A 50176-nucleotide genomic window follows, 5' to 3' on the forward strand; every position below is an offset into this window, starting at 1 on the left:
GCGCAACCTTGCCAAGGTTGAGGTCATCGGTTCGAACCCGATGTATCGCTCCAGCTTTCTTCTAAAAAAGCTAATAATATTCTTTGAACCACTGCGTTTAAAGGCGACCTTGAAGGTCACGCTCTTTCTTTAATGCTGCGAAGCATAATTCCCCAAAAAAGCAAATAATCCTCCATCACGGTGGATATTTTTTTGTCTTAAATTTTCCTTAGCAACTGGAATGCTAGTAAACATCAGGTCTCTGAAGCAGGTACTTGAGGTTTTTCATATCTATAAACAGACTTATCCACAAATTCTTCCATGTGGATAACTTGGTTGATAAAGTTATTTCAGGCTTGATTCTTTATATATATCAAAAAGATCTTTCTTGTTTTTAATACAACGCTCAAATTAAATATCTATTAAGTCATTGTTTTATATAACTTTGTTGGTATGTGTGTGACTTTATAAAAGATCGTTAACTTGTTGTTTTTTGATCTTAATCATTTATCGGTACTGTGTTTAACTTTGTGAAGGTGTCGGAAGTTTACGAGAGATCTGAATTTTTTCCACATTGTTAAATTGAGAACAAGGTCAAACATTGTTCGAAAATTATGTGCAACGAGTTGTGTTGAATATTGGACTATTGATATGAGTTTGTTTGTTAAGCGTTGATGCACAAAGGGCTAGGCGTCTCTTGGTAAGCCTTTTTCAACAATTCGAATAAGTCGGTGTTTTTTGGTAGACACTTTGTTGTGACCTTCTTGTTCCCTGCTAGCGTTCGGTAACTGTTGTAGTTGTTTTTCCAAAGCCCACTCAATATGAACATCCAACAATTCACTTTGACCGCGATACGATTCTAACGATTCAACAATGCGTTGTTGAAAAGGCGCATTGCCCATGGCGACAAAAATGTTTCGTAGCCATTGAGTGTGTCCAATGCGTCTGATCGCTGAACCTTCCATTCTTTTGAGAAAAGTAGCCTCATCCCAGCTTGAAAGAGCAACCAGGTCGGACTCTTCGAAATCTTCTCGACGGTGGAAATCTTTTTGGTCGGTAATATCGGCATGACGATTCCAAGGACATACGAGTTGGCAATCATCACAACCGTAGATACGGTTACCAATCGCTTCTCTGTATTCTTCCGGAATAATACCGTCGAACTCAATGGTTAAGTAAGAGATGCACTTGCGAGCATCCACTACGCCATCATCAATAATGGCACCGGTCGGGCAGGAGGTGATACAGGCGGTACATTTTCCGCATTCATCGACACTGGGTTCATCGACCGGAAGAGGGATGTTAACTAACAGTTCTCCTAAGAAAAACCAAGAACCGGCATCTTTATCTAGGATTAGTGAGTGTTTGCCTGTCCAACCCAGCCCTGCCTTTTGAGCAAGAGGCCTTTCTAAAATTGGTGCAGAATCGACAAATGGGCGTGAATCTAAACCTTCGACTTCTTTCTCAATTTTTTGGCCCAGCTTTTTCAATTGGTTACGGAACAATTTGTGATAGTCACGGCCCAATGAATAACGACTGATATAGCCTTGAGTGGTGTCGCTGAGATTAGAAGCAAACTGCGCTTCTGGTGGCAGGTAGTTCATTCGTGCGCTGATCACTCGAATCGTTCCAGGATGAAGCTCATCAGGACGTGCTCGCATCATTCCATGTCGAGCCATCCAATCCATTTCACCGTGATTACCCGCATCTAGCCATGCTTGAAGAGGAGCTTCGTGCTCACTTAAATCAACATCGCAGATGCCAACTTTTTGAAAGCCTAACTCTTTTCCCCAAATTTTAATTTTTTCAGCAAGATGGTCTAGGTTCATGGCTTAATTCTTATAAAGAAAAGGGGAACTAAAATTAGGTTCGGCAAAAATGGGGGCGGATCTTAACGGATCTTAGCGGTATTGACCAGAACTGACGTATTATCGTCAGTATTTTTCACAGAACTTACACTTGAGTGCTTGTTTCCTAAAAGCATCACGGTTTACTATTCTTGTTCTTTTGATTTTTATATAGTCAACGATCGATTTTTAGAGAACGTATTCATGAGCATTAAACAATTTACTTTGAAAGATGAACAAGCAACGATTCAATTAGGAACGGAGCTTTCTAATCTTTGCTCACAGCAGACGACTATTTATCTGCACGGTGATCTTGGCGCCGGTAAAACGACGTTCAGTCGCGGTTTTGTAAAAGCACTTGGCCATCAAGGAAATGTAAAGAGCCCAACGTATACTCTAGTTGAACCTTATCAACTTGCAGATTGGCAGGTGTATCACTTTGATCTCTATCGCTTAGCCGACCCTGAAGAGTTAGAGTTCATGGGAATTCGTGATTACTTTACTCCAGATGCTATCTGTTTGGTGGAGTGGCCAGAGAAAGGCTACGGGATGCTACCGGAAGCTGATTTGGATATTGAGATTCGTTACCAAGACGATCACCGTATTGTTTCTTTAACCGCTAACAGTGAATACGGACAGCGCTTACTTAATCAGTTGGATTTATGTTGATTTCTAAACGCCTTTTTTCTACAGCAGCCATGATGGCTGCTATTTTATCTTTACTGTTTTCTTCACTTTCTTTTGCTAATTCACTTAAAGGTTTGCGGGTTTGGCCTTCTCCTGAAGAAACTCGTGTGGTGATCGATCTGCAATCGGAAGCTGACTTTAGTTATTTCACTCTGAGTAGCCCGAGTCGCTTAGTTGTCGATTTAAAAAATACCAACCTTGCGACCCAGTTGCCTGTTGTGGTGAAAGATAGCCCTATTCTGTCGAAAGTCCGTAAGAGTTCCCCACCAGAGAAAAACACTTATCGCTTGGTGTTTGAGTTGAAAAGGTCGTCTGAAGCCGATTTATTTAAACTCAGCCCAACACCTGGTGGTCAATATGGTCACCGTTTGGTGATTGACCTCCCTCATGGTGCTATCAGTAAAGATAAGTCGACGCCGAGTAAGTCAACGGTAAGTAAAAATATTAATCAGGTTAAGCGTCAGAAAGATATTCTGATCGTGATAGATCCTGGGCACGGTGGTGAAGATCCAGGCTCGATTGGCCCGACTCGTAAGTACGAAAAGAATGCGACTTTGAGTATATCTCGTAAGCTTGCAGCCCGGTTGAATGCGGTGCCAGGAATTACGACGCGCTTAACACGCAATGCCGACTACTTTGTGAACTTGAACCGACGTGTTGCGATTGCTCGTGAGAATGAAGCTCACCTGCTGATCTCTATTCACGCGGATGCCTTTACGACACCTCAACCAAGAGGGGGATCGGTGTTTGTGTTGAATACTCGACGTGCGAATACCGAAATATCACGTTGGATTGAAAACAAAGAGAAACAGTCCGAATTATTGGGTGGTAGCGGCGCGGCATTCACTAGCAATATGTATGATAAGAACGTCAACCAAACCTTGCTTGACCTGCAGTTTAGTCACTCTCAAAAAGAAGGCTATAAATTGGCAGCGACGATTCTGTCTGAAATGGGTAAGGTCGCTAGGCTGCATAATAGTAAACCGATTAACACGAGTTTGGCTGTATTACGTTCACCACAAATTCCATCGGTATTGGTCGAGACGGGCTTTATTTCGAACCCGACTGAAGAGCAACTTCTTTTTCAACGCTCGCACCAAGATAAACTTGCGCGTGCAGTGACCAAAGCGGTCGTTAAGTATTTGAAAGCGAATCCGCCTGAAGGGATTATCTTGTCGAAGGCCACATCATCAACGGGTAGCGTCAGCCAGCACAAGGTGTCTCGTGGCGAGTCGTTATCTGTGATTGCCAGTAAGTATGGCACGTCGACGCAGGCCTTGATGAAACTCAATAACCTGAAGTCGAGTAGCCTAGCGATAGGCCAAGTGCTTAAGATCCCAAGCAGCGCTTCAGGTTCATCGTCTAGCAGTGCCGTCAAAACCAAGACCATAACTCACACGGTTAAGTCTGGAGAATACCTCGGCAAGATAGCCAGCCGTTATAAAGTATTGGTCGCAGACATTAAGCGCGAGAACCGTTTGAAGTCTGAAACCCTGAGAGTGGGCCAAAAGTTACGTATTACGGTTGAGGTGAAAGATGTACCCTTGCGTAAACATAAAGTCGTGCGAGGTGATTACCTTGGTAAGATTGCCTCAAAGTATGGCGTGAGCATTAACAGTATTCGCCAAGCGAACAATCTACGCTCCGATGGTTTAGCCGTCGGCCAAGTGCTGATTATTCCGCACAAGTAGTTTAGCCAATGTTTAAGTAATGTTTAGAACATAAAGCAATCTCTAATGCGAGAAGTGCTTCTATAAATGGCAGTAAGGTAGCTATGAATATGACGATCAAAATACTGCCAGCTCGGTTAGCTAACCAAATCGCAGCGGGTGAAGTGGTAGAAAGGCCAGCCTCTGTTGTAAAAGAGTTGGTAGAGAACAGCTTGGATTCAGGTGCTACACGTATCGATATCGATATCGAGAAAGGTGGCGCTAAGATGATTCGCGTTCGTGACAATGGCAAGGGAATCGTTAAAGATGAGCTTGCGTTGGCATTGAGCCGTCATGCTACCTCCAAAATCCATACCCTTGATGACCTTGAGGCGATCGTCAGCCTTGGTTTTCGTGGTGAAGCGTTGGCGAGTATTAGCTCTGTCGCACGCTTAACCATGACCTCTCGCCCTGCAACTCAAGATCAAGCTTGGGCTGCACACAGTGAAGGCCGAGAGATGCAGGTTAAACTGCAGCCTGCTGCACACCCTATTGGTACCTCGGTTGAGGTGTTGGACCTGTTCTTCAATACACCAGCACGGCGTAAGTTCTTACGTACCGAGAAAACCGAGTTTACTCATATTGATGAACTGCTTAAGCGAATTGCGTTAAGCCGCTTTGATGTGACGATCAACCTGCGTCACAACGGCAAGATGATTCGTCAGTATCGTGCGGCCAAAACCGATGTTCAGGCTGAAAAGCGTATTGCAGCTGTGTGTGGTCATGCTTTTGTCCGTCATATGCTTAAGATTGAGCTCGAACATCAAGGGTTAAAACTTCATGGCTGGATCACCACGCCTGAAGGAGCAAGGCAGCAAAGCGATCTGCAATACTGCTATGTGAACGGCCGTATGATGCGCGACAAATTGATCAACCATGCAATCCGTCAAAGCTATGAAACCAGCCTTCGACCAGACCAATTTGCGACGTATGTGTTGTTCATTGAGCTAGACCCGCACCAAGTCGACGTGAATGTGCACCCAGCCAAGCATGAAGTGCGTTTTCATCAAGCACGCCTTGTGCATGATTTTATTTACCAAGCATTGAGTGATGGTCTTGCGCAAAGCAAACAGATCGACGCTGCGCCAATTAATCAGTCGGCTTTTCATCAACTAGACGTGGATCATTATCAGCAAGATGGTGCTGTTTCTGAATCTAGCGATGCGACGAATGTTTCCGAACAAGAAGACACTGTGCCTGCCGATTCAGAGCAAAACTTAGTGTCAGAAAGGGTGCGACAGTCTATTGAGCAAACGCCAGCTTACCCAAGAAAATCAGAACCTGAACCTGATTCTAACCGGTCTCAAGATAGTGTTAATGACGGCGGGCAAGGCTATGCTTCATCAACCAACTCAAGTTCATCAACCAACTCAAGTTCATCAACCAACTTAAGTTCGTCACCTAACGTAAACTCGTCCACTCACCTCAGCTCGCCTGAGCGTGAAACCAATTTTACCGGCTCTCCCCGTCAAGAATGGATAGAGTCTCGACCGGCACCGCAGAAAGAAAAAGAGCCGCATCAACACCATGCTGAGCCCGCGCCTTCTAAGCGCGAAGTGAAAGCTTACAAAGAGCTCCTAAAAACCCCTTATTTTGATGAACAAGCCGTTGTGGATAGATCAGAGGCAAACGTTGCGCCTCTGCAGAGGAATCCAATTTCGAATAAGACTGACGATATTAAGCCCGTTGATACGAAACCAAGAGCTCCGGTAACTGACTTGGGGAAGGCGGTTACCGTTGTAGAGCGTCAGTACCTCGTGATGGGCAATAAAAATGGCTGTGTATTGGTTTCTTTGGCCAAGGCTGAGTTGTTGCGTGTTATTGGTCAAATGGATACTCAAAGTGGGCCGTTGAAAAGCCAACCGTTGTTAGTGCCTTTATCTATTAAGCTTGGTAGTGAACTTGTCGAGGTGGCGAAAGCATTAAGCCAAACACTGACGTTGCTGGGTATTGAGCTTAAGGCTCGCAACAGTGAGACGGTGATGGTGATGGGCGTACCTTCGCCTTTGAGACAGCAAAACTTACAAATTTTGATCCCAGATCTGTTATCTTACGCGGCTTCAATAAACGGCCAGATTGTAGAGCATCACGCGGCTAATGTTGCTAACGACATATTGCCATCGCTTGCCTTCTGGATCGGGATTCAAACCGCGCAAGTAAAAAGCGACTACACTTTATCTGAAGCGGTTCAGCTCGTTGGGGAACTTGAACAGCTTTGGCATGGTCTACTTCCATTAGATGATCCTGAGTTTGTTCATCCTATCGATTTTTCAGCGACCATAGCCGCGTTTTCGGTTTAACTTTTTCGCGACCACATTTATCTTTTCAGCTGAATGTATCGCGACATAAAGCCCTTTGCTATAAAGGCTCTAACAGAGAAAATTATACTAAATATCATGACTGAAAAATTACCTTTAGCGTTGTTTTTAATGGGCCCAACGGCATCAGGAAAAACAGAGTTAGCTATTCGCTTACGTCAGAAATTCCCAGTAGAGATCATCAGTGTCGATTCGGCATTGATCTACAAAGATATGGATATTGGCACCGCTAAACCGGATGCGGAAGAGCTTGCGCTTGCGCCTCATCGCTTGATTGATATTCTGGATCCCAGCGAAGCGTATTCGGCGGCAGATTTTCGTCGTGATGCGATCAATGAAATGAATAAGATTGTCGCGGAAGGGAAAATCCCGTTACTGGTCGGTGGCACAATGCTGTATTACAAGGCCCTGTTGGAAGGTTTATCGCCATTACCTGCCGCGGATCAAGAGATTCGTCAGCAAATTGAAGCGGAATCTATCGAGCAAGGCTGGCAAGCACTGCATGATCAATTAAGAGAGATAGATCCCGTCTCCGCTGAAAGAATACACCGAAATGATCCACAAAGGCTTTCAAGGGCATTGGAAGTTTATCGAATTTCGGGTAAAACATTAACTGAGCTAACTCAAACGAAAGGCGATAGCCTGCCATTTCGTGTAAAACAATTTGCTATAGCTCCCAAGGAAAGGACTGAACTCCATCGCCGTATTGAGCTGCGTTTTGAGAAGATGATAGAAGCGGGTTTTGAAGAGGAAATGAAGGCGCTGTACGCCAGACAAGATCTTCACCCAGAGCTCCCATCGATCCGATGCGTTGGTTATAGACAGATGTGGGATTATTTAGACGGGAATTGTGATTTAGACGAAGCGGTTTTCCGTGGTGTCTGTGCAACCCGTCAGTTGGCCAAGCGACAAATCACCTGGTTGCGCAGTTGGGATGATTTAACTTGGTTAGATAGCGAAAACATTGAACAAGCGTTAGAAACTCTTTCAGATGCAATAGCATCTGATTAGTATTGCTGTGTATAATGTGATCGCTTTTGCGTGAATATACTCTGGAAAGGATCCGTTATTGAGGCTTTTAAAAAATCACAGCCTTTCAATAACAACGGAGTTTTTTTATTCATTTAGCTCAGATGCAAAGGCCGCACCTTTTTGTGCACCACTAGCTAAATAATTACAACAAAATACAAATAAGGAAAATAAAATGGCTAAGGGGCAATCGCTACAAGACCCATTCCTAAATGCACTCCGTCGTGAGCGCATTCCTGTCTCTATCTATCTTGTTAACGGCATTAAGCTGCAAGGTCAGATCGAGTCTTTCGATCAATTTGTGATCTTATTGAAGAACACAGTAAACCAGATGGTTTATAAGCATGCGATTTCTACTGTGGTTCCTGCTCGTGCGGTTAGTCACCACAACGGCGAGCAACGTGCGCCATCTGATCGTCCAGAGAAAACTGAAGATTAATTATTTAACGAATACAGCACATGCTGTAATAAGGAGTTGGTTGCTTGTTTGACCGTTATGAATCCGGCGAGCGAGCCGTACTTGTTCATATCAACTTCACGCAAGAGGGAGAATGGGAAGACCTAAGCGAATGTGAAATGCTGGTCTCCTCTGCGGGGGTAGAAACGCTACAAGTGATTACTGGTAGCCGCCAATCCCCACTCCCTAAATACTACGTTGGAGAAGGTAAAGCCCTAGAAATTGCTCAAGCCGTTCAGCTGACCGGTGCTGAAATTGTGATTTTTAACCACTCTCTCTCTCCTGCCCAAGAGCGAAACCTCGAGCAATTGTGTAAATGTCGTGTGATTGATCGCACGGGGTTGATCTTAGATATCTTTGCACAACGTGCGCGAACTCATGAAGGTAAGCTACAAGTTGAGCTCGCTCAACTTCGTCATATCTCTACTCGACTGATTCGTGGTTGGACTCACCTTGAAAGGCAGAAAGGTGGTATTGGTCTTCGTGGTCCAGGTGAAACTCAGCTGGAAACTGATCGACGTTTGTTGCGTGACCGTATAAAGGCAATACTGCGTCGTTTAGCAAAAGTAGCTAAACAACGTGAACAAGGACGACGTGCTCGTCATCGAGCTGAAATCCCAACAATTTCTTTGGTTGGTTATACCAACGCAGGGAAATCAACACTTTTCAATCGCATCACAAGTGCAGGTGTTTATGCAGCAGACCAACTATTTGCAACCTTAGACCCAACACTACGTAAGATTGATTTGGCAGATGTCGGGCCTGCAATTCTCGCAGATACCGTAGGTTTTATCCGTCATTTACCACACGACTTGGTCGCTGCGTTCAAGGCTACGTTACAAGAGACGCAGGAAGCTGACATTTTGTTACATGTTGTTGATGCCAGTGATGACCGCTTTCGTGAGAACATTCAGGCGGTTCATGAAGTATTAGAAGAAATTGATGCTCATGAAGTGCCAACCCTTGTAGTCATGAATAAAATTGACTGCATGGAAGACCAAAAACCTCGAATTGAAAGAGACGAAGAGGGCGCACCTCGCGCTGTTTGGGTTTCTGCAATGGAAGGAGAAGGTATTGAACTGCTGTTTGAAGCTTTAACTGAGCGTTTAGCTAGCCAGATGGTTCAATTCCGGTTGTGTATTCCACATCAACATCAGGGCCGTATTCGCAGCTTATTCTTTGAGATGAAATGTATTCAACAAGAAGAGTATGATGAAAATGGTAACTTGTTGATAGATATCCGAATGCAACAAATAGATTGGTCTAAACTTGAAAAAAGAGAAGGGGCGCTCTTAGGTGACTTTATCGTTACCAAAGAGACTGCTACAGTATAACGTCATATCAAATGATGGAGCTTTCTAATGGCGTGGAATGAGCCTGGAAATAATAACAACGGTGATAATAACGGCCGCGATAATGACCCTTGGGGTAATAAAAATAATCGCGGCGGCCGAGATCAAGGACCGCCAGATCTAGACGAAGTGTTTAATAAACTAAGTCAAAAGTTAGGTGGCAAGTTTGGTAAAAAAGGTGGTGGCGGTAACGGACCATCTATTGGTGGAGGCGGTGCAATTGGCTTTGGTGTCATTGCCGTTATTGCCATTGCTATCTGGTTCTTCGCTGGTTTCTACACGGTTGGTGAGGCAGAAAGAGCAGTCGTGCTTCGACTGGGTCAGTTTGATCGTATCGAAGAACCTGGCCTTAACTGGCACCCACGTTTCATCGATGAAGTTAAATCGGAACAACTGGTAAACGTTCAAGCGATTCGTTCGCTACGTGCTTCAGGCACGATGCTGACAAAAGACGAAAACGTTGTGACCGTTGAGATGGGCGTTCAATACCGTGTTTCTGACCCATACAAATACTTGTATCGTGTAACGAATGCGGACGACAGTTTACGTCAAGCAACCGATTCTGCGCTTCGTGCGGTGATTGGTGATTCACTGATGGATAGTATCCTAACGAGTGGCCGTCAACAGATTCGTCAAAGCACTCAAGAAACGCTCAATCGTATTATCGATAGCTACGACATGGGTATTCTGATTGTTGATGTGAACTTCCAGTCAGCACGTCCACCAGAGCAAGTGAAAGATGCATTTGATGATGCAATCGCGGCTCGTGAGGATGAAGAGCGTTTCGAACGTGAAGCTGAAGCATACCGAAATGACATTCTTCCAAAAGCAACAGGTCGTGCTGAGCGTTTGAAGAAAGAAGCGGTTGGTTATTCAGAGCGCATCGTTAATGGTGCTCTAGGTCAAGTGGCTCAGTTCGAGAAACTGCTACCGGAATACCAAGCAGCGCCTGAAGTAACACGTAACCGTATGTACTTAGATACAATGGAAAAAGTGTACTCAAGCACATCGAAAGTGCTGATTGATTCTGAATCAAGCGGTAACTTGCTATACCTACCAATTGATAAGCTAGGTGCTCAAGGTGAAGGTCAGTCGGGTAAGCGCTCGAAAAAAGCCCCATCGACTTACGATCAAATTGAGCTAGAAACTCAAGCGGATCCAAAGTCTAGCACTCAAACTCGTTCAGATAGTTCACGTCAAGGGAGATACTAATAATGCGTAAGTTAATGATCCCTGTATTGGTTGTGACGTTGGCTTTACTACTAATGTCAGTGTTTGTGATTCCTGAAGGCGAGCGCGGTATCGTGATTCGTTTTGGTCGTGTATTGAAAGATAATAATGATATCTCTCAGATCCACGAACCGGGTCTGCACTTTAAGTTGCCATTGTTCGACCGTGTGAAAACACTTGATGCGCGTATTCAGACAATGGATGGTCGTTCAGACCGTTTCGTAACGTCAGAGAAAAAAGACGTCATCATTGATTCATACGTTAAGTGGCGTATCCAAGACTTCGGTCAATACTACTTGGCAACAGGTGGCGGTAATGCATTGACGGCTGAAGCGCTACTTGAGCGTAAAGTAACGGATGTATTACGTTCTGAGATCGGTTCGCGTGAAATTAAGCAAATCGTGTCAGGTCCTCGTAATGAGGATATTCTGCCAGACTCTGCTGATAGCGAAGTTGTGACAACGGTAGCGGCTGCAGAAGCGCTAGAAGTGGATGGTGAACGCGATAAGATCATGGCAAACGTATTGTCTGATACTCGTGAGAGTGCGTTTAAAGATCTTGGTGTTGAAGTCGTTGATTTCCGTATGAAGAAAATCAACCTTCCAGACAACATCAGTGACTCTATCTATAAGCGTATGCGTGCCGAGCGTGAATCGGTTGCTCGTAAGCACCGTTCACAAGGTCGTGAGAAAGCAGAAGTTATCCGTGCTCAAGCTGAGTTAGAAGTGGCAACAGTTCTTGCTGAAGCGGATCGTACTGCTCGAATCACTCGCGGTGATGCCGATGCAGAAGCAGCGAAGATCTACTCAGATGCTTTCAACAAAGACCCTGAGTTCTATGGTTTCATGCGTTCATTGCAAGCTTATGAGACATCATTTAGCGATAAGAGCGATATTCTAGTACTGGATCCGAAGACAGACTTCTTCCAATACATGAATCAAGCAAGCGGTGCTCCAGCAAAATAAGCTGATTCGTTAGTTGAAAAGCGAATGCTTAGTTCAAGTAGCGAAATACACTAAAATTAAAAAGGTTCCCATCATGGGAGCCTTTTTGTTTTCTGACAGATGATAATTCACTGTTTTGGAATCTCAGGGGGGGCCGCTCAGTAGCGTTGTGCTTTGAGAAAGCCTAACGGTAAGTCATGAACGCGATAACCGCTCCGGCAACAACAAGGCAGCCTCCAATGCGACGTAGCTGGGTGTCTGGTTGCTGGCTAAGTTGGGCAACCATATTTCTCCAGCCGTTTGGTGCCACTAAGGGCCCAAGCCCCTCGACGATAAGAACAAGCCCAATAGCGAGCCAAATTGAATGGGACATCATGCTGCCTTATATTTATAAAAAGATAATGATATCAGCATCTTTAAAGCTTCGCCCCGAGTTATCGCAGATTTGTTTTTGAATGGCCTTGATGATTATGCACAAAAAGTGACTGCAAGAAGCGTGATTCAGTGCTAGAATCCATTTTTAATTAGCAACAGAAATTGGAAAGATGGGAAATAACGTAGTCGTTCTAGGCACCCAATGGGGTGATGAAGGTAAAGGTAAAATCGTTGACCTTTTAACTGAAGATGCAAAATATGTGGTTCGCTACCAAGGCGGTCACAATGCAGGTCACACACTTGTAATTGACGGTGAAAAAACCGTTCTTCACTTAATTCCATCAGGCATCCTACGCAATAACGTTAAATGTGTTATCGGTAACGGTGTAGTTTTATCGCCTGACGCACTTCTAAAAGAAATGAAGCCTCTTGAAGATCGCGGTATCCCTGTACGTGAACGTCTTTTCATTTCTGAAGCTTGTCCTCTAATTCTTCCGTACCACATTGCTATCGACAACGCGCGTGAAGTCGCTCGTGGCGCGAAAGCTATCGGTACAACGGGTCGTGGTATCGGTCCAGCTTACGAAGATAAAGTTGCTCGTCGCGGTCTACGCGTTGGTGACCTTTTCGATAAAGAAGCCTTTGCTGAAAAGCTAAAAGAAGTCATGGAATTCCATAACTTCCAACTAGAGCATTTCTACAAAGCCGAAACAGTAAGCTACGAAGAAGTACTTGAGCAAGCGATGAGCTACGCAGACATGCTAACTGCGATGGTTATCGATGTAACTGACGAACTAGACGCAGCACGTAAGCGCGGCGACAAGATCATGTTCGAAGGTGCTCAAGGTACGCTACTTGATATCGACCACGGTACTTACCCATACGTAACGTCTTCTAACACGACGGCTGGTGGTGTTGCTGCAGGTTCTGGTTTCGGTCCTCGTCACATCGGTTACATCCTTGGTATCACTAAGGCTTACTGTACTCGTGTTGGTTCAGGTCCATTCCCAACTGAGCTATACGATGGCCTTGAGAAGCAAGATCCAATTGGTAAGCACTTAGGCGATGTTGGTCATGAGTTTGGCGCAACAACAGGTCGTCTACGTCGTACAGGTTGGTTCGATGCGGTTGCTATGCGTCGTGCAATTCAAATCAACTCTCTATCTGGTATCTGTCTAACAAAACTAGACGTTCTAGATGGCTTAGAAGAACTGAAAATCTGTACTGGTTACAAGATGAAAGATGGTTCTATCCTAGAGGTTTCTCCAATGGCTGCTGAGTCATTTGAAGAAGCAACGCCAATCTACGAAACTATGCCTGGTTGGACTGAGAACACATTTGGTGCTAAATCAATTGATGCGCTTCCACAAGCTGCTCTTGATTACATCAAACGTATCGAAGACCTAACAGGCGTGCCAATTGATATTATATCAACTGGCCCAGATCGTAACGAAACTATCATCAAGGTTCACCCATACAGCGCGTAATGCCTGCCTGAGTGATTCAACACATAAAGTGTTGTGATAATTAAATCGTTTCTAAAAGCCGACTTTGTTAAGTCGGCTTTTTAATACCTGCAATTTGAGAGTCGAATACCAATCACAGTAAGTAAGTGATCAAAAATAGCGCCGGAAAAATGCTTGAGAACAAGGCAGAATTTTTCGATAAGTAGTTATTCTACAATCAAAAATTCTAACGAAGTTATCGAGTATTTTAACAAGCTAGAGTGAGCAGTTATTTACTACGATTGGTATATAGCTTTGGGTGGTGATATTTTGTACGCCATCTGGCAAAATATTGCCCGTTAGCGGCAAGTTTTGTCTAAAGCCGTCAAGGTTATTGCCGATACAGATATCATGGAAAGTGAAGTTCACCCTATTTTGTGCGCGTAGAAATCCTCTGTCGCCCTCAATAGATAACTTTAACGACAGATAATAGAGTGCAGGTATGAGGCTACGAATTGTAGCAGCTTCATTGATAATGGCGCTGAGCTCACCCTTGAGTCATGCAAATTTGGCTGATGTGGGAGAGCCCGTTCCAATATATACAGAAGCTGAATTGATTAAATTAATTGAGAATAATCAACACCTAGAGCGCGTGAAAGCGGATAAGTGCCAGTTAGTTGAAGATATCGTTGCGCGTGCGACGCGTATCAGCTTGCCTTCTTATGAGTTTTTATATGGTGATATGTTGGCGTGGGGGGTATGTGTTCCTCAAGACGTAGAGCTTGGTCTGTATTATATGGAAAACGCAGCACATCAAGGTTTACCCGCCGCGTTAGAGCAGCTGGGACGTTATTATTCTCGTGGTACTTTGGTTCAACAAGACAAAGAGCGTGCGATTCCGTATTTACGTGAAGCGGCTGCTATGGGGAACCTAAGTGCGAGTATTCATTTAGCTGAGCTGTTGCTACGTGACTATGGTAGCCCGCTAGATTATGAAGATGCTTATCGCTGGTTATATAACTCGGTAACGGCAGACCAAAGGCAACACAAGCGCATTACTGTACTTAGAAGTGGGTTAGAGCAGAGGATGCCTGAAAACATTATCGCTCGAGCTAAGCGCCGAGATGTATTCTGGTAACCCCGATACTATTTTAGGTTGATGATTAACTCCTGCACTCGTTACTCATCAATATTAAGGTAGATAGAAACAGAAAGGCCTCGCCGGTGAATACCCGCGAGGCCTTTTTGATCTGCACGGTTTTTTATTTTTAAAAAGCGTAGCGAGCTAGTGTTCGTCGTTACTGCACAACCTCACCAGACTCAATGACCGTTTCACGAACCACTTTGGTGAAATCGAGTGCTTCTTGGCGAATCTTATCTTCGTCTACTGTCAGCATGTTGCGGTCTTGCATGATGATCTTGCCATCCACGATGGTGTGGCGAACGTTCCCCGAGTTTGCAGAGTACACTAAGGCTGAATATGGGTTGTACACAGGAACCATGTTTGGTGCCTTGGTATCGATCACTATGATGTCGGCCAGTTTGCCTGCTTCAAGAGAACCAATTTTATCTTCCATGTGCAATGCTTTGGCTGCGCCCATTGTTGCCATGTCGATCACTTTGAGCGGCGGCATCGCAGCACGGTCTTTATTAACCAACTTGTGAACCTTAGCCACTTGGTTGAACTCATCAATTGTGCTCAGTGTGTTACCAGACATCGGCCCATCGGTACCTAAACCGATACGCACATTTTCGTCATACATCTTAAGGGCTGGGGATACGCCTTTCGCTGATTTGATATTGGCACTCATGTTATGAGCAACGCCCATGTCTGACTTTTTCACCAGTTCGATATCTTGATCATCCACTAAGATCATGTGTGCGCCAACGAGGTTTTTGTTGAGAGCACCAATGCTGTCCATGTATTGAACTGGTGATAGTCCATTTGAACGTTCTGCGATTTTCTCTTCTTCACGGTGTGATTCTGCAAGGTGAATCATCACTGGCACATCTAGCTCTAAAGAGAGTTTAGAAATTTTCTGCAGGATCTCAGTCGTATTTGTGTAAGGCGCATGTGGGGCAAACGCTGGCGTAATTCGAGGATGATCTTTGTATTCTTCGATGAAGTTCAGTGCGTACTTAATCCCTTCTTCGGCATTGGCCGCATCGGCGACTGGGAACTTAATCACGCTTTCACCTAAAATGGCACGCATCCCGATCTGGTCGACAGTTTTCGCGACTTCATCCTCAAAGTAGTACATATCGGCGTAAGTGGTGACACCGCCTTTCACCATTTCAACGTTACCTAGGTTAGCACCAATGCGGACCATGTCTCGCGAAACCAGTTTCTTTTCTAGTGGGAAGATGTAGCGATGGAGGCGATCGGGCACATCATCGGCGAGTGAACGGAAAACCGTCATCGATACGTGAGTATGAGTATTAATGAGACCGGGCATGACGATATCGCCATCCACATCGAGTACTTGTTTAGCTTGGTATTGCTTCTCTAATGAAGCATCGCCTACCGCAATGATTTTGTTGTTTTTTACGACAACAGTACCGTTCTCATAAACCGTTTTGTCTTGGTTCATCGTGAGAACCATCGCATCGGTAATCATCAGATCGGCTTTTTCCATCGCTGAACTGGCGAATGAAAATAGGGCTAGGCTTGTCATTGCAGAAGCCAATAAAGTGCGTTTAAGTTTCATATCAATACTCGAAACAGAAGTGGGTAAAGTATCAGAATCATAGAGTATTTCATTTATCGAGCAAACGTTTGTTTTATCGTTTGCTTGAGGTTCTGATGATAGATAATGGCGATGAAGTCATTTTTAACAAAGGGAAGTATGCATCAATTTGAGGTTATTTTAGGCTTTTCCAAAGCATATCTGTAGGTTACCTCTAGCATCAGATATACTAGGGGTATATACATTCCTTGCTTAAGCAGGCCCGCCTATGTCAAAAAAAACACCGATGCCAGAAAATACCACCACGACAACCAATATTGATCCCTTTGCAGACCGAGAGTCTAAAAATTACGACAACCCAGTACCAAGCCGAGAGTTCATTTTATCGTTTCTAACAAAAGCGAATATTCCAATGAACCGTAACGATCTATTCGAAGCTTTGGGTCTTGAGGGTGAGGAGCAATACGAAGGCCTGCGTCGTCGTTTACGTGCAATGGAGCGTGATGGACAGCTCATCTTTACTCGTCGTCAGTGCTATGCATTGCCTGAGAAGATGGAACTGATTAAAGGCTACGTGATTGGTCATAAAGACGGTCATGGTTGGGTTCGCCCAGATGGCAGTGTCGGTAAAGATAACGATATCTTGTTGCCGCATCACCAGATGAAAACCATCATGCACGGTGATTACGTGTTGGCTCAGCCGACTGATAATAGTAAGCGCGGTCGTCGTGAAGGGCGTTTGGTTCGTGTTCTTGAAGAGCGCAAAACGCCACTTGTTGGTCGTTTTTTCCTAGAGTATGGCCACTCTTATGTGGTCGCCGATGATTCACGGATTAGTCATGACATCCAGATCCCTACTGAGCATAAAGGCGGTGCTCGAATGGGGAATGTGGTTGTGGTTGAAATTACGGATCGCGGTAGTCGCTCTCGTAACATGATGGGTAAAGTCACCGAAGTTCTCGGTGAGAACATGGCACCGGGTATGGAAACGCAGATCGCGATCCGCACTCACCAGATCCCAAATGAGTGGCCTGAAGCGGTTGATAAGCAAATCGCAAACCTAGGCGAGCACGTTCCTGAAGAAGCAAAAGAAGGACGTGTTGATCTACGTAAACTGCCATTGGTCACGATTGATGGTGAAGATGCTCGTGACTTTGATGATGCGGTTTACTGTGAAGCGAAAAAAGGCGGAGGCTGGCGCCTATGGGTGGCCATTGCAGACGTAAGTTACTACGTTCGCCCAGATACAGCGCTAGACAAAGAAGCGATTAACCGTGGTAACTCGGTGTACTTCCCATCGCAAGTCGTACCAATGTTGCCAGAGATATTGTCCAATGGCCTATGTTCATTGAACCCTCAAGTCGACCGCTTATGCATGGTGTGTGAGATGACTATCTCAGACAAAGGCAAGCTATCAGGCTACAAACATTACGAAGCAGTCATGAACTCTCATGCTCGTCTGACTTACAACAAAGTAGGCGCGATCTTAGATGGCAATGAAGAGCTTCGCGAGCGTTACGAGCCAGAAGTACCGCATCTTGAAGAACTGCACAAGATGTACAAAGTGCTTAAGAAAACGCGTGATGAGCGTGGTGCGATTGAATTTGAAACGGTAGAAACGAAGTTTATCTTCAATGCGGATCGTAAGATCGATCGTATTGAGCCGGTAATCCGTAACGATGCACACAAGATCATCGAAGAATGTATGATTCTCGCGAACATCGCATCGGCGTCTTACGTAGAAAAAGCGAAGGAGCCTGCTCTATACCGTGTTCACGAAACACCGGGAGAAGAGCGTTTAGTTGGTTTTAAAAGCTTCTTAAGTGAGTTAGGTCTAACGTTGGAAGGAGGGTTATCTCCATCACCAACAGATTACGCCGAATTAATGCAGAAAATTCATGAGCGTGAAGATCGTGAGTTAATTCAGACCATGTTGTTACGCTCGATGAAGCAAGCGGTATACAACGCAGATAATGCGGGTCACTTTGGTTTGGCATTGGAGCGTTATGCGCACTTTACTTCACCAATTCGTCGTTACCCTGATCTATTGTTACACCGCGCAATTAAGTACTTAATCGCTAAAGAAGAAGGTCGCAGCAGCGAACGTTGGACACCAACGGGTGGGTACCACTACACATTCGATGACATGGATTTCTACGGTGATCAGTGTTCAATGACTGAGCGTCGTGCGGATGATGCAACACGTGAAGTGAACGACTGGCTGAAATGTGAATACATGCAAGACCATGTCGGCGAAGTGATGGATGGTGTTATTGCCAACGTGACTGGCTTCGGTTTCTTTGTTCGTCTAACTGAACTGCACATTGATGGCCTGGTTCATATATCTGCGCTAGCGAATGATTATTACCAATTTGATGCTGTTGGTCAGCGCCTAGTGGGTGAGAGCTCTGGTAATATCTACCGCTTGGGTGATTCGGTTAAAGTGAAGGTTTCTGCGGTTAACTTAGAAACTCGTCAAATTGACTTTGATTTGGAAGACACTGAGCGTCAGCCGCGTGGTAAAGGCAAAACGGCCAAGAAACGCGCATCAGATGCGATGAAAAAGGCAAAGAGCAAGAAACGCTCGGCAGTAAAGAGCAATCAACCAGGAACGTCTGCGAAGCCTTTGGTTGAGCCAACTAAGCGACCAGACGGTAGTACTCAAGAGTCTGATAAGAAGAAGTCGGCGAATAAAACCGGTGCTGCTAAAGCTCGCGCTAAGAAAAAACGGGCAGCAAGTCGTAAGCCAAAAGCGGATAAGTCTTAATATTTTGGTTTACAAGGACCAGCACGGTTTAGCGTTTCACTAATTGAATGCGAGAGTATCAGGCGAAAGACGCATACTCTCGAAATAAACAACACAGAGAGGGAGGTGTCGGAATGGATGCGCTCTTCTCTGAGCACTATGAGTAACTTGAGATAATGAGTAACGAATTTATTTACGGTATTCACGCGGTGAAAGCCGTACTAGAAAAAGATCCAGTACGCTTTATTGAAGCGTATGTACTGAAAGGTCGCCAAGACGAGCGTCTTCTTCCATTGCTGAACCAACTGCAGCAGTTTGGTGTATCGATCCAGCAGATGGGCCGTAAGCCGCTTGATGAAAAAGCACAAGGTGCGAATCACCAAGGTATTATCGCGAAGGTAAAGCCTGCTAAGCAGCTTAATGAAACGCACCTAGACGATATTCTAGCGCAACATGAACAGCCATTACTGTTGGTTTTAGATGGCGTAACAGACCCTCATAACCTAGGTGCTTGCCTTCGTAATGCCGATGCGGCTGGTGTGGCTGCGGTTATCGTTCCGAAAGACCGCTCTTCGCCGTTAACGGCAACGGTAAGCAAGGTAGCATGTGGTGCGGCTGAAACGGTTCCTCTAGTACGTGTAACCAACTTGGCTCGCACAATGCGTGCACTGCAAGAGCAGGGCGTATGGTTTGTGGGAACGGCGGGCGAAGCAACGCATGATATTTACCAAGCGAAGCTAACTGGCCCGTTGGCTGTAGTGATGGGCGCGGAAGGTGATGGTATGCGCCGTTTAACGCGTGAAACTTGCGATGACTTGATTAAGATTCCAATGGCAGGCAGCGTGTCTAGCCTGAATGTTTCTGTAGCGTCGGGTATTTGCCTGTTCGAAGCGGTAAGACAGCGTTTAGCTCAATAACGCCTACTCATTAATGCTGGGGGTCGTGATGCTTTACGACATAAAGCGTTAGAACTATTCTAAGTCTATGAATTTATTAACGCTCACCCGAGTTGGTGAGCGTTTCTTTTTCTGGCCCAAGAGAGAGAATATTTCGCTTTCTTGGATGGCTAGATGGCGAAAGGAAAACTGTTTCATTATTAGCCAAATACCGCTTGCTAATACCGGGTTCTTTCTATAATATTTGCCGTCCTTAAAACTCGGTCATTTTTCTTTAGTTCCTTGCTTCCCTTGGACGACCGAGCCTTTCGTGGAAGCTAATAATCCGTAAGGAGCAACCAAATGCGTCATTATGAAATCGTATTCATGGTTCACCCTGATCAAAGCGAGCAAGTTGCTGGCATGATCGAGCGTTACACTGGTTCAATCACTGAAGCTGGCGGTACTATCCACCGTCTAGAAGACTGGGGCCGCCGTCAAATGGCTTACCCAATCAACAAACTTCACAAAGCTCACTACGTTCTTATGAACGTTGAAGCTGGCCAAGAAGTGATGGACGAGCTAGAAACTGCTTTCCGTTTTAACGATGCAGTTCTACGTAACATGATCATGCGCACAAAAGGCGCTGTGACTGAGCAATCTATCATGCTTAAGCAAAAAGAAGAGCGTGCAGAGCGTGCTCCTCGTCGTGATGACCGTGAAGAACGAGCACCACGTCGTGAAGAAGAAGCTAAGCCAGAAGCTGCTGCTGAGTAATTCTTTTTTGACCCTTTAGGTCATTAAATTTTATTCAACTCGTTTAGGTATTTTCACTTCAAGCATTTGCTTACGTTTATTTATAAACTTGTGTCAATACCGCATTATTAAATTTAGATCAGGAGATAGCCCATGGCTCGTTTCTTCCGTCGTCGTAAATTCTGCCGTTTTACTGCAGAAGGCGTACAAGAGATTGACTACAAAGACGTAGCAACTCTAAAAAACTACATCACTGAAGCTGGTAAAATTGTACCTAGCCGTATCACTGGTACAAGTGCTAAATACCAACGTCAGCTAGCTCGCGCTATCAAGCGTTCTCGCTACCTAGCACTACTACCGTACACTGATAAGCATCAGTAATCGGTAATAGTTAACAATAGTTTAAGAGGACAAAGATAATGCAAGTTATTCTACTTGATAAGATCGGTAACCTAGGTGGCCTTGGCGACCAAGTAAACGTTAAATCTGGTTACGCTCGTAACTTCCTTATCCCACAGGGTAAAGCAGTTATGGCAACTAAAGACAACGTTGCTATGTTCGAAACTCGCCGTGCTGAACTAGAAGCTAAAGTTGCTGAGCAACTAGCTGCGGCTCAAGCTCGTGCTGAGACAGTTAACACTCTAGAAGGCGTTACAATCGCTTCTAAAGCTGGTGACGAAGGTAAACTATTCGGTTCTATCGGTACTCGTGACATCGCTGACGCTATTACAGCGGCAGGTGTTGCAGTAGCTAAGAGCGAAGTACGCCTACCTGAAGGCGCTCTACGTAACACTGGTGAATTCGAAGTAAGCATCCAACTTCAATCTGAAGTTTTTGCTACTGCGAAAATCACTATCGTTGCAGCTGAGTAATTTCAGTACCAAGACGAATTCTTTCTTTTGAAAGTTTTAAACACCAGCTACGGCTGGTGTTTTTTTATGTCTGGAATATAGGAAATATAAGGAAGGGTTGTGGTAAGTAAAAAGCTTACGGTGATCCAAATGCTCTTATTGCTGAACAAGCAGTCGTTCAGATTAGAATTGGAATAATAGGTTAACAGACAGCACCGAGTCTTCTTTGCTCAACCCATTAGGCACCTTGTCGTGGTATTGACGAGAGTGAGCGATCTTCAACGCAATATTATCAGTGATATCGTTGATCGCTTCTAATTCAGTATCAAAGTTTAGGTTGCTGTGTCCTGACACAACAGTCACATTCGCTTTGAATTGTAAGTTCGGCAAAACTTGCCATGACGTATTCACGTTGCCCCGGAAAATCGCTTCCTCAACAATGTCAGGAAAGATGATGTCATCATCGTCTATCTCATCAAGGTTAGGTTCTTGGTAACGAAAACCAGGCCCTATTTCCACTTCTAAAATAAACTCTTCTGTATTTGAAAATTGATAACCAAGGCCACTCGAAACGGTATAATCTTTAAAGTACGCGCTGTATCGAGAGTCGACACCTTTAAAGCTGCCGTAAAGATAGGTTTTAGGGCTTAATTTGTAGTCGCTTTGAGCTGAGTACGTCGATTGCCTTTTATCCTCTTCACCATCTTTGTAGAGATTGTAGTATTTCCATTCACCACTGGTTCTATGGCGCCCGGAGGTGTACTCACCATTAAGGCGAGCATTAAGCGATCGGGATTCTGAGTTACCATTATGCGATTGGTAACCAAATTCAACTTCGGTTTTCAGTGGATTAGGCAGTTCTGTATCACTCGGTACGATATCCATATCTTCTTCGGGTGCCGGTGCAGCGACAAGCGGTTCAGTGGTAGCTTCTGGTACTACTATAGAGTCGAGTATTGCATCAACAGAGGGTTTAGCATCATCAGCTAAAGCCAACGGAGTGCTCAAGAGACCTGTGCTCAGAAGGCCAGTGCTCAGAGCCAATAATTTGGACACGCATACCCCAGTTATACAGTGAATTAATGGAAAGATCGTAATGCTACCCTTGGTGGTTTCAGTCAGCAATAGGTAAATTTTTCTGGAAGAATAAAACAAACCTGTAGGATCGGATTACAAATGAATGTTCTTGGGTATAATGAGCGATCATTATTAGTTATTGAGTGTAGTCATAGTGGATAGCAAAAGTCAGAAATCAGCCAACGATCCGGTGGATGCCATCAAAGTCCCACCACATTCATTAGAAGCTGAGCAATCTGTTATTGGCGGCTTGTTACTGGACAACGAGCGCTGGGACACGGTTGCTGAAAAAGTGGTGAGTAAGGACTTTTATAGTCGTCCTCACCGTCTGATCTTTGAGGCAGTAAAAGATATCCTTGAAGAAAGTTCTCCTTTGGATCTTATTACACTCTCTGAACATTTAGAGTTGCGTGAGCAACTGGAAGATGTCGGTGGCTTCGCTTACTTAGCTGACCTTGCGAAAAACACACCAAGTGCAGCAAACATTAATGCTTATGCGGATATCGTGGCACAGCGTGCTCTGGTACGCAGCCTGATTGGTGTGGCGAATGAGATTGCTGATTCGGGTTATGACCCACAAGGACGTACATCAGAAGAGCTAGTCGATCTGGCTGAGAGTAAAGTTTTTGCCATTGCCGAAGGTCGTACAAGCGAAAATGAAGGCCCACAAAACGTTGATAACATTCTAGAGAAGACGCTAGAACGTATCGAGATTCTATATAAAACGCCACAAGATGGTGTGACGGGGGTCGATACTGGTTTTAACGACCTCAATAAGAAGACGGCAGGCCTACAGGGTTCTGACTTAATTATTGTCGCTGCACGTCCATCGATGGGTAAAACGACGTTTGCGATGAACCTGTGTGAAAACGCAGCGCTGAAACAAGATAAGCCAGTCTTGATTTTTTCTCTTGAGATGCCAGCAGAGCAGCTGATGATGCGTATGTTAGCGTCACTTTCTCGCGTAGACCAAACTAAGATCCGTACTGGTCAGTTAGATGATGAAGATTGGGCGCGTATTTCATCGAGTATGGGTATTCTGATGGATAAAAAGAATATGTATATCGATGATAGCTCGGGCCTAACCCCAACAGAGGTGCGTTCTCGTGCTCGACGTATTGCTCGTGAGCATGATGGTCTCTCTATGATCATGATAGATTACCTGCAATTAATGCGTGTACCTTCGTTATCTGATAACCGTACTCTTGAAATCGCCGAGATTTCGCGTTCATTGAAAGCGCTCGCGAAGGAATTGAACGTTCCGGTTGTGGCTCTTTCTCAGCTTAACCGTTCCCTAGAGCAACGTGCTGATAAGCGCCCTGTAAACTCGGATTTGCGTGAATCAGGTTCGATTGAGCAAGATGCCGATTTAATCATGTTTATCTATCGTGATGAGGTTTATAACCCAGACAGTTCACTAAAAGGCATCGCTGAGATTATCCTTGGTAAGCAACGTAACGGTCCGATCGGTTCCGTGCGTCTGACCTTCCAAGGGCAACACTCTCGTTTTGATAACTATGCAGGCCCTGCATTTGATGATGAGTAATCGTTAATGACTTATATGAAAGCAGCGACAGCGAGTATTGACCTGGGTGCATTAGAGCACAATCTCCAACTGATTAAGTCTAAAGCACCTCACTGTAAAGTGATGTCAGTGGTAAAGGCTAATGGTTATGGGCATGGCTTATTGAACATCGCTAAACACTCTAAGAACTCTGATGCGTTCGGTGTCGCTCGTATTGAAGAAGCCTTACAACTTCGTGCTGGTGGTATTGTTCGGCCTGTGCTGTTACTTGAGGGCTTTTACTCTTCGGGTGATTTACCGGTATTGGTGGCCAATAACATCCAAACAGTGGTGCATTGTGAAGAGCAACTCAGCGCTTTAGAAAACACAGCGTTAGAATCACCGGTTGTGGTATGGCTTAAAGTCGATAGCGGTATGCATCGCTTGGGGGTTCGTTCTGAACAATATCAAGATTTCGTAGATCGCCTGCATCAATGTCCGAACGTGGCTAAGCCGTTGCGTTATATGAGCCACTTCGGTTGTGCTGACGAGTTAGACAAAGCCACGACACAGCAACAGACTCAATTATTCCTGTCTTTGACTGAAGGCTGTGAGGGCGAACGCTCTCTTGCGAACTCTGCAGGCTTATTAGCCTGGCCAGATAGCCACTTAGATTGGGTTCGTCCTGGAATCATCTCTTACGGCGTATCACCGTTCGTAGATAAGTCAGCACAAGAGCTTGGTTTTAAGCCTGTGATGACTCTGACATCACACTTGATCGCTGTTCGTGATGTTAAAACCGGGGAAAGTGTTGGTTATGGCGGCAACTGGATCAGTGAACGAGACACTAAAGTAGGGGTTATCGCGATAGGTTATGGTGATGGTTACCCTCGAACTGCCCCTAACGGTACTCCGGTGTTTGTGAACGGTAGAAAAGTACCGATTGCAGGTCGAGTGTCAATGGACATGCTAACGGTTGATCTTGGCCCTGATGCTACTGATAAAGTGGGTGACGAAGCGACGCTATGGGGGAAAGGCTTACCTTCAGAAGAAGTGGCAGAACATATTGGTACCATTGCTTACGAGCTGGTCACAAAGCTGACCCCGCGTGTCGCAATGGAATACGTAAAATAAAGATGTTCAAGTCTTTCTGATTATTTAAGGGTGGCACATAACTGTGCCACCCTTTTTATTTACTGGTAATTCTCTGGTTATCAATCGATCTTTATGGCTGAACGCTTACGGTTATTCGCCTTGGATTGTAGCAATGACAGTGCGGCTTCCACCACAATCTCGATGTTCACCTAAGTAAATACCTTGCCATGTTCCTAAAGCTAAACGACCGTTGGTGATTGGAATTGTCACACTGGTGCCAAGTGTCGATGCTTTAATGTGAGCAGGCATATCATCATCGCCTTCATAAGTGTGTCTATAGTAGGGCGCGCGCTCGGGAACAAACTTATTGAAATGCGATTCCATATCGCCACGCACTGTTGGGTCTGCGTTTTCGTTTAGCGTGAGGCTGGCAGAGGTATGTTGAGTAAAGAGATGTAATAAACCAACGGATAGAGAGCCAATATCGTGTATCTGTTGTTCAATTTCATCAGTAATGAGATGAAATCCACGCTTTCGCGCATTTAGGTGTATAGTCTTCTGAATCCACATACGCCATCCTTTATAATGTATTTGGAAAAAAAGTGGTTTAACGCTATCTTTTGAACTTGAATTTATCAGGTATCGCTCACATTTAATTATGTTAGAGCTAGAGTTTGTACCGATCTTTCTATCAGGAATTCGAATCCTGATTTATCTCAAGGTACCGCTCTTCATATACGGCATAATACGTCGTGAAAAAAAATTACAAAGAATCTTTCGGTGGTGATGCGATTTGGTCATCACAGAAAAATATAAACTTTCGCCTAATCGGGGGTTCTATTCATCACTCAGGTGACGTTTAGAATAAAACCTACAGTAACATCGGGATAGATACCATGTTGAAAAATATCAACCCAACGCAAACACAAGCGTGGAAAGCGCTAACGGCACATTTTGAGTCAGCTCAAGATATGGATATGAAAGAGCTGTTTGCTCAAGATGCAAAGCGTTTCGAGAACTTTTCTACTCGTTTCGGTTCTGACATCTTAGTGGATTACTCTAAGAACCTAATCGATGCTGAGACTATGCAGCACCTATTTGCTCTTGCTAACGAGACTGAAGTTAAGTCTGCAATTGAAGCGATGTTTGGCGGTGATGCAATCAACAAGACTGAAGGTCGTTCAGTGCTTCATACAGCTCTACGTAACCGCAGCGATAAGCCAGTAATGGTTGATGGCAAAGACGTAATGCCAGCAGTTAATGCAGTACTAGCAAAAATGGAACTGTTCACACACCGTATTGTTTCTGGTGAGTGGAAAGGTTACACAGGTAAAGAGATCACTGATGTAGTCAACATCGGTATCGGCGGTTCGGATCTTGGTCCGTACATGGTGACTGAAGCACTAACACCATACAAAACTCGCCTAAACATGCACTTCGTTTCTAACGTAGATGGCACTCACATTGTTGAGACACTTAAGCCTCTAAACCCAGAAACAACGCTATTTCTCGTGGCATCTAAAACATTCACCACTCAAGAAACCATGACGAACGCGCACTCTGCACGTGATTGGTTCTTGGCTGAAGCGGGTGACAACGCACACGTTGCTAAACACTTCGCAGCACTATCAACAAACGCAACAGCGGTCGCTGAGTTTGGTATTGATACTGACAACATGTTCGAATTCTGGGACTGGGTTGGTGGTCGTTACTCACTATGGTCTGCAATCGGTCTGTCTATCTCTCTTTCTATTGGCTTCGATAACTTCGTCGAGCTTCTAGAAGGTGCTCACGAGATGGATAACCACTTTGCTTCAACGGAATTTGAAAGCAACATTCCAGTCATCCTTGCGCTTATCGGTATTTGGTACAACAACTTCCACGGCGCTGAGTCAGAAGCTATCCTACCTTACGATCAATACATGCACCGTTTTGCTGCGTACTTCCAGCAAGGTAACATGGAATCGAACGGTAAGTTTGTAGACCGTGAAGGCAACCCAGTAGAGTACCAAACCGGTCCTATCATCTGGGGTGAGCCGGGTACAAACGGCCAGCACGCTTTCTACCAACTGATTCACCAAGGCACTAAGCTGATCCCATCAGACTTTATCGCGCCTGCTATCAGCCACAACCCAGCCTCTGATCACCATCAGAAGCTGATGTCTAACTTCTTTGCTCAAACTGAAGCACTAGCATTCGGTAAGACAAAAGAGACAGTAGAAGCTGAATTCCTAGCGGCGGGCAAAACAGCTGAAGAAGTAGCTGAACTGGTACCTTTCAAAGTGTTTGAAGGTAACCGCCCAACAAACTCAATTCTTGTTAAGCAAATCAACCCTCGCTCTTTAGGTAACCTAATTGCGATGTACGAGCACAAGATCTTTGTTCAAGGCGTTATCTGGAACATCTTCAGCTTCGACCAATGGGGTGTAGAGCTTGGTAAGCAACTAGCAAACCAAATTCTTCCAGAACTTGCTGACGATGCTCAAGTAACGTCTCACGACAGCTCAACTAACGGCCTAATCAACGCATTTAAAGCACTTAAAGCTTAATTGAGTTGATAGCCTAAAAAGAAACGCCAACCTTCGGGTTGGCGTTTTTGTATCTGTCGCTCTAACAATGGCTAAATCGCAGGTAACAAAAAAGCTGACATATCTGTCAGCCTCTTAAATACAGCGTCAGCCTTCTAAATATTTGCAGTGATAGTCTCTATTCGAAACAGATCTCGATGAAGGCATTACCCCATTGAGATGTGAAAGGCATAATGATGATTGCGCCTTCACATTTGTGACGAATAGTATGACCTTTACCTGCAACCACGATTGGCGTTGCCATGTCGAAGTCGAAGCCACTTTCTGCAAGAATTCGTTTTGCGCCGCCCGTAACCATATTAGTGATTTCACCGACCATATCGGTGACTTCTTCATTTAGGCCGTTTGGTCGTTCACCCAACATGTTTTCCATGATTTCTAGGGCAAGGCCTTCATCAAAGGTGATCGACATTGAGCCTCGAGATTGTGGGCCAACCATACCGATTAAACCAGAGACATCACCACGAGCGATTTCATCTTTTTTAACTCTTGGCTTTTGTGGTTTCAATTCTAGAGAAGCCATCGTTTTTAGTACATTCATTAGAGAAGCTAAAAACGGGTTTACAAATTCAGCGCGCATAATGTTCTTCTATAATCTTATTGTTTCATATCAGAGGAGCAAGTTTGGCAAATGCCATGAGACTCAATAACGTGATTCGTTAATTGAAAGCCATGCTTCTCAGCGTTATTAGCGAGTTGATTGATAAGAGCATCGTCTTGTAGCTCAATCACAGTGCCACATTGGTCGCAGATTAATAGCTGTGAGAAATGCTTGTTGGCATTACAAGAGCAACAACATATAAAGCTATTGGTAGACTCAACTCGGTGAATGAAACCTTGTTCCAACAAAAAATCTAAAGCGCGATAAACTGTGGGCGGTTTGGCTTGTGGTTCGCTCACCTTTAATTGCTCTAACAATTCGTATGCACTGGAGGCTTTTTTATTAGAGAGGATGAGCTCAAACACTCGCTTTCTTTGCGGAGTTAATCTAACTCCTCGAGATGCGCATAGCCCTTCAACTTGCTCTATTAATGTGTGGTCCAAATTTTTCACCATTCAATCGGACATTCCTGTTCAAATTCTATTTCTAGATAACTTTACTTGGGAGCCAATGATTTCTATTAAAGTCAGGTACAGAGCGTATTGTGACCCACGACTTTGAATAAGACAAGGTAACTCAAAATGACTGTGTGACTCAAGGCATAACTGATTAGTGAGGCTGAATTAGAGGCCTGGTGAATAGGTTTAAATAAGAAAATGTGAAGTAAAGTTCATATAGCACAATTAGGACATAGCATTTACAATAGCCGACTTTGCTTTTTGCTGGGTGTTCCAGCAGATTTTTTGACTCGCTATCAGGTTACTTTGCCATGACACACTCATGTAAGTTGTCTGTCGCTCCAATGCTCGATTGGACTCACTTTTAAGTAATACCAGTAGTTAAAAGCAAGTTATACGTACTATATGCGTACTTTATGTTTTTTTGCACCTTTCAACTATAGCTGTATTCGTTTGATTAATGATACGATTTACAGTCATTTAAACGAGTTGTATATAAGATGAAAAAAACAAGTTCAGTTTGGTTAGGTTTAGTTTTTACTTTTCTAAGTATAATTGTCCCCATTGGTATCGCATTTTGGGAGTTCACTACTAACGAGTTAACCGTTGAGCTAATATCAACAGATAGTTTAATTTCTGATACAGAGCAGGTCGCTGGCTTAAAGGTTTTTTTTGACGAAAAATTAGTTGAAAGCCCAAAACTAGTAAAACTACAAATCAAGAACACTGGAACTGAACCTATAAGCAAATCTGATTTTGATATGCCACTGCAGTTAGAGTTCGACTCTGGAGTTACCATAATCAAGGCTTCTATTACTTCAACGTTACCAACTTCCATCCCTGCTGAAGTGTCTTTCGATAGAAAATCCTTAAAACTTAAGCCTTTACTTCTAAATTCAGAAGATAACATCAATATATCTATGGTTGTTTCGGGTGAAATTTCATCTCTAAAAGTTTTAGGACGCATAACAAATATAAAAAAAATAGATTTGATAATGTACAAAAATGAAGATAACAAAGTATACAAAAGCGCGTTGGTTATCGTCTCAGGTGCTTTTCTTTCTTTTGTTTACGTTTATTTTGCTTATGCATCTATATTATTAAAAGCTGTCACAATACCTCGATGGGTTGGGCTTTTCAGTGCCCTTTCCGCAGCAATAGGATCTAGTTTTTTAATCAAAAAAGGCTTGCCATATTACTCCGATAATATGAGCTCCATTTTGAGTACAACTAACCTCCCTATGCTGATTTTTGGAGGGGGGCTCTTCGTCTTTCTTAAGTATAGAGAACGAAATTAAATGAGGTGTAGGCGCTTCATTTCGCCTACATCCTTTGCCCTGACCAAACCACTTCACCGATGATCTCGAAGTCGTTACCTTTAATCTCTTCTTTTCCAAGTTCCCATGCTTCATAAGCACTATTGTCACTGACTACCTTGATTCCGTTTGGTAGAAATTGAAGTCTCTTCACCATCAATCGATTGTCATATCTGAATACGTAAATCCCATCAGTAGAAAAACCATCAACGCGGTTCACCATTACAACGCTCTGATTCTTAAGAGTTGGGATCATGCTGTCACCGCGAACGGGCATTAGGAAGATATTGTTTGGGTTAAAGCCAAGCTCTTGCCTAATGAATTTCTCACTGAAAACCATTGCGCTAGATTCTTCTTCTTTCTCAACAAGCGCACCATGCCCTGCACTTACCTCAATATCGAAGAACTTTAGTTCCAAATAGCCTTTTGGAGCCAATGAGCCACTTTTTGAGATCTCGTTCGCTTTTAGAAAAATATCTTCAGGAATTTTTCCTCGCATTCTCCACGTTTGAATGGTTGATGCTGAAACCCCTAAAGCCTTTGATAAGTCAGTATTTTTTGAGGTTTTGGTTAGTTTCTTAAGTTCAGATATTTGTTCGTCCACGATGCTCATTGAATGCTCCAGTGTGCTCAAAGGTGTTGCAATATGTTAATTATGATTCAATAATGTCTCGTGACGACATTGAGACATTCTTGAGTTAATTATAGTTGCTCTTAGTTAACTCGCCATAATTGCATAGGTGATTTATGAACACAAACTTCGCATTACTCGCTAGATTTGAAAGTCCTACTGTAGAGCTTAAACAAGTAAGCCAAGAGTTTTTTGGTATCACCCCAAAGACGGCAGAGCAAAGAGCGAAAGCTTGTGACTTTCCCGTTCCTACCTTCAAGCTGCGCGATTCAGAACGCAGCCCATCGTTAATCAAGATAGAAGATCTAGCTGCTTACATTGATGAGCGTCATTCAGTGGCCAAGTGTGATTGGCTATCGGTAAACGGGTAGGAGGATTGAGCATTAATAATGTAGCGACTCCGATTCACAGCGTTAGCGTAGACCTTTCTCATTCGAGTGAAGCCAAAGAGCTTTTCATGATTGTAAAAGGTCGCTTGGCTTCTTTAAGCGAGTCTTCGCCTGAGTTTGAATTTTTATACCCGATTTATCTGAAGTTACTCGAAGCCGCAATTTTATTGGAAAGCTTGGAGGAATAGACATGCCAACAGCAAAGGGACTTGAAATTATTGCCTCCCTAAAAGCCAAGCACTTTCCAAATGGCTATAGCTCAAAGCAACGAGGCGGTAAAGATTACCGCTTCAGTTCCAAAGGTCAGGCTGAATATAAACGTGCTCTAAAGCTTCAAGTTATGAGGCTTCGAGAGGTGGTTTCATGAGCCGTATTCTACTAAGTACATTTCTTTAGCGCGTTTATAACCCGTCACTGGTGACACAATGAGTACCTACAAGCGATTTTATCAACCTAACGTAAATCAATCTTTTGGTCAGTTCGTTTCAAACGTTACTGCGCATCTGCCGATGATGTTGCGCCAAGACATCGACTTCAAGATTGGCATTCGTAAAAAACGAGATAACCCTACTGATCGCAACTTATCCGCGTTCGTTAAAGATCGCGTGTCTTACGTTGATAAAGTCGCTCACCACTTTTCAAGCAAGTTTCCTTTTGGTTTTGCCTGTTATGAGCCTAAGCCTTTAGAGCTTACTCATGACATTCTTATGAGTGACGACTTAATCAAAGACTTTGCCGTCAAGCTGACCGTAGCCTTTGCCGATATCATTAACGATATTGCCATTGTCGAAACTGAAAAGCGCATTGATGGCATTTCTGATAGCTCTCTGGACTACTACGAGGCGTTGCATTACGGCTTTGAACAAATCCGTGACGTGATGTTAAAAGCGTTCGTTGAACCGCCTAGTGCTGATACTAGCGATCTAGGTAAGAAGCTCACCATTCGAGACGCTGAAACCATTTTAGAGTGCGCTATCCGTCGTTGTATCGATCCTAAATATTTAACGCGCAAACTTAAACGTCTGCGTAAGCAATACATTGAGCACGCTCAAGTGACTCTAGGTAATGTCGGTAAGAAGCAAGGACAAACGCATTATGTCTCGCGTCTAACTCTCTCTAACTTCAAGCAGAAGATGCGTGAGTCGGAAGACTTCATGCAAAACATGGTTGTGATTAGTCATGAGACCATGCAGGAGTTCAACCTTGCCGAAGTTGCCTCACGTACAACCGCTAACCTTGAGAACCGACGCGTTGAACTTGTTGTTCGTAGTCGTGGCGATGAAGAGCGAGCCATTGATATGGGCTTCGAAGGTATATTTATTACATGGACGCTACCGTCTCAATATCACCGTAACTCTCCCAAGTGGAATGGTTGCACCGTCAAAGAGGCGCATCAAAACCTAATGGAGCAGTGGAAGCTTGCCCGTGCTCACTTTGCAAAAATTGATTTACCTTGGTTTGGTCTTCGGGTAGCTGAACCCCACAAAGACGGAACCCCTCACCTCCATGCATTTGTCTATTGTGCCCCTGAGCATAAAGCGGAATTCATGCGTATTTGCGCGACCATCGCCCGAAATGAAGATGCTGACGAACTTCATACCAAGAAGCAGCGTAAAGCTCGTTTTTACGCCAAGCCTTGCGACCCAGCCAAAGGGAGCGCAACGGGTTACATCATCAAATACATATCAAAGAACATTAACGGGGCGCATATGCCAGAAGGTGATGCCGGTGATATTGCTGTGTCGGTTAGAGCGTGGGCAAGTGCATGGGGCATCAAACAGTTTTCACAATCGGGCGCTCCTGCGGTTGGGTTGTGGCGACAGCTGAGACGCGCCAATAAATTGGATGTGGCCATTGATGAGGATTTAGCAAATCTACATGACCATGCAGATAAATCACGTTGGAAAGAATTTACTCAACACATTGGGGACTTGCGTCTTGCTCATGAAGAGCAATTTAATCAGTACGGTGAAACAACCAAGCGGGTGATTGGCCTTAAGTGGTTGGGTCATGTGATCGAGACGTGCAGCGAGCGTTTTTCTATTGTGGCGAAGTGCGATGTGGATGCGTGGAAAGATGAGCGAAGCGAATTAACCCAAAGAAGCGGAGCTTCGTCTTGGAGCACTGAAAATAACTGTAACTCTCCCTTAGTTGAACATCTTCAACGCGTGACCGGATGGAGCGTGGAGGGAGTCCAATGTCTAATCTCACCGCTAATGCGGGGAGCAAAAGTTCAAATTGATAGATACACGAGTATCAGTTTCAAAAACAATCGTCTGATTGTGTATTAAACCATTGCCAACGATGTGAATCAGGGGCTAAACACTAAACAACGTCGTGAGACAGAGGAATACCATGAACACACTTTCTAAAGAAGAATGCCAAGCAGAGCTAAAACGTCTCGATACTATTGATGGATTGGAGCAAGAGCTTGAAACCGCCTTCGATAAAGTCAAAGACCTAGCACCAAGTGACCTACTGACGCTTGCCCCTAAACTTTTGATGGGGAATGCCAACCCTCTGACTGAGCTTGGTCTTGACCCTAAATTAGTAGACAAAGCAAAGCTTGTCGCTAAAGCCAACCGCATCATTCGTTCTGAGCGTAAAAAGCAGCTCCAAAAGCAGATGGGTAAAGTGATTGAAGAGGTGCAAACCAATGAGTAAAACACCGAATCCAACGCGGGGCTATGTGTCTTGCCCTGTCTGCAGTCGAGCGTCAACCGTTCACATGGTAGGCGAGGGAAAGATGATTGATACAGGCGAAACCGTTAAGAACGGGCGCAACCTTGGATTGCTTTATTACAAGTGTCCGAGCTGCGGTAATAGTTCAATGAGTAAAACGGTGAGTGATTATTGCAGTGAGCACATGCAAGAGTCGGTTGCCCAGCTGCCAGTGCTAAACGAAGTCGTTGCGCTTGAGCTAACCGAAGATGAGCCAACGGTCATTGAAGCACAAACCAATACCGATTCAACTGAAATGACTATGGTAGACCAAACGCTCCCAACCGAAGAAACCCAAGACGAAGTGCTACCACTAAAGCCAAGCCTTAAACCGCAAGTGCTCAAGGTTGGGGCATGTTTGGGTTTGATTCTCGTGTTGCTCTTCACCATTAAACGTTTATTGGCAACGCCAAAACCAACGCATGAGGACAAAGCCAATGGATGAATCAACCGTTGAAATGAGTGCTGATAACCTTGCCGAGCTTGATATGTACGTTGCTGAATTGCAATCGAGCACTTCAACCGAAAACCAATCGAGTGGCAGCACTGAACAAGAACCCGAAGTCGATGTAAGTGAAGCATTGGATGCGTTGGTTACAACGGGGTTAGTGGTTGTTGAGCAAGCCGTGTCGATTATGAAAGACATTGATTTCGAGTTTGATGAACGCGCTAAACAAAGCGTTATCAATGCTGCCCGACCTGTTGCCAAACAATACGGGGGTTCACTGCTTGAGCATTGTGGTGACTACATGAATTTGATGACGCTCACCTTGGCTATTTTAGGTTTATGGTGGGCTTCCAAGAAACAAATCACAGCATTAGAAATGCAGAAAGAAGAGGAGGGCAAGCATGTCGCTAATCGTAAATCCGATTAACTCTAATCCCTCTCATGATGCCGAACACACCGTTTATTTAGGTGGTACGGGTAGCGGAAAAACCAGTGCCGTGAAATTCATGGGGTTGGTGCCTAAAAAAGGACAAGCCCTATTCTTTGACCCGTACCGAAACTACACGGGGCAAAAGTTTCACGGTCAGATGTGCCATGGCTTTGATGACCTTACCAAGTTTATCAAAGCTGCAGTTCATGGTCGTCGTGTCGGATGTTCGTTTAAGCTCGCCTATGTTCCGCCCAAAGGAGCATGCATGTCAGAACTTGAAGCTTTTAGTGCGATTGCTTGGGCGTTGGGTGATGGCCATAAGTCGAAGTTGCATGTGGTGATTGAAGAACTCGCAAGTTGCGCTGAAACCTCTGGAAAGCTCGAAGGGAAAACAGGTGAGCTTTTACGTGGTGGACGTCAGTTTGGTCATGTGGTGCACACCATCTTTCAGCGTGGTCAAGAAGTACCAAAAACCGTGACTAATCAATCTTCGGTTTGGTGGTTGGGGGCGGTGAATTCTGGTGTAGATGCGGATTGGGTTGCCAAACAAAAAGGTATTCACTCGAACGAAGTAGCTGATCTCAAAAGTGCCAAGGTTAATAAACGTCTTATCGGCAAGGCGATCGCGGAATACCTTATCGTTCGTGATGGGATTGGCAACATAGAACGTGGTGCACTGAACTGTGAAAGTGGGAAACTCCTATCTCGCAATTACCGTTAAACCCTTCGTGATGCCTCTCCCATTTCAACCTATAGGTTAAAAGTTCTACCTATAGGTTGAAACCTCATGACCTTGTTTGGGTTGTCTGATTTGATAATGACTCTTTGAAACTTTCCAACGTTGTGAAACAGGGGAAACCATGAAAGCAAGTCATAAGGCCATGCTAATCACAGTCATCTTAGTGCTGTCGGTATTAGCGGTAATCAACAATGTAGGCGCGCTCAAGCCTCTCAAAGAGCAAATTAATGGTAATTCGGGGTGGTTTTAAATTATGGAACTACTGAATACGCCATTTAACCCACGTCCACTCGATTTAGACCCTGTTGAAGGTGCGAATTGGGGTAACCAAGCAAGTTTACGTTTGGTTAGTGGTCCAACATACCAATCCATTGAATTGGTCACGAACATTACTAACCCTGCTGATATTGAGCGTGTACGTATCACGCTAAACGGCAAGGAAACGTACAACCTAACAGGTCAAGATTTAGTAGATCTGCAAGAGCATCGTAAACAGTTCACACAAGCGGGTCGCTATGTCATTCCATTTGCTGATTTGACACTGCGCACCAAGGGCGGTGTTCGTACTGGTGAGCTTGTTACCCTACAAGGTGAAATCTGGTTTGTGTATATCCAGTTAGCTCCAAAATCGGGTGGTACAGCTGCGCCAAGTATCCGAGCACGTTCTCATACAACACAAGCTCAGTCACAGCGTGTTTACTTACCGCGTATTTACTCATTGTCTTGGTTTGCCAGTGCATCGGGTCGTACTCCGTTTGATTTTTCTGAGCGTTCTCCGCTTCTTTCCTTAAAGCGTATTCACTTCAAAGACTCGTCTATTGATCGCGTTCGTGTTCTTCGTGACAGCGTTGAAGAAATCAACGTCAACAAAGCAGACAACGCATTCGACCTCGCTATCTGTGGCTTAGAACAAAATCCAGATTGGTTCAGTCTTGATTTTGTTCGTACTGGTTTTGGTGTGGAAGGTCGTTTGCCAACTAACGCCATGAAGCAGCTTCAATTCGAGCTTGATAAGTCTCAAACGGGCAGCGTGTCTGTGTTGATTGAAGCGATTGAGCAAGTAGGCGTTATCACAGCGAACTAAGGGGGTGAGCGATGTCCTTACCTGACCAACCGAAAGCCACCGCCAGTTCTGGCGGTTGGTTTGACAGCATCCTTGAAGGGGCGGGTGAACTTGTTGGTGGCGCTGTCGATGTGGTGGGCGATTTTGGCGGCAACATGCTTGGTATCAAGATGGATAACGAGCTAGAGCGCGCTAAGTCGGCCAGTCCAGACGAGAATCGCGCCAACAATAACGACTACCAGCAACCCAATGGACAGCCCGTCAATACGAGTGGCGGTGTTCAATGGCAGACCATAGCCATTGTTGTGTTGTTGTTGCTTGTAGTGTTAGGCGGATTGGCGTTCGCGCTCAAAGGAGGTAAGTAATGCCAATCCTCTATCTCGGCGTGGCGGGCTTAACTCTTGGGTTTTTGACCGCCAAGGAAATCAACAAATCAGCGTGGATCATTGTGGTGATACTGGCGCTGATTATTTGGCTAAAAATGGGTTGATATGTTTGGAGCAATGACCAGTTTAACGGGCGGAGGTGGTTTACAGGGCGGTAGCGCTGGACCATCAACCGCAACAAGCAGTAACCAGTCGGGGCAATCCATTGGTGGTATCAACATGGGTGGTGGGGTGAGTCCTTGGCTCATTCTTGCTATCGCGGTGTTGGTCATAGTCGCCCTAAAGGTACTCAAATGATCCAAGTGGTAACGCATTCAAAAAGTGTACAAGAGCGATTGCGAGACGCTTTTCGCGCTTGTCCTGATGACTTCGAGTTAATGAAACAAGCTATTAGTGATGACCTTGTAAGCATCTACCAGATTCAAGGTGATGACTATGACCTCGCTGTTGCGGGTGAAGTAATTGGCAGTAGCTACTTTGTGTGGGCGGTACAGGGAACTGGCGCAGTGAAAGCGACTCGTGAACTGGCAGTTTACGTTAACAGTAGCGGTTTGAAAGCGATTACCACGAAAACGTATTTTCCTTTGGTGGCGCGTTTATTAAAGCGGCTTGGCAAAGTCTCAAGCATAGAACAAGACAGCCACCAATTATTACGATGGGAGGTGTAGTGCATGGGTGGTAAATCCAGTTCAAGCAATAGCACCAGTACAAAGAATACCAGTAGTCAAAATGCTATCAGCGGTGACAACCTCGGCGTTGCACTGAGTGGTATTGAAGGTTCAACGATTAATGCTACATCAACCGACCACGGCAGTGTGGCTAAATCGTTTGATTTTGCAGGTGACGCGCTCGATGAATCATTAGCGCTCGCCAACGGTGCGCTCAAAGAGTACAGCTCAAGTAATAGCGAAAACCTTCAAATGATAGCCGGACTTGCGGGTAACCAAGCGGCTCAAAACACACAAAATCTCGATAAGCTAACTGAGCTTGCCAAGTTCAAACAAGACAATGGACAAAGCGCTCTCAACAAGCAGCAATTAGTTCTTATGGCCGTGATCGTTCTTGTGTTTGGTTTTATTCTCTTTAAGGCGGTGAAAAAATGAAACTGACTCTAATTAAAGGGCAAGTCGTTCCCTTAACTCTAGAATCCAGTTGGCTGTTCATTGAGTCCTATAAGGGCAAGTTGTCAGTTCGGTTAGATGATGTTGGCGAGGAATTTACCTTGCCTAGTGGCTCGGTTCTTCGCTATGGAAAGCCGATGGGACGAATCTTACTTAGTGGTGAGGGTAGTCTTTCATTCGAACATGGTCGTGGGGATTTTACCCCACCAGTTGAAGGGCAAAAGCTAGAAATTCAAACCATGCCGCAAATCGAATTGGTACCTGGTCAAAGTATGAAAGTCAGCGAGCTGCCAGATGTACGTCTTGAACCCAATCAGGTTGTAGGCGTAGAAGTTAGTAACGAATTAATGGGTCGTTCAGGTGAATTGCCAATGCCTGTTCCCGCGAATGCCAACCGTAAAGGGATAATTATCAAAGCGCCTGCAAGTAATACAGGGGTGTTGAGGCTCAAAGGTTTTGAGTTAGTCGCGGGTGAGTCGGTCACGATTGAAACCACTGCGGGGTTCACTTTGTCAGGAACAGAGCCTGATACAGATACAGCGCACATATTGGAGTATTAACATGCTATTACCACCGCTACCTACGGGTAACAGTCGAAATAAAATCGAATTTCTGTATGAGCACATGAACTCTGGCGAACCTAGTTCTGATGCACCATTACCGATACCGATTATTCAAGGTGATTTTTACCGAAGTGGCCGAGATGGTTGGAACGAAGACCTAGACGGATTTTTGCTTACATACAGTGTGTCTGAGTTCTCTGAATTTGGAGATATGGATATCTTGCCATTGATCTCTTTAGCACCTGAAAGTGATGAGCCCTTTGTTAAGTTTTTCTTCAACCTTTCAACCATGCTTCGCCTATCCAATTTTGAGGGGGAATTGGGCTTTGCTGTTGTTTTAGCTGATGAGCAAGGCAACGTCATCAAGTCCCCTGATGGTTACGCTACAAAGTTAGACCTAAAAAGTACGACGGTTCACGGCACTCCTTCAGAGCTAGGGCAGCGAGTCACGGCTAATGAAACGGCTGTCTTATGGGTTGATAAGGAACTTATCAAAGGAAAACAAAAAGTCATTCTACATCTGATGATCAGAGGCGATGCAGCTTACACCTCCGATAGTGGAAGAACGGCCAAAGAAATTTTGTCGAGAGTGTTCCTGCATGGTGGTGATGTGACTTTGGTTGGTTTGGGCGTGTCATAAGTCTAATCGTAGGAGGCTGCATGATTCGCGCACTTATTGTTATTGCCTTAATCCTTTCTCTATATCAGGGGCAAAAAGTTATGAAATCACAACTTAATCGCGGGGTTCGCAATAACAACCCGCTCAACATTCGTATTAGTGGTAACGCTTGGACGGGTAAGGTCACACCATCGAAAGATAAGGCTTTTGAAACCTTCTCAGATTCAAAGTATGGCTTTCGAGCTGCGACCAAACTCATTCGCAACTATCAGAATCTTCATGGACTGAATACGCTCTCGGGCATTATCCATCGTTGGGCGCCAGAGAGTGATAACAACGATACCGAAAATTACATTCAGTTTGTGGCTAGCAAAGTGGGAGTGAATCCAAGTGCCGCTTTAAATCTCTATGATGATCACTTCATGACTCGTCTTGTTCATGCCATGTCCATCATGGAAGTTGGTCGATATTACTCAGTGAGTGATGCAGCTGCAGGGGTCGCGCTTGTATGACCAAACAAGAAACAATGCAACGTTTGGCGGTTGGGATTCTGACCGCTTTAATCAGCGCTTATATCTGGAAGCGCATCAACAGCTAGGGGCTAACAATGAAAGTGGATTTTAAACAGCTATCGACTAAGAAAGGGCTTGCGCTAATTGGGGCGGGTATTGCTCTTGCAGCGGGACACCCTGAACTACTTACTGCGAGCGTTTCAGAAACGGGCGTTCAGTATGGAGGGCTTTTGGGTACCTTAGTTCCATTAGCAATTGGCCTATGGGAAACCCTACGCAATGAGTTCAAGTAATGGCAGAGTATCAAACAATAATTGTTGCCGTTGTTAGTGCCTTGTCTAGCGGGGTGGGTGTGGGTATCACACTCAAAACGGATGTTAAGTGGCTGCGCTTGATGATGGAAAAGATGGATGAAAGGCTAGTGCGACTTGAACGAAAAAATCTATGAATCCTAGTCATAAATCTGAGCTTAAGCATAAAAAAAGCGACCGTATAATCGGTCGCCTTTTGAGAGGTTGATGAAGCTTATGAACTTGTTAACTGTTTCTTTAAGCTAGCTTCATATTGGTTTAGAGAGTAGATAAACATATCAGGTTGCTCTTTTGAGCGAATCATTCCCGCTTTTATATAGAACTGTTCTCGCCCTTCTCTGGCATGGAGAAACAAAGCGTAGATACCTACATCTCTTGAGGAAAGGAATGCTTGACGGATTGCTCGACCAAGAAGCCACTTGCCTAGACCCTGCCCTTGAACAGACTTACATACAGCGATTTTGCTAAGTAATATGCAAGGAACTGAGCTGTAAGGGAATTTACGTCTTTCTCTGTTAGAGATGTGTTTCTTTTCAAATGAACTACTAGCTAAAGTGAAATAACCGACAACTCTTTTAGGTTGCCCTTCTTCACCTTGCGTGACACATAGGTGTGGGATAGATACCCTTCGTTCATGTTCTTTAGCTAGGTTCTTCGTTAAATATTCATTTAACGTACACACACCGCAATCAAATTGCGTAAAATCATATGTTGCTTCAGGATCAAAGCGTTCGACTTCTAATTTTTGATCTTTACCGTCCAAGTTTCCTCCAGTGACATTCCGATAATTTCTTGCATCAATTCAGTGGGGTCTGCTGGGTTTTCTAATGCTTCCATGACTGAATCCCATTGATTTGCTTGAATTTGTAACCGTTTTCTCTCGCTAATCACTTCTTGAGCTCTAGCTACTGTTGTTTCTGATACAAATTTACTAACTGTAGTATTCGAAAGTAGCGCTGCTTCTTCTAAAGCGCTTTTCTCACTTTCAGAAAGGCGAAATTCAACTCTCTCTTTTTTTAATGCACTCATCATTTACTCCTTGCACCTTAACGTGCAGCGGAAACTCCAACTATATGTAGATGCTTGAATAGCACCCTAATTAACTATTTATAAAAATCTTGTACGGTCACTCTCCGTACAAAATGGATTCTGGTCTGCATTGGATAGAAAGTCAATTAATTTGTACGTTATTTTACCGTAAGATAAAAATGAAATTAGTCTTCTTTGAGGCATTTTGTATGTAAATTATGTGGAAAAAGCTGAGTATAAACCTGCCATAAAATATTCAAGTTTCGGTGCCCAGTTACTTGAGCAACCTCTTCGATTGAATAGCCTTTTTCAAACAAACGACTTGCTCCCTCTCTTCGTAAATCGTGATACCTCAAGTCTTCAATACCTAACTCGTTCCTTACTCGCTGAAAGCCTGCGCTAACACTTCGTGAGTTGTACGGGAAAATGAGTTCGCCTTTGTTTGGTTGTTTTAGTGTGATCTCAAATGACTCGCCAAGTAACGGAACAATCATATGATTACCTGCTTTCTTTCTTGGGTCCTTTCTATCTCTAACTAGTATCGTTTTATGTTCTTGGTTGAGGTCTTCCCAACGCAGTTTGCAGACTTCACCAATTCGCATACAAGTTAGAATGCTGAATTCAAGAATGTCGGTGAACGGGATTCGAGTTTTGCCGTTTGGTCGGAAAGACTCACGTTGTTCTAATCCAAGCTTTAAGCGTTTTAGTTCTTCGGAGGTAGGGCGGCGTGTTCGTTTCTGGCTTTTACCTATTAGTGCCATATCAATGAGAACCGGAATTGCTTCATCAAATATCTGAAAGTTGGCCGCGATATTGAACACAGGCTTGGCTTTTTTCATTACAGAACGGAGATAAGCAACATCGTGATAGACCGTTGCACCGCCAGCTCCTCCACCTTTTCTATTTTTACAGTGTTGGATTAAGTCGCTAGTTCTTAGCTTGTCGCTTTCAACCTTGGATATGTCACAGTCACGGAGAAGCTTAATTACGTATTGCTTCGTTCGTCCTGTTTTATCCCATAAATCAGGCTCTTCCATAAACTTGTCCAGAAGTACGTACAACGGTACGGATTTCTGTCCGGATTCGTCAGGGTTTTCTAGCTCAAGAACCCGCTTGTTTGCATAGGTTCTAGCGAGTTCTTTTTTCCTGAATGTTTTCGATTCCCTGTGTATAATCGCCGAATTCTTTTTGACTACAATGTCCACTGTGAAGCGTGATTCACCGCTTTTTAGTGTTCTTTTTTTAATGCTAAATGATGCCATTCGTCCTACTCCATCGATACGTACTATATGCGTACTGAAAGGGTGAGTTTGGGGCAATTCTAGCAAATTGCTGTATATGTATACAGTGTATAGATTTCGAGTAACACCTTATGAAACCTGACAATACTAGTAAATACGCGGCTAACCGCTTATCCGTTGCACCCATGCTCGATTGGACCGACCGCCACTGCCGTTATTTTCACCGCTTGCTTTCTCAGCAGACTCTTTTGTACACGGAAATGGTAACAACGGGCGCGATCTTACATGGTAAGGGCGACTTTCTAGAATATAACGAGCAAGAGCATCCTCTTGCGCTTCAACTGGGTGGTTCAAACCCGGTTGATTTAGCGGCTTGTGCCAAGCTTGCTGGTGAGCGTGGCTATGATGAAGTTAACCTCAACGTAGGTTGTCCTTCAGACCGAGTTCAAAATGGCCGTTTTGGTGCTTGCTTGATGGCTGAGCCAGACCTGGTGGCAGATTGTGTGTCGGCGATGAAAGAAGTCACTGATATTCCAATCACGGTGAAAACGCGTATTGGTATCGATGACCAAGACTCTTATGAGTTTCTCACTAAGTTTGTGTCGACTGTTTCTGAAAAAGGCGGCTGTGAGCAATTTACTATCCATGCGCGTAAAGCGTGGTTGAGTGGTCTTAGCCCGAAAGAGAACCGTGAGATCCCACCTTTAGATTACGATCGTGCATACCAAATTAAGAAAGATTTCTCGGGTCTAGTGATTGCTGTGAATGGTGGTATTACGACTCTTGAGCAAACGAAAGAGCACTTGCAACACCTTGATGGTGTGATGATCGGCCGTGAGGCATACCATAGTCCGTTTATCTTGGCCGAAGTCGACCAACAGATCTTTGGTTTAGATACGCCAATTAAAAAGCGCTCACAAGTTGTGGAAGAGATGTATCCGTACATCGAGCGTGAACTTTCAAATGGCGCAAGTCTAGGACATATTTCTCGTCATATGCTTGGTTTGTTCCAAAGCATGCCGGGTGCAAGACAATGGCGTCGCTACATCAGTGAGAACGCGCATAAGAAAGGCGCGGGTATTGAGGTGATGCAAACGGCATTGGCTAAGATCCCTAAAGAGCTAAACGTATAACCTCCCTCGAGGTTAAAAGTTCGAGCTTAAAAGCCCAAGCTAAAAAACCAAACTTAAAAACTTAAGGTTAAATTCGCCACTAGAGGCTAAATTTGCCATTGATAGTTTCTTTAAAAGCCACGCATTTAGATGTGTGGCTTTTTATTTTCCTGATAAATAAGGGTTTTATTGGTTGTACTAACTTGGTATGGAAGCTGCAATGTTAGAAAGTAATAAAGATAGGTCATCAATTCAATAGGAGACCATTATGTTTGAATTAATCTTTGTTCTTATTTTTGTCGCAACGTTACTTGTTACTGGTATTACGTTTATGACGGTCTTAGCAGCAACGGGGGTTGCATTACTCGTTATGTTAGTACTCGGTATGATCGGTGTCGTGTTTAAACTCCTGCCTTGGTTGATTGTGATTGCAATCGGTGTGTGGTTTTTCAAAACCTTTGTACACAGTTCTAGCCAAAGGCGTTACTAAAGTCATGGTGCCGTCAAACTTTTGCTCGCCAGCGTTTTATCGTTTTAGTCTTTAGGATGTGTGGTAAAATTTCTCCAATAATCGATGAATGTGCATACAATTAGCACAATGATATGAAATTGGAGCTACCTCAAATGAATAAAATGCCATTAATTGCTTTAGTGGGAATGCTACCTTTAAGTTCGGCAGTACTTGCTGAAGAAGGGTTTTCTTACACGGCTAAAGTCGGTGCCGATATGTGGTGGGGAAGTACCAAGCTAAACGAAGTTAGACAAAATGATGATGTTCATTCTCCTTCGTTATATTTCGCATTTGAGCACAATGCCCCAATGCTACCAAACGCGAGTGTCCGCTATACTTCTGTCGATGCAGATTTATTGGCCTTCGATAAGTACGACTACACCTTCTATTACACATTGTTAGATCACAAACTGATGAACTTTGATGCGGGTGTGACGTTTACTCAGTATTCAAACTCGAATTACATCGAACCGAAAACAGGTGGCGCTCAAACAAGCTTTGATGAGTTGACTTGGAGTTTCTACGGTAACGCAGAGATCAACGTTCCTGACACCAACGTCGATATCATTGGTACGATGGAGTTCGGTGATAGTAGTGGCATCAAGAGTACTGATTTGATGGCTGGCGTTCAGTACCGAATCCCAGTAGCAGAAACTGAGGTAGCACTGCGAGGTGGTTACCGTGTTATCGATTTAGACTCGGATGAGTTCTTTCGCTCTGAACTAGGCAAGAGCTTTGTTATGGTCGATGGTTGGTTCGCTGGTGCAGAAGTGCGCTTCTAGGTTATTTAAGCGTATTTAAAACAAATTTTAAGAACGTCACTTTATTAAGTGGCGTTTTTTATATCTATTGATTATATCTTTCTGGAATTAGTTAGCACATTCATCACTTTCGACCATCCTTATATAGAGATCTGATTAGCGTCTATTCTCATAAGGTCTATGTTGTGAGGTCAAAGCAAGGGATAGAATATGACACTCAATGAATTACGGAATTTATATCGAGAAAACCTGTTAGTCGAAGCGGTCATAGAGCCCTCGATTCAAGAGGGGGCTTGGGTTGTGGAGTTTCGCCATATGGGAGGTGGTTTTGTTCTGCTTACCGATGTTCATGGTGAAGAGTGTCATTATGCTGATTTAGATTTAGCATCGAAGTCGGCAATGGCCGTTGGTTTTCAGCAAGTTCGTATTGAAAACCAGTAGCCAATTTACGGTTCAATCGCTTTTTACTTCCAAAAAGTTATAAAACATACTTTTCTATTCTTTCTTGTTATTAAAAGGAGTAGTTAATCTATGGTCACGCAATGATTAGGGATGTCGTGACCATGTCTTTAAATAAGAAAGAGTCTTCACAAAATAATAATGCACAGTCTGGGGCTAATGAGCTACCTGGGCTCGCCGCTCCACTTAATGACCAACAGTTGGGTCATCTTCAACAAACTGTTTCTGAATTATCTTCTCAGCAACTGGCATGGGTCAGTGGCTACCTTTGGGGGGTGAGCCAAGCTCAGCCTGTGGGCGCCGCTGCACCTATTGCTCAAGCCGCTGCAGCTGTGGCCGCAAAACCTGCGGGTAAGTTAAGTATTATCTTCGCGTCTCAAACGGGGAATGCGAAAGGTGTTGCTGAATCGCTTGAGGCTGAAGCGAAAGCGTTAGGTATTGCTGTCGAGCTTTTTGATGCCAGTGACTATAAAGGTAAAAACCTAGCCAAAGAGACACACGTGATTTTTGTGGCTTCCACTAATGGCGAAGGTGAAGCGCCTGATAACGCGATTGAGTTGCATGAATTCCTTCAATCGAAGAAAGCACCAAAATTACCAAACCTACAATACGGTGTGATTGGTTTAGGTGATTCAAGCTATGAGTTCTTCTGCCAAACCGGGAAAGATTTCGATAACTTCCTCGCTAAGCTTGGCGCTAAATCATTTGTTGACCGTCTTGATTGTGATGTTGATTACGAAGAGTCAGCAACGGAATGGCGCGCTAAAGCATTAGAGCAAGTAAAAGAGACATTATCGACAGGCACAGAAGCCGATGTCGTTCAATTACCAGTTGGTCAAGTGGCCGCGGGTCATTCTCAATATACCAAACAAAACCCATACACAGCGACATTACTGACGAGTCAAAAGATCACCGGTCGCGACTCGGGTAAAGATGTGCGTCATATCGAGATTGATCTTGATGAATCAGGTATTACTTACCAGCCAGGTGATGCGCTGGGAGTGTGGTACGAAAACAGTTCAGAGCTTGCGAATCAGATCCTTTCTAAGGTTGGGTTGTCTGGTATCGAAAGTGTTGATGTCGATGGTGAAAACTTATCTGTCCATAGCGCACTCGTCAGTAAATTCGAGATTACGACGTCAAACCCTCAACTTGTAACTCAGTTTGCTGAGCTGTCGGGTAGTAAGAAGTTAATCAAGCTGGTGGAAGATAAAGACAAGCTTCGCGAATACTCTGGTAACACTCAAATCGTCGATGTATTAGCAGAAAAAAGAACCAATCTATCAGCTAATGAGTTGATCGGCCTTTTACGTAAGTTAACGCCACGTCTCTATTCTATTGCATCAAGCCAAGCAGAAGTGGATGAAGAAGTTCACTTGACGGTTGGTCTGGTTGAATACCAAAAAGGTGAAGAGTCTCGTCTGGGGGGCGCCTCTAGTTTCCTAGCTCAGCGCTTGGAAGAAGGCGCTGAAGTGAAGGTGTTTGTTGAGAACAACAATAACTTTAAGCTGCCACAAGACGACAGCACACCAATCATCATGGTCGGCCCGGGGACTGGTATTGCACCATTCCGTAGTTTCGTTCAAGAGCGTGAAAACAATGATGCTGAAGGCAAGAGCTGGTTGTTCTTCGGTGACCGTACTTTTACTCAAGATTTCTTATACCAAGTTGAATGGCAGAAGTACCTTAAATCTGGTGCGTTAACCAAATTGGATGTTGCTTTTAGCCGTGACCAAAAAGAAAAGGTTTATGTTCAAGACCGTTTAATCGAACAGGCGGAGCAGGTTTGGCAATGGCTTCAAGAGGGCGCATACCTTTATGTTTGTGGTGATGCGACCCGAATGGCGAAAGATGTTCATGAAGCACTAGTCACGATTGCTGAAAAACATGGCAACCAGAGCCGAGAACAAGCTGAACAATATATTAATGACTTACGTAAAGCGAAACGTTACCAAAGGGATGTGTACTAATGAGCAAGCAAGTAATAGAGCAAGAAGTGCTAGGTCAAGTACTTGGCCCTTTGGCTGACAATGAACGTCTGAAGCGTGAAAGTAACAACCTTCGCGGTACGATTGAACAAGATCTTCAAGACCGTATCACTGGTGGTTTTACCGCAGATAACTTTCAGCTGATCCGTTTCCACGGTATGTATCAGCAAGATGACCGTGATATTCGTAATGAACGTACCAAGCAAAAGTTAGAGCCTTTGCATAATGTCATGCTGCGTGCGCGTATGCCTGGCGGCATCATCACTCCAAAGCAATGGTTGGCGATAGATAAGTTCGCAGATGAAAGTACCTCTTATGGGTCTATCCGTCTAACGACACGTCAAACCTTTCAGTTTCATGGCGTGTTGAAGCCGAACATTAAACTGATGCACCAAACGCTAAACAGCATTGGCATTGATTCAATCGCTACTGCGGGTGATGTAAACCGAAACGTTCTGTGTACCACAAACCCTGTTGAATCTGAGCTGCACCAAGAAGCGTATGAATGGGCGAAAAAGATCAGTGAACATCTATTACCTAAAACCCGTGCTTACGCAGAAATCTGGTTAGATGGTGAAAAGCTAGAAACAACAGATGAAGAACCTATCCTAGGTAGTAACTACTTACCGCGTAAATTCAAGACGACGGTGGTGATCCCGCCACAGAATGACGTAGACGTGCACGCGAACGATCTTAACTTTGTCGCGATCGCTGAAGACGGAAAGCTGGTGGGCTTTAACGTGTTAGTCGGTGGCGGCCTTGCTATGACACACGGTGATACCTCGACTTATGCACGTAAAGCTGACGACTTCGGTTTTGTACCGTTAGAGAAAACGTTAGATGTAGCGGCAGCCGTTGTAACAACACAACGTGATTGGGGTAACCGCTCAAATCGTAAGAATGCCAAAACCAAATACACACTAGACCGTGTTGGTATTGATGTATTCAAAGCAGAAGTCGAGAAACGTGCAGGGATAGAGTTCTCTGAAAGCCGCCCTTATGAGTTTACTGGTCGTGGTGACCGCATTGGTTGGGCGGAAGGCATTGATGGTAAGCACCACTTAGCACTGTTTATTGAAAACGGTCGTTTACTTGATTTCCCTGGTAAAGCTCTGAAAACCGGTGTGGCTGAAATTGCCAAGATCCACGAAGGTGATTTCCGCATGACAGCGAATCAGAACTTGATTGTCGCGGGTGTTGCCACTAACCAAAAAGCCAAAATAGAGAAACTCGCTCGTGAGTATGGTTTGATGGACGATGCTGTTTCTGAGCAACGTAAAAACTCTATGGCGTGTGTGGCTTTCCCTACGTGTCCTTTAGCAATGGCGGAAGCGGAGCGCTTTCTTCCAGAGTTCGTGACAGATGTTGAAGAGATTCTGAAGAAACATGGATTACCAGAAGAAGATAACATCATTCTTCGTGTCACTGGTTGTCCAAACGGTTGTGGTCGCGCGATGTTGGCTGAACTTGGTTTAGTGGGTAAAGCACCAGGTCGCTACAATATGCACTTAGGCGGCAACAAGGCCGGTACTCGTATTCCTAAGATGTATAAAGAGAACATCACATCAGCTCAGATCTTAGAAGAGATTGATTCACTAGTGGGACGTTGGGCTACTGAACGTAAAGACAATGAAGGGTTCGGCGATTTTACAATCCGAGCTGGCATCATCGAAGAGGTGATCATTTCAAAGAGGGATCTGCATGCATAATTCTGTCGCCTCAAAACTGAAGTTAGCAGATCTGCTCGCATTGACTAAGACGGAGCAGATACTTCGTCTTAGTCAAATAAATGCTGAGTTAGAACAGCTAACCGCATTAGAAAGAGTTAAGTGGGCTCTAGAAAATTTAGAAGGGACACATGTGGTGTCTTCTAGTTTCGGAATCCAAGCTGCGTTGATGCTGCACTTAGTCACTCAAGCAAAGCCAGATATTCCGGTTATTCTTACGGACACTGGCTATCTATTCCCTGAAACGTATCGCTTTATAGATGAGTTAAGCAAGAAGTTGACACTAAACCTTCAAGTCTTTCGCGCACAACAGAGCCCTAATTGGCAAGAAGCGCAATATGGAAAACTTTGGGATCAAGGTATAGAAGGGATAGAGAAGTACAACAAACTTAATAAAGTTGAACCGATGAGACGGGCGTTAGATGAGCTTGAGGCGGGGACTTGGTTTTCAGGGTTAAGAAGAGAGCAATCTCAATCGCGCGCAAACTTGCCAATCTTATCTATCCAAAATGGTGTGTTTAAATTCTTGCCAGTAATTGATTGGACAAATAAAGATGTTCATTATTACTTAGAAGAGCATGGCCTCAGTTACCACCCACTTCGCGATCAGGGGTACCTTTCTGTCGGAGATACACATACGACTAAGAAATGGGAACCGGGCATGACTGAAGAGGAAACCCGTTTTAATGGGTTAAAACGAGAATGTGGCCTTCATGAAGATGATGGAGAGCAATATGGCTCTGGGATTTAAACTCATTGCCATTTGAAAAGCTGCCATAAGGCAGCTTTTTTAGTTTCTAGGGGATGAAGTTAGAGAGGTTGTGGATAAGTCTGTGGTTACTGTGTAGTTAGTTTGTAGTTAAAGTTGTGAAAATGAGGGTTTGGGTATTTATTCGTCATGTAATCGTTATTTTTGCATTTTTCTTTAATAAACACTTGCCAATGTGAGGAACATCTCTATAATGCCGCCTCACTGACACGGTAGACGCCACAAGGCTTCAACGAAGAATGTTAGTAAGGCGACTAGCTTTGAGTGATTATTTACTCCTACTTTTAGAAAGTAGAAATTAATTTTCAAAAGTGTTTGACACTGAGAATTAAATAGCTAGAATGGCCGCCTCTTCCGAAGTGATGTAAATCGCAACGAAGAGAAGCTCTTTAACAATTTAAACCTATCAATCTGTGTGGGCACTCGTTGATGAATATCAAAACGTTTTATCTCTCTCTTTTTATTAAGAGAAGTAAAACAGATTCCTCGGAATCAATTTTGGTTTCAATGAACTGAGTGACCAATACGAATAACTACTTTCTCTTGTAGAAAGAAAGTATTTGGCACAGTCAATTCATTATCTTTCTGTTGGAAAGATAATAGCTTTAAAATTACACTCTTTATTTATAAAGAATAGTTTTGAAGTCAGTATTCATTGAGCCGACAAAATCTTAAATTGAAGAGTTTGATCATGGCTCAGATTGAACGCTGGCGGCAGGC

The 50176-nt window shown here is 44.2% G+C and carries 57 protein-coding genes; 46 read left to right on the forward strand and 11 right to left on the reverse strand.

Annotated elements, in window-relative coordinates:
- Positions 1-665: 665 nt before the first annotated feature.
- On the reverse strand, positions 666-1808 hold the full coding sequence (queG, locus tag OCT63_RS17470) for a tRNA epoxyqueuosine(34) reductase QueG (RefSeq protein ID WP_161675149.1): 1143 nt from the start codon (positions 1806-1808) through the stop codon (positions 666-668).
- Positions 1809-2030: 222 nt separating this feature from the next.
- On the opposite strand from queG, the gene tsaE reads away from it, so the two are divergent.
- The 8 genes from tsaE to hflC all read left to right on the forward strand — a co-directional run bounded on the left by tsaE (position 2031) and on the right by hflC (position 11573).
- Positions 2031-2495 (forward strand): tRNA (adenosine(37)-N6)-threonylcarbamoyltransferase complex ATPase subunit type 1 TsaE, encoded by a 465-nt coding sequence (tsaE, locus tag OCT63_RS17475; protein ID WP_017055700.1) that lies wholly within the window; start codon positions 2031-2033, stop codon positions 2493-2495.
- Positions 2489-4204, forward strand: coding sequence for a LysM peptidoglycan-binding domain-containing protein (locus tag OCT63_RS17480; RefSeq protein ID WP_269984180.1), 1716 nt, complete (start codon positions 2489-2491; stop codon positions 4202-4204). Before tsaE ends, OCT63_RS17480 begins: the two co-directional genes overlap by 7 nt.
- Positions 4205-4293: 89 nt before the next feature.
- Positions 4294-6522 (forward strand): DNA mismatch repair endonuclease MutL, encoded by a 2229-nt coding sequence (gene mutL / locus OCT63_RS17485; RefSeq protein WP_269984181.1) that lies wholly within the window; start codon positions 4294-4296, stop codon positions 6520-6522.
- 96 nt (positions 6523-6618) lie between these two features.
- Positions 6619-7551 (forward strand): tRNA (adenosine(37)-N6)-dimethylallyltransferase MiaA, encoded by a 933-nt coding sequence (gene miaA, locus OCT63_RS17490; protein WP_269984182.1) that lies wholly within the window; start codon positions 6619-6621, stop codon positions 7549-7551.
- A 193-nt stretch (positions 7552-7744) separates the two neighbouring features.
- Positions 7745-8008, forward strand: coding sequence for an RNA chaperone Hfq (gene hfq, locus OCT63_RS17495; RefSeq protein WP_017055704.1), 264 nt, complete (start codon positions 7745-7747; stop codon positions 8006-8008).
- Positions 8009-8052: 44 nt separating this feature from the next.
- Complete coding sequence (gene hflX, locus OCT63_RS17500; protein ID WP_017055705.1) at positions 8053-9360, forward strand: ribosome rescue GTPase HflX; 1308 nt, start codon at positions 8053-8055, stop codon at positions 9358-9360.
- A 27-nt stretch (positions 9361-9387) separates the two neighbouring features.
- Positions 9388-10590: an FtsH protease activity modulator HflK gene (hflK, locus tag OCT63_RS17505; RefSeq protein ID WP_161675157.1), complete on the forward strand. Its 1203-nt coding sequence runs from the start codon at positions 9388-9390 to the stop codon at positions 10588-10590.
- Between the two features lie 2 nt (positions 10591-10592).
- On the forward strand, positions 10593-11573 hold the full coding sequence (gene hflC / locus OCT63_RS17510; protein ID WP_269984183.1) for a protease modulator HflC: 981 nt from the start codon (positions 10593-10595) through the stop codon (positions 11571-11573).
- A 163-nt stretch (positions 11574-11736) separates the two neighbouring features.
- On the opposite strand, the gene OCT63_RS17515 is transcribed toward hflC, so the two are convergent.
- Positions 11737-11925 carry a DUF2065 domain-containing protein gene (locus OCT63_RS17515; RefSeq protein ID WP_017055708.1) on the reverse strand — a complete coding sequence of 63 codons (189 nt, stop codon included), beginning with the start codon at positions 11923-11925 and terminating at the stop codon, positions 11737-11739.
- Between the two features lie 172 nt (positions 11926-12097).
- Between OCT63_RS17515 and OCT63_RS17520 the strand changes: the two genes are divergently transcribed.
- On the forward strand, positions 12098-13414 hold the full coding sequence (locus tag OCT63_RS17520; protein WP_017055709.1) for an adenylosuccinate synthase: 1317 nt from the start codon (positions 12098-12100) through the stop codon (positions 13412-13414).
- 460 nt (positions 13415-13874) lie between these two features.
- Positions 13875-14510, forward strand: coding sequence for a flagellar protein MotX (gene motX, locus OCT63_RS17525; protein WP_046225118.1), 636 nt, complete (start codon positions 13875-13877; stop codon positions 14508-14510).
- Positions 14511-14670: 160 nt separating this feature from the next.
- Here the strand turns inward: motX and OCT63_RS17530 are convergent, their stop codons facing one another.
- Positions 14671-16080, reverse strand: coding sequence for an amidohydrolase (locus OCT63_RS17530; RefSeq protein WP_161675159.1), 1410 nt, complete (start codon positions 16078-16080; stop codon positions 14671-14673).
- Between the two features lie 247 nt (positions 16081-16327).
- Between OCT63_RS17530 and rnr the strand changes: the two genes are divergently transcribed.
- The 5 genes from rnr (at position 16328) to rplI (ending at position 21308) form a co-directional block, all read left to right on the forward strand.
- Positions 16328-18826 (forward strand): ribonuclease R, encoded by a 2499-nt coding sequence (gene rnr / locus OCT63_RS17535; protein WP_161750162.1) that lies wholly within the window; start codon positions 16328-16330, stop codon positions 18824-18826.
- Positions 18827-18981: 155 nt separating this feature from the next.
- Entirely contained in the window at positions 18982-19722 is a 741-nt protein-coding gene (gene rlmB / locus OCT63_RS17540; RefSeq protein ID WP_046225115.1) for a 23S rRNA (guanosine(2251)-2'-O)-methyltransferase RlmB, read from the forward strand.
- A gap of 321 nt (positions 19723-20043) precedes the next feature.
- Complete coding sequence (gene rpsF / locus OCT63_RS17545; RefSeq protein ID WP_004735855.1) at positions 20044-20457, forward strand: 30S ribosomal protein S6; 414 nt, start codon at positions 20044-20046, stop codon at positions 20455-20457.
- Between the two features lie 132 nt (positions 20458-20589).
- On the forward strand, positions 20590-20817 hold the full coding sequence (gene rpsR, locus OCT63_RS17550; RefSeq protein WP_000090472.1) for a 30S ribosomal protein S18: 228 nt from the start codon (positions 20590-20592) through the stop codon (positions 20815-20817).
- Between the two features lie 38 nt (positions 20818-20855).
- Positions 20856-21308 (forward strand): 50S ribosomal protein L9, encoded by a 453-nt coding sequence (gene rplI / locus OCT63_RS17555; protein WP_060467039.1) that lies wholly within the window; start codon positions 20856-20858, stop codon positions 21306-21308.
- A 162-nt stretch (positions 21309-21470) separates the two neighbouring features.
- On the opposite strand, the gene OCT63_RS17560 is transcribed toward rplI, so the two are convergent.
- Positions 21471-22412: a DUF481 domain-containing protein gene (locus tag OCT63_RS17560; protein ID WP_161688467.1), complete on the reverse strand. Its 942-nt coding sequence runs from the start codon at positions 22410-22412 to the stop codon at positions 21471-21473.
- A 106-nt stretch (positions 22413-22518) separates the two neighbouring features.
- On the opposite strand from OCT63_RS17560, the gene OCT63_RS17565 reads away from it, so the two are divergent.
- Together OCT63_RS17565 and alr are read left to right on the forward strand one after the other, a co-directional pair.
- Positions 22519-23910 (forward strand): replicative DNA helicase, encoded by a 1392-nt coding sequence (locus OCT63_RS17565; protein ID WP_201023935.1) that lies wholly within the window; start codon positions 22519-22521, stop codon positions 23908-23910.
- 6 nt (positions 23911-23916) lie between these two features.
- Positions 23917-25002 (forward strand): alanine racemase, encoded by a 1086-nt coding sequence (gene alr / locus OCT63_RS17570; RefSeq protein ID WP_060467041.1) that lies wholly within the window; start codon positions 23917-23919, stop codon positions 25000-25002.
- Between the two features lie 111 nt (positions 25003-25113).
- Here alr and OCT63_RS17575 read toward each other — a convergent pair whose 3' ends face one another.
- A complete protein-coding gene (locus OCT63_RS17575) occupies positions 25114-25533 on the reverse strand; it encodes a secondary thiamine-phosphate synthase enzyme YjbQ (RefSeq protein WP_269984184.1) in 420 nt (139 codons plus the stop codon).
- A 326-nt stretch (positions 25534-25859) separates the two neighbouring features.
- On the opposite strand from OCT63_RS17575, the gene pgi reads away from it, so the two are divergent.
- Complete coding sequence (pgi, locus tag OCT63_RS17580) at positions 25860-27512, forward strand: glucose-6-phosphate isomerase (protein WP_136981103.1); 1653 nt, start codon at positions 25860-25862, stop codon at positions 27510-27512.
- 157 nt (positions 27513-27669) lie between these two features.
- Here the strand turns inward: pgi and OCT63_RS17585 are convergent, their stop codons facing one another.
- Both OCT63_RS17585 and zur read right to left on the reverse strand, forming a co-directional pair.
- Positions 27670-28131, reverse strand: coding sequence for a chemotaxis protein CheX (locus tag OCT63_RS17585; protein WP_017055720.1), 462 nt, complete (start codon positions 28129-28131; stop codon positions 27670-27672).
- A 17-nt stretch (positions 28132-28148) separates the two neighbouring features.
- The gene (zur, locus tag OCT63_RS17590; protein ID WP_161675169.1) at positions 28149-28607 is read right to left on the reverse strand and encodes a zinc uptake transcriptional repressor Zur; all 459 of its coding nucleotides are present in this window, start codon (positions 28605-28607) and stop codon (positions 28149-28151) included.
- A gap of 503 nt (positions 28608-29110) precedes the next feature.
- Here zur and OCT63_RS17595 point away from each other — a divergent pair.
- Positions 29111-29908 carry a hypothetical protein gene (locus tag OCT63_RS17595; RefSeq protein ID WP_269984185.1) on the forward strand — a complete coding sequence of 266 codons (798 nt, stop codon included), beginning with the start codon at positions 29111-29113 and terminating at the stop codon, positions 29906-29908.
- Between the two features lie 25 nt (positions 29909-29933).
- On the opposite strand, the gene OCT63_RS17600 is transcribed toward OCT63_RS17595, so the two are convergent.
- Positions 29934-30539, reverse strand: a complete 606-nt coding sequence (locus tag OCT63_RS17600; RefSeq protein WP_269984186.1) for a LexA family transcriptional regulator — start codon at positions 30537-30539, stop codon at positions 29934-29936.
- Positions 30540-30673: 134 nt separating this feature from the next.
- Here OCT63_RS17600 and OCT63_RS17605 point away from each other — a divergent pair, with 134 nt between their 5' ends.
- The 20 genes from OCT63_RS17605 to OCT63_RS17700 all read left to right on the forward strand — a co-directional run bounded on the left by OCT63_RS17605 (position 30674) and on the right by OCT63_RS17700 (position 39996).
- Positions 30674-30928, forward strand: a complete 255-nt coding sequence (locus OCT63_RS17605; protein ID WP_017108645.1) for a pyocin activator PrtN family protein — start codon at positions 30674-30676, stop codon at positions 30926-30928.
- 5 nt (positions 30929-30933) lie between these two features.
- Positions 30934-31134 (forward strand): hypothetical protein, encoded by a 201-nt coding sequence (locus OCT63_RS17610; RefSeq protein WP_269984187.1) that lies wholly within the window; start codon positions 30934-30936, stop codon positions 31132-31134.
- Between the two features lie 2 nt (positions 31135-31136).
- Entirely contained in the window at positions 31137-31313 is a 177-nt protein-coding gene (locus OCT63_RS17615; RefSeq protein ID WP_269984188.1) for a hypothetical protein, read from the forward strand.
- Positions 31314-31371: 58 nt separating this feature from the next.
- Entirely contained in the window at positions 31372-33237 is a 1866-nt protein-coding gene (locus OCT63_RS17620) for a replication endonuclease (protein WP_269984189.1), read from the forward strand.
- Positions 33238-33301: 64 nt separating this feature from the next.
- Positions 33302-33610 carry a hypothetical protein gene (locus OCT63_RS17625; RefSeq protein ID WP_269984190.1) on the forward strand — a complete coding sequence of 103 codons (309 nt, stop codon included), beginning with the start codon at positions 33302-33304 and terminating at the stop codon, positions 33608-33610.
- Positions 33603-34112, forward strand: a complete 510-nt coding sequence (locus OCT63_RS17630) for a hypothetical protein (RefSeq protein ID WP_269984191.1) — start codon at positions 33603-33605, stop codon at positions 34110-34112. The genes OCT63_RS17625 and OCT63_RS17630 overlap by 8 nt, the downstream gene beginning before the upstream one ends.
- The gene (locus OCT63_RS17635) at positions 34105-34542 is read left to right on the forward strand and encodes a hypothetical protein (protein ID WP_269984192.1); all 438 of its coding nucleotides are present in this window, start codon (positions 34105-34107) and stop codon (positions 34540-34542) included. Before OCT63_RS17630 ends, OCT63_RS17635 begins: the two co-directional genes overlap by 8 nt.
- Positions 34517-35266, forward strand: a complete 750-nt coding sequence (locus OCT63_RS17640) for a hypothetical protein (RefSeq protein WP_269984193.1) — start codon at positions 34517-34519, stop codon at positions 35264-35266. Before OCT63_RS17635 ends, OCT63_RS17640 begins: the two co-directional genes overlap by 26 nt.
- Positions 35267-35405: 139 nt before the next feature.
- On the forward strand, positions 35406-35534 hold the full coding sequence (locus tag OCT63_RS17645; RefSeq protein ID WP_269984194.1) for a hypothetical protein: 129 nt from the start codon (positions 35406-35408) through the stop codon (positions 35532-35534).
- 3 nt (positions 35535-35537) lie between these two features.
- Positions 35538-36368 (forward strand): major capsid protein P2, encoded by an 831-nt coding sequence (locus OCT63_RS17650; protein ID WP_017055734.1) that lies wholly within the window; start codon positions 35538-35540, stop codon positions 36366-36368.
- 11 nt (positions 36369-36379) lie between these two features.
- The gene (locus OCT63_RS17655) at positions 36380-36712 is read left to right on the forward strand and encodes a hypothetical protein (protein WP_269984195.1); all 333 of its coding nucleotides are present in this window, start codon (positions 36380-36382) and stop codon (positions 36710-36712) included.
- Positions 36712-36837, forward strand: coding sequence for a hypothetical protein (locus OCT63_RS17660; RefSeq protein ID WP_017055736.1), 126 nt, complete (start codon positions 36712-36714; stop codon positions 36835-36837). The genes OCT63_RS17655 and OCT63_RS17660 overlap by 1 nt, the downstream gene beginning before the upstream one ends.
- A 1-nt stretch (position 36838) precedes the next feature.
- Complete coding sequence (locus tag OCT63_RS17665; RefSeq protein WP_032546978.1) at positions 36839-37030, forward strand: hypothetical protein; 192 nt, start codon at positions 36839-36841, stop codon at positions 37028-37030.
- The gene (locus OCT63_RS17670) at positions 37027-37401 is read left to right on the forward strand and encodes a DNAase (RefSeq protein WP_269984196.1); all 375 of its coding nucleotides are present in this window, start codon (positions 37027-37029) and stop codon (positions 37399-37401) included. The genes OCT63_RS17665 and OCT63_RS17670 overlap by 4 nt, the downstream gene beginning before the upstream one ends.
- A gap of 3 nt (positions 37402-37404) precedes the next feature.
- Entirely contained in the window at positions 37405-37836 is a 432-nt protein-coding gene (locus OCT63_RS17675; RefSeq protein WP_269984197.1) for a chemotaxis protein, read from the forward strand.
- Positions 37833-38414, forward strand: a complete 582-nt coding sequence (locus OCT63_RS17680) for a hypothetical protein (protein ID WP_269984198.1) — start codon at positions 37833-37835, stop codon at positions 38412-38414. The genes OCT63_RS17675 and OCT63_RS17680 overlap by 4 nt, the downstream gene beginning before the upstream one ends.
- Position 38415: 1 nt before the next feature.
- Entirely contained in the window at positions 38416-39057 is a 642-nt protein-coding gene (locus tag OCT63_RS17685) for a hypothetical protein (RefSeq protein WP_269984199.1), read from the forward strand.
- Positions 39058-39077: 20 nt separating this feature from the next.
- Positions 39078-39548, forward strand: a complete 471-nt coding sequence (locus OCT63_RS17690; RefSeq protein WP_269984200.1) for a structural protein — start codon at positions 39078-39080, stop codon at positions 39546-39548.
- Positions 39549-39643: 95 nt separating this feature from the next.
- Positions 39644-39841 (forward strand): hypothetical protein, encoded by a 198-nt coding sequence (locus OCT63_RS17695; protein WP_048667348.1) that lies wholly within the window; start codon positions 39644-39646, stop codon positions 39839-39841.
- Entirely contained in the window at positions 39841-39996 is a 156-nt protein-coding gene (locus OCT63_RS17700) for a hypothetical protein (protein ID WP_269984201.1), read from the forward strand. The genes OCT63_RS17695 and OCT63_RS17700 overlap by 1 nt, the downstream gene beginning before the upstream one ends.
- 77 nt (positions 39997-40073) lie before the next feature.
- Here OCT63_RS17700 and OCT63_RS17705 read toward each other — a convergent pair whose 3' ends face one another.
- From OCT63_RS17705 to OCT63_RS17715, 3 genes are all read right to left on the reverse strand, one after another.
- Positions 40074-40622, reverse strand: a complete 549-nt coding sequence (locus OCT63_RS17705) for a GNAT family N-acetyltransferase (RefSeq protein WP_269984202.1) — start codon at positions 40620-40622, stop codon at positions 40074-40076.
- On the reverse strand, positions 40598-40888 hold the full coding sequence (locus tag OCT63_RS17710) for a type II toxin-antitoxin system TacA family antitoxin (RefSeq protein ID WP_269984203.1): 291 nt from the start codon (positions 40886-40888) through the stop codon (positions 40598-40600). Before OCT63_RS17710 ends, OCT63_RS17705 begins: the two co-directional genes overlap by 25 nt.
- Positions 40889-41073: 185 nt before the next feature.
- Positions 41074-42150, reverse strand: coding sequence for a site-specific integrase (locus OCT63_RS17715; RefSeq protein WP_269984204.1), 1077 nt, complete (start codon positions 42148-42150; stop codon positions 41074-41076).
- A gap of 110 nt (positions 42151-42260) precedes the next feature.
- On the opposite strand from OCT63_RS17715, the gene dusA reads away from it, so the two are divergent.
- From dusA to OCT63_RS17750, 7 genes are all read left to right on the forward strand, one after another.
- Positions 42261-43262, forward strand: coding sequence for a tRNA dihydrouridine(20/20a) synthase DusA (gene dusA / locus OCT63_RS17720; protein ID WP_269984205.1), 1002 nt, complete (start codon positions 42261-42263; stop codon positions 43260-43262).
- Positions 43263-43509: 247 nt separating this feature from the next.
- Positions 43510-43731, forward strand: coding sequence for an envelope stress response protein PspG (gene pspG / locus OCT63_RS17725; RefSeq protein ID WP_060467059.1), 222 nt, complete (start codon positions 43510-43512; stop codon positions 43729-43731).
- Positions 43732-43865: 134 nt separating this feature from the next.
- Complete coding sequence (locus tag OCT63_RS17730; protein ID WP_161688463.1) at positions 43866-44534, forward strand: TIGR04219 family outer membrane beta-barrel protein; 669 nt, start codon at positions 43866-43868, stop codon at positions 44532-44534.
- A 189-nt stretch (positions 44535-44723) separates the two neighbouring features.
- Positions 44724-44954, forward strand: coding sequence for a hypothetical protein (locus OCT63_RS17735; RefSeq protein ID WP_017055752.1), 231 nt, complete (start codon positions 44724-44726; stop codon positions 44952-44954).
- A gap of 122 nt (positions 44955-45076) precedes the next feature.
- Entirely contained in the window at positions 45077-46942 is a 1866-nt protein-coding gene (locus OCT63_RS17740; RefSeq protein ID WP_161688454.1) for an assimilatory sulfite reductase (NADPH) flavoprotein subunit, read from the forward strand.
- Positions 46942-48669 carry an assimilatory sulfite reductase (NADPH) hemoprotein subunit gene (cysI, locus tag OCT63_RS17745; RefSeq protein WP_161688452.1) on the forward strand — a complete coding sequence of 576 codons (1728 nt, stop codon included), beginning with the start codon at positions 46942-46944 and terminating at the stop codon, positions 48667-48669. The genes OCT63_RS17740 and cysI overlap by 1 nt, the downstream gene beginning before the upstream one ends.
- A complete protein-coding gene (locus OCT63_RS17750) occupies positions 48662-49438 on the forward strand; it encodes a phosphoadenylyl-sulfate reductase (RefSeq protein ID WP_161680380.1) in 777 nt (258 codons plus the stop codon). Before cysI ends, OCT63_RS17750 begins: the two co-directional genes overlap by 8 nt.
- Positions 49439-50176: the final 738 nt, after the last annotated feature.

This window comes from Vibrio sp. RW (assembly GCF_027587105.1).
Classification (GTDB): Bacteria; Pseudomonadota; Gammaproteobacteria; order Enterobacterales; family Vibrionaceae; genus Vibrio; species Vibrio toranzoniae.

Excerpts from the sequence above, each read along its gene's own strand:
- queG (WP_161675149.1), bottom strand. The coding sequence starts at position 1,808 with ATGAACCTAGACCATCTTGCTGAAAAAATTAAAATTTGGGGAAAAGAG.
- tsaE (WP_017055700.1), top strand. The coding sequence starts at position 2,031 with ATGAGCATTAAACAATTTACTTTGAAAGATGAACAAGCAACGATTCAA.
- OCT63_RS17480 (WP_269984180.1), top strand. The coding sequence starts at position 2,489 with ATGTTGATTTCTAAACGCCTTTTTTCTACAGCAGCCATGATGGCTGCT.
- mutL (WP_269984181.1), top strand. The coding sequence starts at position 4,294 with ATGACGATCAAAATACTGCCAGCTCGGTTAGCTAACCAAATCGCAGCG.
- miaA (WP_269984182.1), top strand. The coding sequence starts at position 6,619 with ATGACTGAAAAATTACCTTTAGCGTTGTTTTTAATGGGCCCAACGGCA.
- hfq (WP_017055704.1), top strand. The coding sequence starts at position 7,745 with ATGGCTAAGGGGCAATCGCTACAAGACCCATTCCTAAATGCACTCCGT.
- hflK (WP_161675157.1), top strand. The coding sequence starts at position 9,388 with ATGGCGTGGAATGAGCCTGGAAATAATAACAACGGTGATAATAACGGC.
- hflC (WP_269984183.1), top strand. The coding sequence starts at position 10,593 with ATGCGTAAGTTAATGATCCCTGTATTGGTTGTGACGTTGGCTTTACTA.
- OCT63_RS17515 (WP_017055708.1), bottom strand. The coding sequence starts at position 11,925 with ATGTCCCATTCAATTTGGCTCGCTATTGGGCTTGTTCTTATCGTCGAG.
- OCT63_RS17520 (WP_017055709.1), top strand. The coding sequence starts at position 12,098 with ATGGGAAATAACGTAGTCGTTCTAGGCACCCAATGGGGTGATGAAGGT.
- motX (WP_046225118.1), top strand. The coding sequence starts at position 13,875 with ATGAGGCTACGAATTGTAGCAGCTTCATTGATAATGGCGCTGAGCTCA.
- OCT63_RS17530 (WP_161675159.1), bottom strand. The coding sequence starts at position 16,080 with ATGAAACTTAAACGCACTTTATTGGCTTCTGCAATGACAAGCCTAGCC.
- rnr (WP_161750162.1), top strand. The coding sequence starts at position 16,328 with ATGTCAAAAAAAACACCGATGCCAGAAAATACCACCACGACAACCAAT.
- rlmB (WP_046225115.1), top strand. The coding sequence starts at position 18,982 with ATGAGTAACGAATTTATTTACGGTATTCACGCGGTGAAAGCCGTACTA.
- rpsF (WP_004735855.1), top strand. The coding sequence starts at position 20,044 with ATGCGTCATTATGAAATCGTATTCATGGTTCACCCTGATCAAAGCGAG.
- rpsR (WP_000090472.1), top strand. The coding sequence starts at position 20,590 with ATGGCTCGTTTCTTCCGTCGTCGTAAATTCTGCCGTTTTACTGCAGAA.
- rplI (WP_060467039.1), top strand. The coding sequence starts at position 20,856 with ATGCAAGTTATTCTACTTGATAAGATCGGTAACCTAGGTGGCCTTGGC.
- alr (WP_060467041.1), top strand. The coding sequence starts at position 23,917 with ATGACTTATATGAAAGCAGCGACAGCGAGTATTGACCTGGGTGCATTA.
- OCT63_RS17575 (WP_269984184.1), bottom strand. The coding sequence starts at position 25,533 with ATGTGGATTCAGAAGACTATACACCTAAATGCGCGAAAGCGTGGATTT.
- pgi (WP_136981103.1), top strand. The coding sequence starts at position 25,860 with ATGTTGAAAAATATCAACCCAACGCAAACACAAGCGTGGAAAGCGCTA.
- OCT63_RS17585 (WP_017055720.1), bottom strand. The coding sequence starts at position 28,131 with ATGCGCGCTGAATTTGTAAACCCGTTTTTAGCTTCTCTAATGAATGTA.
- zur (WP_161675169.1), bottom strand. The coding sequence starts at position 28,607 with ATGGTGAAAAATTTGGACCACACATTAATAGAGCAAGTTGAAGGGCTA.
- OCT63_RS17595 (WP_269984185.1), top strand. The coding sequence starts at position 29,111 with ATGAAAAAAACAAGTTCAGTTTGGTTAGGTTTAGTTTTTACTTTTCTA.
- OCT63_RS17600 (WP_269984186.1), bottom strand. The coding sequence starts at position 30,539 with ATGAGCATCGTGGACGAACAAATATCTGAACTTAAGAAACTAACCAAA.
- OCT63_RS17605 (WP_017108645.1), top strand. The coding sequence starts at position 30,674 with ATGAACACAAACTTCGCATTACTCGCTAGATTTGAAAGTCCTACTGTA.
- OCT63_RS17615 (WP_269984188.1), top strand. The coding sequence starts at position 31,137 with ATGCCAACAGCAAAGGGACTTGAAATTATTGCCTCCCTAAAAGCCAAG.
- OCT63_RS17620 (WP_269984189.1), top strand. The coding sequence starts at position 31,372 with ATGAGTACCTACAAGCGATTTTATCAACCTAACGTAAATCAATCTTTT.
- OCT63_RS17625 (WP_269984190.1), top strand. The coding sequence starts at position 33,302 with ATGAACACACTTTCTAAAGAAGAATGCCAAGCAGAGCTAAAACGTCTC.
- OCT63_RS17630 (WP_269984191.1), top strand. The coding sequence starts at position 33,603 with ATGAGTAAAACACCGAATCCAACGCGGGGCTATGTGTCTTGCCCTGTC.
- OCT63_RS17635 (WP_269984192.1), top strand. The coding sequence starts at position 34,105 with ATGGATGAATCAACCGTTGAAATGAGTGCTGATAACCTTGCCGAGCTT.
- OCT63_RS17640 (WP_269984193.1), top strand. The coding sequence starts at position 34,517 with ATGTCGCTAATCGTAAATCCGATTAACTCTAATCCCTCTCATGATGCC.
- OCT63_RS17645 (WP_269984194.1), top strand. The coding sequence starts at position 35,406 with ATGAAAGCAAGTCATAAGGCCATGCTAATCACAGTCATCTTAGTGCTG.
- OCT63_RS17650 (WP_017055734.1), top strand. The coding sequence starts at position 35,538 with ATGGAACTACTGAATACGCCATTTAACCCACGTCCACTCGATTTAGAC.
- OCT63_RS17655 (WP_269984195.1), top strand. The coding sequence starts at position 36,380 with ATGTCCTTACCTGACCAACCGAAAGCCACCGCCAGTTCTGGCGGTTGG.
- OCT63_RS17660 (WP_017055736.1), top strand. The coding sequence starts at position 36,712 with ATGCCAATCCTCTATCTCGGCGTGGCGGGCTTAACTCTTGGGTTTTTG.
- OCT63_RS17665 (WP_032546978.1), top strand. The coding sequence starts at position 36,839 with ATGTTTGGAGCAATGACCAGTTTAACGGGCGGAGGTGGTTTACAGGGC.
- OCT63_RS17670 (WP_269984196.1), top strand. The coding sequence starts at position 37,027 with ATGATCCAAGTGGTAACGCATTCAAAAAGTGTACAAGAGCGATTGCGA.
- OCT63_RS17675 (WP_269984197.1), top strand. The coding sequence starts at position 37,405 with ATGGGTGGTAAATCCAGTTCAAGCAATAGCACCAGTACAAAGAATACC.
- OCT63_RS17680 (WP_269984198.1), top strand. The coding sequence starts at position 37,833 with ATGAAACTGACTCTAATTAAAGGGCAAGTCGTTCCCTTAACTCTAGAA.
- OCT63_RS17685 (WP_269984199.1), top strand. The coding sequence starts at position 38,416 with ATGCTATTACCACCGCTACCTACGGGTAACAGTCGAAATAAAATCGAA.
- OCT63_RS17690 (WP_269984200.1), top strand. The coding sequence starts at position 39,078 with ATGATTCGCGCACTTATTGTTATTGCCTTAATCCTTTCTCTATATCAG.
- OCT63_RS17695 (WP_048667348.1), top strand. The coding sequence starts at position 39,644 with ATGAAAGTGGATTTTAAACAGCTATCGACTAAGAAAGGGCTTGCGCTA.
- OCT63_RS17700 (WP_269984201.1), top strand. The coding sequence starts at position 39,841 with ATGGCAGAGTATCAAACAATAATTGTTGCCGTTGTTAGTGCCTTGTCT.
- OCT63_RS17710 (WP_269984203.1), bottom strand. The coding sequence starts at position 40,888 with ATGAGTGCATTAAAAAAAGAGAGAGTTGAATTTCGCCTTTCTGAAAGT.
- OCT63_RS17715 (WP_269984204.1), bottom strand. The coding sequence starts at position 42,150 with ATGGCATCATTTAGCATTAAAAAAAGAACACTAAAAAGCGGTGAATCA.
- dusA (WP_269984205.1), top strand. The coding sequence starts at position 42,261 with ATGAAACCTGACAATACTAGTAAATACGCGGCTAACCGCTTATCCGTT.
- pspG (WP_060467059.1), top strand. The coding sequence starts at position 43,510 with ATGTTTGAATTAATCTTTGTTCTTATTTTTGTCGCAACGTTACTTGTT.
- OCT63_RS17730 (WP_161688463.1), top strand. The coding sequence starts at position 43,866 with ATGAATAAAATGCCATTAATTGCTTTAGTGGGAATGCTACCTTTAAGT.
- OCT63_RS17735 (WP_017055752.1), top strand. The coding sequence starts at position 44,724 with ATGACACTCAATGAATTACGGAATTTATATCGAGAAAACCTGTTAGTC.
- OCT63_RS17740 (WP_161688454.1), top strand. The coding sequence starts at position 45,077 with ATGTCTTTAAATAAGAAAGAGTCTTCACAAAATAATAATGCACAGTCT.
- cysI (WP_161688452.1), top strand. The coding sequence starts at position 46,942 with ATGAGCAAGCAAGTAATAGAGCAAGAAGTGCTAGGTCAAGTACTTGGC.
- OCT63_RS17750 (WP_161680380.1), top strand. The coding sequence starts at position 48,662 with ATGCATAATTCTGTCGCCTCAAAACTGAAGTTAGCAGATCTGCTCGCA.